74 protein-coding genes and 1 tRNA gene (2 of these 75 only partly in view) are annotated in these 54526 nt (G+C 40.5%); 13 read left to right on the plus strand and 62 right to left on the minus strand.

Annotated features, from left to right (window positions below; genetic code table 11):
* Positions 1-512 carry the beginning of a hemolysin family protein gene (locus MTT29_RS05810; protein ID WP_429800046.1) on the minus strand. Its footprint begins 829 nt before the window's first position, so 512 of the gene's 1341 nt are visible here — the first part of the coding sequence; the start codon lies at positions 510-512; its stop codon lies beyond the left edge, outside the window.
* A gap of 170 nt (positions 513-682) precedes the next feature.
* Here MTT29_RS05810 and MTT29_RS05815 point away from each other — a divergent pair, with 170 nt between their 5' ends.
* The gene (locus tag MTT29_RS05815; protein ID WP_149723671.1) at positions 683-1996 is read left to right on the plus strand and encodes a sodium-dependent transporter; all 1314 of its coding nucleotides are present in this window, start codon (positions 683-685) and stop codon (positions 1994-1996) included.
* 39 nt (positions 1997-2035) lie between these two features.
* Here the strand turns inward: MTT29_RS05815 and MTT29_RS05820 are convergent, their stop codons facing one another.
* On the minus strand, positions 2036-2482 hold the full coding sequence (locus MTT29_RS05820) for a DUF411 domain-containing protein (RefSeq protein WP_107790725.1): 447 nt from the start codon (positions 2480-2482) through the stop codon (positions 2036-2038).
* Positions 2483-2591: 109 nt separating this feature from the next.
* Here MTT29_RS05820 and MTT29_RS05825 point away from each other — a divergent pair, with 109 nt between their 5' ends.
* The 5 genes from MTT29_RS05825 to MTT29_RS05845 all read left to right on the plus strand — a co-directional run bounded on the left by MTT29_RS05825 (position 2592) and on the right by MTT29_RS05845 (position 7088).
* Complete coding sequence (locus MTT29_RS05825; protein ID WP_429800047.1) at positions 2592-3662, plus strand: putative transporter; 1071 nt, start codon at positions 2592-2594, stop codon at positions 3660-3662.
* 517 nt (positions 3663-4179) lie between these two features.
* Positions 4180-4983, plus strand: a complete 804-nt coding sequence (locus MTT29_RS05830) for a M48 family metallopeptidase (protein WP_429800048.1) — start codon at positions 4180-4182, stop codon at positions 4981-4983.
* Positions 4984-4985: 2 nt separating this feature from the next.
* Positions 4986-5468 (plus strand): N-acetyltransferase family protein, encoded by a 483-nt coding sequence (locus MTT29_RS05835; protein WP_429800049.1) that lies wholly within the window; start codon positions 4986-4988, stop codon positions 5466-5468.
* 43 nt (positions 5469-5511) lie between these two features.
* Positions 5512-5599: transfer RNA gene (locus MTT29_RS05840), tRNA-Ser, on the plus strand.
* A 58-nt stretch (positions 5600-5657) separates the two neighbouring features.
* Positions 5658-7088 carry a Na+/H+ antiporter gene (locus MTT29_RS05845; RefSeq protein WP_429800050.1) on the plus strand — a complete coding sequence of 477 codons (1431 nt, stop codon included), beginning with the start codon at positions 5658-5660 and terminating at the stop codon, positions 7086-7088.
* Between the two features lie 140 nt (positions 7089-7228).
* On the opposite strand, the gene MTT29_RS05850 is transcribed toward MTT29_RS05845, so the two are convergent.
* Complete coding sequence (locus MTT29_RS05850) at positions 7229-7741, minus strand: chemotaxis protein (protein WP_429800051.1); 513 nt, start codon at positions 7739-7741, stop codon at positions 7229-7231.
* A gap of 550 nt (positions 7742-8291) precedes the next feature.
* Between MTT29_RS05850 and MTT29_RS05855 the strand changes: the two genes are divergently transcribed.
* On the plus strand, positions 8292-8564 hold the full coding sequence (locus tag MTT29_RS05855) for a hypothetical protein (RefSeq protein WP_429800052.1): 273 nt from the start codon (positions 8292-8294) through the stop codon (positions 8562-8564).
* A 53-nt stretch (positions 8565-8617) separates the two neighbouring features.
* Here the strand turns inward: MTT29_RS05855 and MTT29_RS05860 are convergent, their stop codons facing one another.
* The 11 genes from MTT29_RS05860 to MTT29_RS05910 all read right to left on the minus strand — a co-directional run bounded on the left by MTT29_RS05860 (position 8618) and on the right by MTT29_RS05910 (position 18725).
* Positions 8618-9025 carry a tetratricopeptide repeat protein gene (locus tag MTT29_RS05860; RefSeq protein ID WP_194171828.1) on the minus strand — a complete coding sequence of 136 codons (408 nt, stop codon included), beginning with the start codon at positions 9023-9025 and terminating at the stop codon, positions 8618-8620.
* 133 nt (positions 9026-9158) lie between these two features.
* Complete coding sequence (locus MTT29_RS05865; protein ID WP_009295293.1) at positions 9159-9986, minus strand: ABC transporter permease; 828 nt, start codon at positions 9984-9986, stop codon at positions 9159-9161.
* Positions 9979-10632: an ABC transporter ATP-binding protein gene (locus MTT29_RS05870; protein WP_103580951.1), complete on the minus strand. Its 654-nt coding sequence runs from the start codon at positions 10630-10632 to the stop codon at positions 9979-9981. Before MTT29_RS05870 ends, MTT29_RS05865 begins: the two co-directional genes overlap by 8 nt.
* 9 nt (positions 10633-10641) lie before the next feature.
* Entirely contained in the window at positions 10642-11541 is a 900-nt protein-coding gene (locus tag MTT29_RS05875; protein WP_429800053.1) for a NapH/MauN family ferredoxin-type protein, read from the minus strand.
* Between the two features lie 2 nt (positions 11542-11543).
* Positions 11544-12005: a c-type cytochrome gene (locus MTT29_RS05880; protein WP_429800054.1), complete on the minus strand. Its 462-nt coding sequence runs from the start codon at positions 12003-12005 to the stop codon at positions 11544-11546.
* A complete protein-coding gene (locus MTT29_RS05885; RefSeq protein ID WP_149704875.1) occupies positions 12002-12553 on the minus strand; it encodes a c-type cytochrome in 552 nt (183 codons plus the stop codon). The genes MTT29_RS05880 and MTT29_RS05885 overlap by 4 nt, the downstream gene beginning before the upstream one ends.
* Positions 12550-13227, minus strand: coding sequence for a 4Fe-4S dicluster domain-containing protein (locus MTT29_RS05890; RefSeq protein ID WP_149708456.1), 678 nt, complete (start codon positions 13225-13227; stop codon positions 12550-12552). Before MTT29_RS05890 ends, MTT29_RS05885 begins: the two co-directional genes overlap by 4 nt.
* Entirely contained in the window at positions 13220-14476 is a 1257-nt protein-coding gene (nosD, locus tag MTT29_RS05895; RefSeq protein WP_429800055.1) for a nitrous oxide reductase family maturation protein NosD, read from the minus strand. The genes MTT29_RS05890 and nosD overlap by 8 nt, the downstream gene beginning before the upstream one ends.
* Positions 14469-15224 carry a cytochrome C gene (locus MTT29_RS05900; RefSeq protein ID WP_429800056.1) on the minus strand — a complete coding sequence of 252 codons (756 nt, stop codon included), beginning with the start codon at positions 15222-15224 and terminating at the stop codon, positions 14469-14471. Before MTT29_RS05900 ends, nosD begins: the two co-directional genes overlap by 8 nt.
* Positions 15225-15305: 81 nt before the next feature.
* Positions 15306-17894 (minus strand): Sec-dependent nitrous-oxide reductase, encoded by a 2589-nt coding sequence (nosZ, locus tag MTT29_RS05905; protein ID WP_429800057.1) that lies wholly within the window; start codon positions 17892-17894, stop codon positions 15306-15308.
* Positions 17895-17906: 12 nt separating this feature from the next.
* Complete coding sequence (locus tag MTT29_RS05910; RefSeq protein ID WP_429800058.1) at positions 17907-18725, minus strand: hypothetical protein; 819 nt, start codon at positions 18723-18725, stop codon at positions 17907-17909.
* A gap of 416 nt (positions 18726-19141) precedes the next feature.
* Here MTT29_RS05910 and moaC point away from each other — a divergent pair, with 416 nt between their 5' ends.
* The 3 genes from moaC to MTT29_RS05925 are packed head-to-tail and all read left to right on the plus strand — an operon-like array spanning position 19142 to position 21107.
* Positions 19142-19618: a cyclic pyranopterin monophosphate synthase MoaC gene (moaC, locus tag MTT29_RS05915; RefSeq protein ID WP_187422353.1), complete on the plus strand. Its 477-nt coding sequence runs from the start codon at positions 19142-19144 to the stop codon at positions 19616-19618.
* On the plus strand, positions 19593-19859 hold the full coding sequence (locus MTT29_RS05920) for an HP0495 family protein (RefSeq protein WP_103567945.1): 267 nt from the start codon (positions 19593-19595) through the stop codon (positions 19857-19859). The genes moaC and MTT29_RS05920 overlap by 26 nt, the downstream gene beginning before the upstream one ends.
* Before the next feature lie 9 nt (positions 19860-19868).
* Positions 19869-21107 carry a hypothetical protein gene (locus MTT29_RS05925; RefSeq protein ID WP_429800059.1) on the plus strand — a complete coding sequence of 413 codons (1239 nt, stop codon included), beginning with the start codon at positions 19869-19871 and terminating at the stop codon, positions 21105-21107.
* 69 nt (positions 21108-21176) lie between these two features.
* Here the strand turns inward: MTT29_RS05925 and MTT29_RS05930 are convergent, their stop codons facing one another.
* The 43 genes from MTT29_RS05930 to rpsJ all read right to left on the minus strand — a co-directional run bounded on the left by MTT29_RS05930 (position 21177) and on the right by rpsJ (position 47916).
* Positions 21177-21971: an undecaprenyl-diphosphate phosphatase gene (locus tag MTT29_RS05930; protein WP_429800060.1), complete on the minus strand. Its 795-nt coding sequence runs from the start codon at positions 21969-21971 to the stop codon at positions 21177-21179.
* Positions 21972-22029: 58 nt separating this feature from the next.
* On the minus strand, positions 22030-23940 hold the full coding sequence (gene tkt / locus MTT29_RS05935; protein ID WP_429800061.1) for a transketolase: 1911 nt from the start codon (positions 23938-23940) through the stop codon (positions 22030-22032).
* Between the two features lie 107 nt (positions 23941-24047).
* Positions 24048-24947, minus strand: a complete 900-nt coding sequence (locus MTT29_RS05940) for a polyprenyl synthetase family protein (protein ID WP_429800062.1) — start codon at positions 24945-24947, stop codon at positions 24048-24050.
* A complete protein-coding gene (locus MTT29_RS05945) occupies positions 24944-26053 on the minus strand; it encodes a DUF7488 domain-containing protein (RefSeq protein WP_429800063.1) in 1110 nt (369 codons plus the stop codon). The genes MTT29_RS05940 and MTT29_RS05945 overlap by 4 nt, the downstream gene beginning before the upstream one ends.
* Positions 26050-26364 (minus strand): YbaB/EbfC family nucleoid-associated protein, encoded by a 315-nt coding sequence (locus MTT29_RS05950; RefSeq protein WP_021091096.1) that lies wholly within the window; start codon positions 26362-26364, stop codon positions 26050-26052. The genes MTT29_RS05945 and MTT29_RS05950 overlap by 4 nt, the downstream gene beginning before the upstream one ends.
* A gap of 3 nt (positions 26365-26367) precedes the next feature.
* On the minus strand, positions 26368-26715 hold the full coding sequence (panD, locus tag MTT29_RS05955; RefSeq protein WP_002941539.1) for an aspartate 1-decarboxylase: 348 nt from the start codon (positions 26713-26715) through the stop codon (positions 26368-26370).
* Between the two features lie 2 nt (positions 26716-26717).
* Complete coding sequence (locus MTT29_RS05960; RefSeq protein ID WP_429800064.1) at positions 26718-28001, minus strand: UDP-N-acetylmuramoyl-L-alanyl-D-glutamate--2,6-diaminopimelate ligase; 1284 nt, start codon at positions 27999-28001, stop codon at positions 26718-26720.
* Entirely contained in the window at positions 27979-28533 is a 555-nt protein-coding gene (locus MTT29_RS05965; RefSeq protein ID WP_009295268.1) for a hypothetical protein, read from the minus strand. The genes MTT29_RS05960 and MTT29_RS05965 overlap by 23 nt, the downstream gene beginning before the upstream one ends.
* Positions 28520-28795, minus strand: coding sequence for a NifU family protein (locus tag MTT29_RS05970; RefSeq protein WP_194170680.1), 276 nt, complete (start codon positions 28793-28795; stop codon positions 28520-28522). Before MTT29_RS05970 ends, MTT29_RS05965 begins: the two co-directional genes overlap by 14 nt.
* Before the next feature lie 136 nt (positions 28796-28931).
* Positions 28932-29852 carry an ABC transporter substrate-binding protein gene (locus MTT29_RS05975; protein ID WP_194170679.1) on the minus strand — a complete coding sequence of 307 codons (921 nt, stop codon included), beginning with the start codon at positions 29850-29852 and terminating at the stop codon, positions 28932-28934.
* Positions 29853-29927: 75 nt separating this feature from the next.
* Positions 29928-30620, minus strand: coding sequence for an ABC transporter ATP-binding protein (locus tag MTT29_RS05980; protein WP_429800065.1), 693 nt, complete (start codon positions 30618-30620; stop codon positions 29928-29930).
* The gene (locus tag MTT29_RS05985) at positions 30617-31366 is read right to left on the minus strand and encodes an ABC transporter permease (RefSeq protein WP_429800066.1); all 750 of its coding nucleotides are present in this window, start codon (positions 31364-31366) and stop codon (positions 30617-30619) included. Before MTT29_RS05985 ends, MTT29_RS05980 begins: the two co-directional genes overlap by 4 nt.
* A complete protein-coding gene (locus MTT29_RS05990) occupies positions 31363-31974 on the minus strand; it encodes a hypothetical protein (RefSeq protein ID WP_429800067.1) in 612 nt (203 codons plus the stop codon). The genes MTT29_RS05985 and MTT29_RS05990 overlap by 4 nt, the downstream gene beginning before the upstream one ends.
* Before the next feature lie 101 nt (positions 31975-32075).
* Complete coding sequence (locus tag MTT29_RS05995; protein ID WP_429800068.1) at positions 32076-33062, minus strand: hypothetical protein; 987 nt, start codon at positions 33060-33062, stop codon at positions 32076-32078.
* A 906-nt stretch (positions 33063-33968) separates the two neighbouring features.
* The gene (gene rplQ / locus MTT29_RS06000) at positions 33969-34325 is read right to left on the minus strand and encodes a 50S ribosomal protein L17 (RefSeq protein ID WP_002941584.1); all 357 of its coding nucleotides are present in this window, start codon (positions 34323-34325) and stop codon (positions 33969-33971) included.
* Positions 34326-34336: 11 nt separating this feature from the next.
* Entirely contained in the window at positions 34337-35353 is a 1017-nt protein-coding gene (locus tag MTT29_RS06005; protein ID WP_429800069.1) for a DNA-directed RNA polymerase subunit alpha, read from the minus strand.
* A gap of 14 nt (positions 35354-35367) precedes the next feature.
* Entirely contained in the window at positions 35368-35994 is a 627-nt protein-coding gene (gene rpsD / locus MTT29_RS06010) for a 30S ribosomal protein S4 (protein WP_021084023.1), read from the minus strand.
* A gap of 25 nt (positions 35995-36019) precedes the next feature.
* Positions 36020-36412 carry a 30S ribosomal protein S11 gene (gene rpsK / locus MTT29_RS06015; RefSeq protein WP_002941551.1) on the minus strand — a complete coding sequence of 131 codons (393 nt, stop codon included), beginning with the start codon at positions 36410-36412 and terminating at the stop codon, positions 36020-36022.
* A gap of 22 nt (positions 36413-36434) precedes the next feature.
* A complete protein-coding gene (gene rpsM, locus MTT29_RS06020) occupies positions 36435-36803 on the minus strand; it encodes a 30S ribosomal protein S13 (protein WP_012140556.1) in 369 nt (122 codons plus the stop codon).
* Between the two features lie 3 nt (positions 36804-36806).
* Complete coding sequence (gene rpmJ, locus MTT29_RS06025; protein WP_002941545.1) at positions 36807-36920, minus strand: 50S ribosomal protein L36; 114 nt, start codon at positions 36918-36920, stop codon at positions 36807-36809.
* Between the two features lie 189 nt (positions 36921-37109).
* On the minus strand, positions 37110-37328 hold the full coding sequence (gene infA / locus MTT29_RS06030; RefSeq protein ID WP_002848031.1) for a translation initiation factor IF-1: 219 nt from the start codon (positions 37326-37328) through the stop codon (positions 37110-37112).
* A 34-nt stretch (positions 37329-37362) separates the two neighbouring features.
* Positions 37363-38121, minus strand: coding sequence for a type I methionyl aminopeptidase (map, locus tag MTT29_RS06035; RefSeq protein ID WP_103647839.1), 759 nt, complete (start codon positions 38119-38121; stop codon positions 37363-37365).
* 1 nt (position 38122) lies between these two features.
* On the minus strand, positions 38123-39385 hold the full coding sequence (gene secY / locus MTT29_RS06040; RefSeq protein ID WP_009295263.1) for a preprotein translocase subunit SecY: 1263 nt from the start codon (positions 39383-39385) through the stop codon (positions 38123-38125).
* The gene (gene rplO / locus MTT29_RS06045; protein WP_103575094.1) at positions 39385-39786 is read right to left on the minus strand and encodes a 50S ribosomal protein L15; all 402 of its coding nucleotides are present in this window, start codon (positions 39784-39786) and stop codon (positions 39385-39387) included. Before rplO ends, secY begins: the two co-directional genes overlap by 1 nt.
* Before the next feature lie 15 nt (positions 39787-39801).
* Complete coding sequence (gene rpsE, locus MTT29_RS06050) at positions 39802-40245, minus strand: 30S ribosomal protein S5 (RefSeq protein WP_002941646.1); 444 nt, start codon at positions 40243-40245, stop codon at positions 39802-39804.
* 15 nt (positions 40246-40260) lie between these two features.
* The gene (gene rplR, locus MTT29_RS06055; protein ID WP_002941658.1) at positions 40261-40617 is read right to left on the minus strand and encodes a 50S ribosomal protein L18; all 357 of its coding nucleotides are present in this window, start codon (positions 40615-40617) and stop codon (positions 40261-40263) included.
* A gap of 10 nt (positions 40618-40627) precedes the next feature.
* Positions 40628-41164 carry a 50S ribosomal protein L6 gene (rplF, locus tag MTT29_RS06060; RefSeq protein WP_002941606.1) on the minus strand — a complete coding sequence of 179 codons (537 nt, stop codon included), beginning with the start codon at positions 41162-41164 and terminating at the stop codon, positions 40628-40630.
* Between the two features lie 178 nt (positions 41165-41342).
* Positions 41343-41738, minus strand: coding sequence for a 30S ribosomal protein S8 (gene rpsH, locus MTT29_RS06065; RefSeq protein WP_035169968.1), 396 nt, complete (start codon positions 41736-41738; stop codon positions 41343-41345).
* A gap of 9 nt (positions 41739-41747) precedes the next feature.
* A complete protein-coding gene (locus MTT29_RS06070) occupies positions 41748-41933 on the minus strand; it encodes a type Z 30S ribosomal protein S14 (protein WP_002941532.1) in 186 nt (61 codons plus the stop codon).
* 1 nt (position 41934) lies between these two features.
* The gene (gene rplE, locus MTT29_RS06075; RefSeq protein ID WP_002941643.1) at positions 41935-42480 is read right to left on the minus strand and encodes a 50S ribosomal protein L5; all 546 of its coding nucleotides are present in this window, start codon (positions 42478-42480) and stop codon (positions 41935-41937) included.
* A 5-nt stretch (positions 42481-42485) separates the two neighbouring features.
* On the minus strand, positions 42486-42722 hold the full coding sequence (gene rplX / locus MTT29_RS06080) for a 50S ribosomal protein L24 (protein WP_009295260.1): 237 nt from the start codon (positions 42720-42722) through the stop codon (positions 42486-42488).
* Entirely contained in the window at positions 42722-43090 is a 369-nt protein-coding gene (rplN, locus tag MTT29_RS06085) for a 50S ribosomal protein L14 (RefSeq protein WP_002941516.1), read from the minus strand. The genes rplX and rplN overlap by 1 nt, the downstream gene beginning before the upstream one ends.
* Entirely contained in the window at positions 43090-43341 is a 252-nt protein-coding gene (rpsQ, locus tag MTT29_RS06090) for a 30S ribosomal protein S17 (protein ID WP_002941511.1), read from the minus strand. The genes rplN and rpsQ overlap by 1 nt, the downstream gene beginning before the upstream one ends.
* 1 nt (position 43342) lies before the next feature.
* Positions 43343-43537 carry a 50S ribosomal protein L29 gene (gene rpmC / locus MTT29_RS06095; protein ID WP_002941625.1) on the minus strand — a complete coding sequence of 65 codons (195 nt, stop codon included), beginning with the start codon at positions 43535-43537 and terminating at the stop codon, positions 43343-43345.
* Positions 43524-43949, minus strand: a complete 426-nt coding sequence (rplP, locus tag MTT29_RS06100; protein ID WP_002941572.1) for a 50S ribosomal protein L16 — start codon at positions 43947-43949, stop codon at positions 43524-43526. Before rplP ends, rpmC begins: the two co-directional genes overlap by 14 nt.
* 2 nt (positions 43950-43951) lie before the next feature.
* Entirely contained in the window at positions 43952-44650 is a 699-nt protein-coding gene (rpsC, locus tag MTT29_RS06105) for a 30S ribosomal protein S3 (protein WP_002941650.1), read from the minus strand.
* A gap of 1 nt (position 44651) precedes the next feature.
* On the minus strand, positions 44652-44984 hold the full coding sequence (rplV, locus tag MTT29_RS06110) for a 50S ribosomal protein L22 (RefSeq protein ID WP_009295259.1): 333 nt from the start codon (positions 44982-44984) through the stop codon (positions 44652-44654).
* 11 nt (positions 44985-44995) lie between these two features.
* A complete protein-coding gene (gene rpsS / locus MTT29_RS06115; protein ID WP_002941639.1) occupies positions 44996-45277 on the minus strand; it encodes a 30S ribosomal protein S19 in 282 nt (93 codons plus the stop codon).
* A gap of 2 nt (positions 45278-45279) precedes the next feature.
* Positions 45280-46113 carry a 50S ribosomal protein L2 gene (gene rplB / locus MTT29_RS06120; RefSeq protein ID WP_103567076.1) on the minus strand — a complete coding sequence of 278 codons (834 nt, stop codon included), beginning with the start codon at positions 46111-46113 and terminating at the stop codon, positions 45280-45282.
* 1 nt (position 46114) lies between these two features.
* Complete coding sequence (locus tag MTT29_RS06125) at positions 46115-46396, minus strand: 50S ribosomal protein L23 (protein ID WP_002941535.1); 282 nt, start codon at positions 46394-46396, stop codon at positions 46115-46117.
* Between the two features lies 1 nt (position 46397).
* Complete coding sequence (gene rplD / locus MTT29_RS06130) at positions 46398-47012, minus strand: 50S ribosomal protein L4 (RefSeq protein ID WP_002941609.1); 615 nt, start codon at positions 47010-47012, stop codon at positions 46398-46400.
* Complete coding sequence (rplC, locus tag MTT29_RS06135; protein ID WP_002941563.1) at positions 47009-47587, minus strand: 50S ribosomal protein L3; 579 nt, start codon at positions 47585-47587, stop codon at positions 47009-47011. Before rplC ends, rplD begins: the two co-directional genes overlap by 4 nt.
* A gap of 20 nt (positions 47588-47607) precedes the next feature.
* Positions 47608-47916: a 30S ribosomal protein S10 gene (rpsJ, locus tag MTT29_RS06140; protein WP_009295257.1), complete on the minus strand. Its 309-nt coding sequence runs from the start codon at positions 47914-47916 to the stop codon at positions 47608-47610.
* Positions 47917-48268: 352 nt separating this feature from the next.
* On the opposite strand from rpsJ, the gene MTT29_RS06145 reads away from it, so the two are divergent.
* The 3 genes from MTT29_RS06145 (at position 48269) to MTT29_RS06155 (ending at position 50852) form a co-directional block, all read left to right on the plus strand.
* Positions 48269-49363 carry an ATP-binding protein gene (locus MTT29_RS06145; protein ID WP_429800070.1) on the plus strand — a complete coding sequence of 365 codons (1095 nt, stop codon included), beginning with the start codon at positions 48269-48271 and terminating at the stop codon, positions 49361-49363.
* Between the two features lie 80 nt (positions 49364-49443).
* Complete coding sequence (locus MTT29_RS06150; RefSeq protein WP_429800071.1) at positions 49444-50298, plus strand: hypothetical protein; 855 nt, start codon at positions 49444-49446, stop codon at positions 50296-50298.
* The gene (locus MTT29_RS06155; RefSeq protein WP_429800072.1) at positions 50298-50852 is read left to right on the plus strand and encodes a ribonuclease HII; all 555 of its coding nucleotides are present in this window, start codon (positions 50298-50300) and stop codon (positions 50850-50852) included. Before MTT29_RS06150 ends, MTT29_RS06155 begins: the two co-directional genes overlap by 1 nt.
* Here the strand turns inward: MTT29_RS06155 and MTT29_RS06160 are convergent.
* The 5 genes from MTT29_RS06160 to MTT29_RS06180 all read right to left on the minus strand — a co-directional run.
* Positions 50844-52421, minus strand: coding sequence for a DUF4153 domain-containing protein (locus MTT29_RS06160; protein ID WP_429800073.1), 1578 nt, complete (start codon positions 52419-52421; stop codon positions 50844-50846). The genes MTT29_RS06155 and MTT29_RS06160 overlap by 9 nt on opposite strands.
* Before the next feature lie 90 nt (positions 52422-52511).
* A complete protein-coding gene (gene frr / locus MTT29_RS06165) occupies positions 52512-53069 on the minus strand; it encodes a ribosome recycling factor (RefSeq protein ID WP_021087228.1) in 558 nt (185 codons plus the stop codon).
* Positions 53059-54018 carry a polysaccharide deacetylase family protein gene (locus MTT29_RS06170; RefSeq protein ID WP_429800074.1) on the minus strand — a complete coding sequence of 320 codons (960 nt, stop codon included), beginning with the start codon at positions 54016-54018 and terminating at the stop codon, positions 53059-53061. The genes frr and MTT29_RS06170 overlap by 11 nt, the downstream gene beginning before the upstream one ends.
* 2 nt (positions 54019-54020) lie before the next feature.
* Positions 54021-54350 (minus strand): preprotein translocase subunit SecG, encoded by a 330-nt coding sequence (secG, locus tag MTT29_RS06175; RefSeq protein ID WP_002941549.1) that lies wholly within the window; start codon positions 54348-54350, stop codon positions 54021-54023.
* Between the two features lie 62 nt (positions 54351-54412).
* Positions 54413-54526: the final stretch of a thiamine-phosphate pyrophosphorylase gene (locus tag MTT29_RS06180; RefSeq protein WP_103607283.1), read on the minus strand. It continues 270 nt past the right edge of the window; only the last 114 of its 384 coding nucleotides appear in the window; its start codon lies off the right edge, out of view; it ends in the stop codon at positions 54413-54415.

Here is a 54526-nt window from a genome sequence, read left to right on the forward strand (position 1 = left end):
AGTCCAAATGTAGCTAGGATATCAAAAAGCTTTATGATAGGAGAAAAAAGTATCCAGAAAAAGTGAAGCGGACGAGCGATTTTAAGCACTGCTGATTCCGATTTGGCTATGGCGACTGACTTTGGCACAAGCTCGCCCATAACGACGTGAAGTAGCGTGATAAGCGTAAATGCGATCGCAAAGCCGACTGTATGAACTAAGATGTCGCTAAGATTAAAAACATTTTTAAGCGGGGCTTCTATGAGCCTTGCGACTGCTGGCTCACCGATCCAACCAAGGGCGAGTGAGCTTAGCGTGATGCCAAGCTGAGTGGCGCTAAGATAGGTATCAAGCTTGTTTGACATCTCAAAGGCAAGCTGGGCGTTTGGCTTTTTCTCTTTGATAAGCTCTTCAAGTCTAGACTTGCGAACCTTGACAAGGGAAAATTCCGACAAAACAAAAAATGCGTTTAGTAAAATGAATATAATGGCAAGTATTACCATTAAAAGCGAGTTATCGCTACTGGGGTACAATTATGATCCTTAAGAGTTAAAAATTTTGGCTGATTATAGCGAATTTATATTTAGCGGTCAAATTAGCCACGCCCAAAAGTAACAACTTTTCTTAAATTTAAGATTTATAAAAAGTTCTTAAATCATATTTTGGTAACATTATTTTCATCACTAAATTTATGGATTTTACAATGAGCAAAAAGAATTTTTCATCACGCTGGGCGTTTATACTAGCCTCAGTTGGTTCAGCCGTTGGTATGGCAAATGTTTGGGGCTTTCCTTACAAGCTTGGCACAAATGGCGGCGGAGCATTTTTACTCATCTACATCTTTTTTGTGGCGCTTTTTTCTTACGTTGGCTTAAGCGCTGAGTATGCGATCGGCAGGCGAGCAAAGACTGGCACGCTAGGATCATATAAATTTGCTTGGCAAAGTAGAAATTTAGGCGTCATCGGCAGTATCATCGGCTGGCTTCCACTTGCTGGCTCACTTTGCATAGCCATAGGCTACGCTGTCATCATCGCTTACGTGCTAAAGGCCCTTACTCAGGCGCTTACTGGCTCATTTATGAGCGTTGATACAAATGTTTGGTTTAACTCATTTGCGCTTCATGAGTACTCAGTCCTGCCATATCACTTCATAGTCATTATTGGCACGCTTCTTACGCTATTTTTTGGAGCAAAAAGCATCGAAAAGACTAATAAAATAATGATGCCACTATTTTTCGTGTTATTTGCCATTTTGGCTATAAATGTCGCGATGCTGCCAAACGCACTTGAGGGGTATAAATTTCTATTTATCCCTGACTTTAGCAAGCTTGAAGATCCGATGGTATGGGTCACTGCGATGGGTCAAGCCTTTTTCTCGCTCTCTATCACGGGTTCTGGCATGATAGTTTATGGAGCATATCTTTCAAAGGATGAAGACATCGTAGAAAGCGCCAAAACTACGGCATTTTTTGACACACTTGCAGCCCTTGTTGCAGCGCTTGTTATGATCCCAGCAGTCTTTGCCTACGCTATGGATCCAGCTGAGGGTCCAAAGCTACTTTTCGTAACGCTTCCTAAAATTTTACAAAATATGATCGGCGGTCAAATTTTTGCGATCATACTATTTACCGCAGTCATCTTTGGCGGTATCACCTCACTTCAAAATATGTTTGAGGTCGTGGCTGAGTCGCTTATGCATAAATTCCCTAGCCTTAGCAGATTTTGGGTGCTTGCGCTGCTTTGTGTGGTTTGCTTTGGGGCTGGAGCGTTTATGGAGCCTATTAGTAGCTGGGGGCCTTGGATGGACTTTGTCTCTATCTACATCATCCCGATCGGCGCAGTTATCGGCGCAATATCTTGGTTTTGGATCATCAAAAAAGAAGAAATTTTAGACGAGGTAAATTCAGGAGCAAATAAAACTTACGGCTCATTTTGGTACTTTGTGGGTAAATTTATCTATGTGCCAATAGCCTTTTTGCTCTGCATCATCGCCATTAGCAAGGGAATTTCTTTTTAACTTAGCCCATCAAAAGACGAGCTAAGTCTAAATTTGAAGTTATTTTAGCTTTTTAGAGCCGGTGTAAGTAGCAAAGACCTCTTGTGAGCCATCTTTTTTGAAGAGTATGACGTCGTATTGCTCGGCTTTGCCGCCTTGCTCCATACCTTGACTCTCCATAGGCATGCCAGGCACTGCGATACCAACGACATCTTTTGGTTTAAGCTCAAGCAGGCGCTTGACCTCATCAGCTGGCACGTGACCCTCGATAACGTAGCCATCAACGATAGCTGTGTGGCAGCTTGAAAGCTCTAGTGGCACGTGAAATTCTTTTTTAACCTTGACCATATCATCTACTTTTATGGTCTCTTCGCTAAAGCCAGCTTTTTGCATAGCATTGGCCCAGTTGCCACAACAACCGCAAGTTGGGCTTTTATAGACCTTCATATCGGCCCCAAGCGCTAAGGTCGCACAAAGGCTAAGGGCTAAAAATGCAAATTTCTTCATCATTTTCCTTTACGTTAAAATTTGCAAAATGATATAGTTTGGATTTAAATTTTATATAAATGCTTAAACCTTGCCTGCTATAATTGCCAAAATTTACAAAAGGCACTTTATGTTTTCATCATTTTTTAAAGACAAAAAATGGGCGCTTTGGGCTTACGGCGGAGCGATATTTATCATCTTACTACTTGTCTATCAAACACATCTAAACGTCCGCATCAACGAGTGGTATAAAAATTTCTACGACATCGTGCAAAACTCAAAGGATCACAAAGTAGATGAGTTTTGGCGCGAGATATTAAATTTCATAAAGATCGCCATGCCTTACGTCGTGACCTACACGGTGATATCGTTCTTTGCGAGCCACTGGGTCTTTCGCTGGAGGGAGGCGATGACCTTTAAATACCTCAAATTTTGGCGAAACTGCCAAAATGACATCGAGGGTAGCTCGCAGCGTATCCAAGAGGACATCTACCGCTTTGCTAAGATCATGGAGAGCCTTGGCGTGCAGGTTTTAAAGGCGTTTATGACGCTCATCGCCTTTATACCGGTGCTTTGGGAGCTAAGCAAGAGCGTGAGCCTGCCTTACATCAAAGATATCAATGGCTCGCTAGTTTATATCGCTCTACTAATTAGCGTTGGAGGCCTCATCGTATCGTGGTTTGTAGGTATAAAGCTACCACATCTTGAGTATAACAACCAAAAAGCAGAGGCGGCGTTTAGAAAAGAGCTAGTTTATGGTGAGGATGATAAGCTCAAATTTTGCCAGCCAAACGTCATGCTAGAGCTTTTTACAGGGGTCAAGCTAAACTACTACAAGCTATTTTTGCACTACGGCTACTTCAACCTTTGGCTCATCTCGTTTTCGCAAATTTTAGTCATCGTGCCTTACATCATCATGGGAAATGGCCTATTTAGCGGTGTCATCACGCTTGGTGTTTTGATCCAAGCTAGCAACGCTTTCTCGCAGGTTAGAGAGAGTTTTAGCGTCTTTATCGATAACTGGACGACGATAACGGAGCTAAGATCGGTCAATAAGCGTTTGAGAGAATTTGAGAAAAATATAAATTTGGACAATAAAATTAGAATAGTGAAAAGGCGTTTTTTTGTACAAGAGCATCCAAAAAATTTTAAAATTTATAGACAAACATATAAAGACACTAAATTTAGTGATAAGCAGTAACTAGAACTGAAATTTGTAGCCTACTAAGCAAGTGAGTGAAATTTAAATTTTGCAAATTTGCTTTGTCAGGCATATAGGTATCAAGTAAATTTTAAAATTTCATGAACGAGTGATTTCGGCTCTAAAATTTGAGCTAAGCTATAAGCGAAGCTAAATTTTTGTAGTCAATTCTTGCGAGTGAATGAAAATTTAAAATTTGTAAATTCTTTTTATTCAAAAGGGTGACAAGGGGACTTGAATTACGAAGCCATCCCCTTATCCCCCTTTTTAAATCCCCCAATCCCCTCGCACGTTAGAGGTGCATGCAATGGCACTATCATGCCGCATGCGGTTTATATTCAGATAAATTTCGAGTAATTTTAGTAGTTAATTCTTAGGGGTGAGTGAAAGTTTAAAATTTGCAAAAGTAGTAAATTTCTATTTTTGAAATCGCAAAATTTAAATTTCACCCCTCGTTTAACAATGCATATCCAACACAAGCTATAATACGCCAAATTTTAATCCAAAAAGGATAAAAATGAAAAAAATTTTACTTACGTTATTAACAGCTAGCATGCTTATCACCGGCTGCACGAGCGTCACAAAGCCAGGCGTCGTGGGCGCAGATCGCAAGCAGTTCATGCTAGTATCTTCTGAAGCGATGGAGCAAAGCTCAGCTCAAGCTTACGTCAAGACGCTAACAGCCGCTAGAAGCAAGGGCGAGCTAAATGTCGATCCGATCCTTACAAAAAGGGTTCAAGATATCGCAAGAAAACTGATCGCTCAAACTGGTGTTTTCAGAGAGGACGCCCTAAAGTGGAAGTGGCAAGTAAATGTCATCAACGAAGATACGCTAAATGCTTGGTGCATGCCAGGTGGCAGGATCGTTGTTTATAGTGGTATTGTTAAGAAATTAAATCTAACAGATGCGCAATTAGCAGCGGTTATGGGTCACGAGATCGCCCACGCACTTAGAGAGCACGGCAGAGAGCAAGCTAGCACTGACCAGCTAACAGGCATTGGCATCCTTACAGTAGCAACTGTTGCTGGACTTGGTAATCTTGGAGCAAGTGCATTAGGTTTAGCTACGCAATACACCATCTCAATGCCATTTTCTCGCTCACATGAGACAGAGGCCGATCGCATCGGCACTGAGCTAATGGCAAGAGCTGGATACGATCCAAAAGAGGCGGTCGAAGTTTGGGTTAAAATGAGCAAGACGAATGTTGGCAAAATACCTGAAATTTTAAGCACTCACCCATCAAACGAGAGCAGGATAAAAGACCTAAAAGAGGTCGCAGCAAAGCTTGAGCCAGTCTATCAGGCGGCAAAAAGGGGTTAGGCTTGATCTCACGGGCAAAGCCGAGCGATCTTCCTGCAATCACGCAAATTTATAACGAATACATCTTAGAAAGAAGTGCAACTGCGGATATGCGCCCAGTTAGCACAAAGGAGCGAGAGCCTTGGTTTAATGCCCACGGCGGCTCGCGCCCTATCTTTATCTACAAAGAAAATGATGAAATTTTAGGCTACTGCTCGCTAAGTGACTTTAACCCCAAGATCGCTTACGATATAAGCGTAGAAATAAGCATCTATATCGCTAAAAAGGCTCTTAAAAAGGGTATCGGCAAGCAGCTTTTAGCCCACAGTCTAAATGAAGCTAGAGAGCTAAATTTAAAAAATATCATCGCGCTAATCTTTAGCAAAAACGAAGCAAGCCTTGAGCTATTTTTGAAATTTGGCTTTGAAAAATGGGGCGAACTGCCGGGTGTTTGCCTAATGGATGGCGAATACAAAGATGTCGTTATCTTGGGGCTAAAGCTCTAAAAGCCAAGCATTAAGCAAATGAAGATATAATCACTTTCTTCTTGGGTAGATGTCCGAGCGGTTTAAGGAGCACGCCTGGAACGCGTGTGTGGGGTAACTCACCGAGAGTTCGAATCTCTCTCTGCCCGCCATAAATTTGACAAAATTTACTCTATTGCCCTGATACAAAAAGAAATTTAAAGGACAAAAATGATCGAACATTTACTGCTATTTTTTGCACTGCTAGCTATCATCATCGCTTTAGTGATGGTCTCAAACCGCCTAAAGATCGCCTATCCGGTGTTATTAGTCCTTGGCGGGCTGGCCATTAGCTTTGTGCCAAATTTACCAAGCATCAAGATCGATCCCGAGCTTATTTTCATCATATTTTTACCGCCACTTCTTTACGAGGCTGCGTGGGCAAACTCGCTAAAAGAGCTCTTTAAATGGCGCCGTACGATCGGCAGTTTCGCCTTTATCGTGGTTTTTATAAGCGCAGCAGCGGTTGCTTTGATAGCAAATTTAGTGATCCCCGGCTTCTCGCTCGCCCTAGGCTTCATGCTAGGAGCTATCGTCTCACCACCAGACGCGGTGAGCACGGCAGCTATCCTTAAATTTGTCAAAGCCCCGCGCAGGATCAGCGCTATTTTGGAGGGTGAGAGCCTTTTAAATGACGCCTCCTCGCTCATCATCTTTCGCTTCGCCGCAGTTGCGGTCACGACTGGGCAGTTTGTCTGGTACAAGGCCGCAACGACCTTTTTATGGATGGTGGCCGGTGGCGTTTTAGCGGGTCTTGTGGTGGCGCTTGCGGCATATTTTTTACATAAAATTTTACCGACTGATGAAAACAGCGACACGATAATGACGATCACGACGCCTTATATCATGTATATCTTGGCTGAGGAGCTTGGCGCTAGCGGCGTTTTAGCAGTGGTTTGTGGCGGACTTTATCTCTCGACTAAAAGAAATGAAATTTTTACCGCTTCAACAAGGATCCACGCGATGCCAGTTTGGAACAACTTTATTTTCTTACTAAACGGCCTTGCATTTACCATGATCGGCCTTGACCTGCCTGAAATTTTAGCAGGGCTAAAGCGTAGCGGCGTCTCGCTCTTTGAGGCAGTCTTTTACGGCGTTTTGGTCACTGCAGTGCTCGTCGTTATCCGCCTCATGGCATCTTATGGCGCTGTTTATATCACGATGTTTATGAAGCGCTATATCAGCGTGGCGGACGATCGCAACCCTGGCAAAGCCACACCATTTATCGTCGGCTGGGCTGGCATGAGGGGCGTAGTCTCGCTGGCTGCAGCACTTTCTATCCCTACTATGGCTGGTAGCGAGCCATTTCCGCATAGAGATCTCATCTTATTTATCACCTTTGTTGTGATCTTGCTAACGCTCGTAGTTCAGGGCTTAAGCTTGCCACTGCTCATCAAAAGTGTGAAATTTCCAGACTTTAACGACCATATGCCAAATGAGCTTGCAAGGATCAAGATCAAAAAGGCGCTTGCCGAGGCTTCGCTTAAATTTCAAAGCGAGAAATTTTGCAATGAGGAGAATTTCTTGTTTCAGAAACTCAAAGAAGTTTGGAATTTTGAGCTTTCAAATGAAAATTTCGAGATCAGCGACGAGGTCAGGTAGACCTATTTTGAGATCCTAAATGAGCAGCGAAAGGCGCTTTGTGAGCTAAACAAAGACCCAAAGATCGACGAAGAGGTCATTAGGACGTTTTTATATCACATCGACCTTGAGGAGCAGAGGTGGCAGCCGCATAGCGAGCACTAAAATTTTCTTCCGACATTGCAACTTACCGCACCGCAAAATCTCTTGCCAAATTTGGCCTCGACGATGAGCACGAGCACGAAAAATATCTTCTCATCGTTCATGCGCGCGATCTGACGCAAAGTCTGGCTGGGACTATTAAATTTAACATCATTTTCGCGCAAACTCTTGCAAAACAGGGCCTCATCAAAGCCAAGCATGCGTGAAATTTCACTGATGCTATGTGGCTCAAGCGAGGCGATGATGCGGTCCATGTTGCAGATCGTTGGATTTTTGCGGTGCGTGGTGACATCGATCATCTCATTTATGAGCTTTACTAGCTTTCTTCTGCGGTTAAAAAGGTGCAAGATCACAGCACAAACGATCAAAGCTCCTGCAAATTTGTGCGCGCTCATCATCCACTCATTATACTCGCCCATGGCGAAATTTAGCCCAGTAAATGCAAGCAGGCAGATCCCACAGGCAAGAGCACAGACGATACAAAATTTATATATCACTTCAACTTTTAGCAATGCAAATTCCTTAGTTTTTTGAAATTATACAACTACTATGCAAAAAATGAAGGGTATGAAATAAGACTTTGTATATTAAAAAACAACTCCTCTTTGTGTAAGCGGAAAAGCCAGAAAAGGGGGAAGCAAAGTCTTAACCGCTACAAAAAGGAGGGTCCGTTTAGGACGATGCAATGTTATTATTTAAATATAAATTTTAATGAAATTTTTAGTTAATAAAAAAGAAATTCTGCGTAATACTAAATTAAATCACGATATTTAGGCATTTACTAGAAAAAATTTCTCTTTTAGAAAGATAAAAATATATGCTTTGTATAAAAAGTAAAATTAACATTTTAAATTTTATTTTTATTACGCCTAAACGTGTTTTATTCAAAAGTTCTATCAAATTTTAAAATTTTATGGACGAATAATTTCGGCTCTAAAATTTGAGCTAAGCTGTAAGCGAAGCCAAATTTTAGTAGTCAATTCTTAGTGGTGAATGAAATTTTAAAATTTGCAAAACGAACAGACATATAACTCCTGTTCTTTCATTAAGGGAGAAGGGAGCTTGAATTACGTTCTGCTTGCAGTTGCGAACTTGCGAAGCAAAAGAGCTCCCTTCCCCATTAACAATCCCCTAACCCCTACGACGTTAGAAGTGGCATGCTTCAGTGCTTCGTACTGCATGCGCTTTATCATCAGGCAAATTTTAAAATTTATGAGCGAGCATATCACGGCTCTAAATTTAGTGCTAAACGTAGTGCAGCCTAAATTTAGTAGTCTGCTAAGGCGAGCGAGTAAAGTTTTAAAATTTGCAAATTTGTTTTATCAAGTTAAATAAGTGTCGGACAAATTTTAAAATTTGCAAAAATAGCTTAATTAAATTTATAAATTCTAATTCTTAGGCACAAGCTCTAGGACGTTGCAAGCTCGTTTGCTACCCATCTTGCAAGCCTTATCAAGGGCATTTGCAGATAGATCAAAGCTCTGCTCTACGCCGTTTCCTTGCAGATATTTTGTAGCTAGCTCATAGCAAGCTTCACTGCTGCCATTTTCGCAAAGCAACTTAAATATCTCATAAGATCTAACCAGATCTTTTTCAACGCCAAGACCTCGCCCTAGCATATCAGCATATAAAAAGCAAGAGGTTTTGTCTTTGTTCTCACACTCGCTTGAAAGCTTTTTAGTAAAGCTCTCGCAAGCTTTTGCGTCACTTTTGTTGATGCAGTTTTGCATGTTTTCATCCCAGTTTGCACTTAGAGATAAAACGGCAAAGGCTAAAAATAAAATGGATTTTTTCATAAATTTCCTTGAGAGAGATAAACCCCCTTTGGGGGAAAGGGGGTCATTACAAAAAGGAGGTTTCTTGTTGGACAAGTGGAATAATACAAGCCCCGTCTAAATTTAAAGCCAACTCTTATTTAACAAAAAACAATCAAACAAGATCTCTCTTGCTAAAGCCCAAATAGCCGCAAACTAGCAAGATCGCGCCAAGTACTAAAGGGTAGATGATCGCGTAAGCTACGAAGGTCGCTTTTGAAAATGTGCCTAAGATAAAGTAAGACGCAGTGCCGATGACTGCTAAATTTGGATCAAAAAGGCTAAGCGCTGCTATCCTAAAAAGCTCGATCGGATTTAACATCGCGATAGAGTAGATGACGTACTCATCGACAGAGCTTCGCATAAGCAGTCCAATGAGCGCTAGGTCGATAAAAGCTAGCATGATAAGCCAGAGCAAAAACGCCACGCCCTGCCCTGTCTCTTGGTTTTTAATAAGGCTTGAGATGAAAAAGCCAAGCGACAAAAAGACGATACTTAGGCTAAAAAGCAGGCCAAAGTAAAGCACCAGCACGCCCCAAGGTATCGACACGCCCTTTATAAAGCCAACCACCACGCAAAGCAAAAGAGAGAACAAAAGTGGCACAAAAACGACAAATGTCCGCCCAAGCGCCTTGCCAAAATAGTACTCTTTAAGGCTTAGCGGGAAGCTTAGCACGTACTCAAGCAGGTTTGTGTCCCTGTCTTGATTTATGCTTCTAACGGTTGAAATGAGGATAAATATCGGCACGATGATGACGCAAATTTGTATAAACAAAAGTAGCGCCCTTGTTAGCCCAGAAAAGCCTAGCACGCGCGAGTCGGTCACTCCGCTAAATAAAAATCCTATCATCAAAGCAGAAAAAAGAAGCGCATAGATCGCAAACCACCTCGAGCGAAACGACTCTTTGACGTCTAGTTTTGCTATTAAAAAAAGGTTATTCACTCTTGCTCCTTAAATTTTCTTCTTTGATGATCTTGCCAAGGTCCATATAGACGCACCTATCAAGCAGATGAGCGATCTCATCTATGCGGTGCGAGATGAAAACTAGCGTCTTTTTTTGCGTGAAGTTATCGAGCAAATTTTTAAAAGACTCTCTTGCTTTTACATCTAAATTTGCCGTTGGTTCGTCAAACATCAAGATTTCACTATCTTTGGCAAATGCGATGGCTATTAGCATCTTTTGCTTCATACCGCCAGATAGTTTGTAAAACGACTTATTTAAATTTGCATGCAGGTCAAGCTCTAAAAGCTTGCTAAATTTCTCTATCTCTTCAAATTTGACATTTGAGCTTTTGCAGACAAACTCGCAAAGCTCACGCAGGCTAAATTTAAGTGGTGGCGGGGTTTGTGGCACAAACGAGATAAACTTTAGCGCCTCTTTTCTATCTTTTAGGGTATTTACGCCATTTATCGCGACACTTCCGCTATTTGGCACAAACTCGCCCAAGATGATACGCATGAGCGAGCTTTTGCCAGCTCCATTTTGCCCAAGTATCGCTATCTTTTCGCCAGCTTTTACATTTAGACTGACGCTATCAAGTATCTTTTGCGAGCCAAAAATTTTCGTTACTTCTTTTATATCTATCAAAAAATTTCCTTATATGAGTTTCTTAAAGCCGTTGTCAAATTTAAGCGCATCTTGGTGGCAAACGTCGATACACCTGCCACAAAGCGTGCAGTCAGCGCCTGCTATCCTAAAGAGCTTTTTACTATCATCAGTTTTTGCGCCCTTTTTTGTCATAAAAAGCACGTGTGGCACTAGGCAAACATCGGTGCAAACCAAGCAGTGATCGCACTTTTCTTTATCCCAGCTGACCTTTATCGCATTTGGCTTTGCTAGTAGAGAATAGGTCGCTCCAACAGGGCAGACATATCTGCACCAAGCCCTGCGTGAGAAGAAAATCTCAACCACGAGCATAGCTACAACAAGCCAGATAGCGTGAAAGTAGCCATAGATGATAAATCTTGAAAATATCCCAACGACGTTAAAAATTTCAAAGACAAGGCTTGAGCTAGCAAAGCTAAGAGCCAAAAACAAAATGGTAAAAGCGTATCGCCACTTTGTGTCAAAAACTCGTGGTTTTACTATCTTTTTGGCGCGTAAATTTTCATGGATCTTTTCGGCTATCTCACTTATAAGTGAATACGGGCAAACCCACGAGCAAAAGCCCCTGCCACCAAAAATGATGTAAAAGGCTAGGATACTAAGCGAGCCAATTAGTAAATTTATATGAATTTCATGCGTTGCCAAAAAGACTTGCAAGCTCATAAATGCATCTGCTAGGTGAAAGCCAAGTATCCTTGAGGCGCTGATGTCACCCTCTAAAATTTGCACATCGACCCTGTAAGAGAGGACAAATAAAAGATGAACTAGCACGATAGTAAAAATGCGCCAAAAACGTATGCTTGGGCGCTTTTTGCCATCTTTTGTAGTCGTTATTAGCGTGCTTAGAAAGCTTACGTTTCTAACGGTCGCACGAACGTTATATTTATCCATTTTTACTTTTTAAATTTAGAAATTTCATCAGCAAGGCTGTTTAGCTCGCTATCACTAACGTTTGTAAGAAGCCCCTTCATAAGCGTGTTTTGCACCTTGCCAGCCTTATAATCAGCTAGTTTTTTTAGCAGATCCTCTTTGCTTAGATGAGTGATATTAGGCGCTACGACACCCTTACCATTTGCGCCGTGACATGGTGCGCAAGAGGTTAGGTATTGCCTGCTAACGCCCTCATTTTGCGTCTTAGCCACGCTTAGGCTTAGCTCTTTTACCTTTTTTAGCTCATCTTCGCTGGCAAATTCCTCGCTAGACTTTGACTGCTGCTTTGTGAAATTTTGCTCCACTTTTGGCTGAACGCTAGCTTCTGCTTTCTCCTTTTTAGGCGGAGTTTGGCTTAGCATAAACACCATGATGCCACATATCAGCACCGCTAAAATGATCGTTATGATTTTTCCGATTTTCATTGTTTGCTCCTAAACTGCGCATTAAAATCGCTTATCTCTTTGGCTAAATTTCTAATCTCACTCTCATCCATCTTTTTAACAAGATCACGCATCAGCACATTTACCTTCTCTTTGTTTTTATAAGCGTTTATCATCTTATAAATTTCATCCTCACTCTTTGTTAGAAGAGATGGTCCGATGATGCCATTTGCGTAGTCATCGTGGCAGGCTGAGCACTTTGTGATGAAGTCCTTGCTAAGTCTGCCCTTTATAAGCCTTAAATTTATACTTTGAAGCGGGCTTTTTACCATGGCTAGCGCTCCGATCTGGCGGCTTACGTTGTTATCTTCAAGTCCAAATTTAACGCTTTTTTCGCCGTGCATGTCGTATTTTATAAATTCATTTTGCTTATTTGTGCTCTCGTTGTTTTCATTTTTTTCGACCTTTATGCTAGCACTTGTCGCTACTTTTGCGCCTTGCTCACTAGCAGCCTCTTGCGCTTTGTCCTCACTCTTTTCACAGCCGACAAATAGCAACGCAGCAGCTATTAAAGGTATTATTGCTCTCATTTTTTCTCCTTGTAAATTTCATCATAGCTCATCTTTGGGGCGATATTTATGATCTTTGCTGGGCAGACCTCAGCACAAACGCCACAACCCACGCAGCCATTTTTTATAAGTGGTAAATTTGCCTCGCTCATTGCTATCGCGCTATCGCCAACTGGACAAAGCGTGACGCAAAGATCGCAAATTTGACCGATCTTGCCTTTTATCTTATCTTTTAGCGCCTCTTCTCTGTCGTTATAAGCTTTGCGATCAAGCAGATGTTTAACGCCAGTTTCGCTTAAATTTTCTCTTTTCACGCTCAAACAGGCCGCCGTGTCACTTAAAACTGCAACGCCCATTTTGACATCGCCCACGACCTTTGTGGCGTGATCAAGCGCACCGCTTGGACAGGCTAGCACACATGGGAAAAGGTCGCACAAGTAGCAGCCTCGCTCTTTGGCGTCGATGTGAGCTGAGCCACTTGAGTAGCCATCTTCTATATCAAGCAAATTTATGCTGTGATAAGGGCAGACTTGCACGCACTGACCGCATTTTACGCAAAGATCATCAAAGTCATCAACAGCACCTGGTGGTCTAAGATAGAGTTTATCGCCACTACTTTTTGGCAAAAACTTGCCTATGGCATATCCAGCCACTGCTGCGGCTGAGCCAATTATCATAAAATTTCTTCTATCCACGTTTCGCCTTTAAAGCGTTGAAATTTGAAACATCAAGCGGTTTTATCCTAGGTGAATTATCTTCAAGTAGCTTTATCGGCTCAGAAAATGGAGCGAGTTTGGCTAAGAAATTTAAGACACTAAAGACGCTTGAGCCGTAGAAAAACTGCAAATTTGGATAGTATTGCCAAAGCTGATCGATATATGAGAGATGCAAAAATGGCGTGTCTCCGTAGCCATCTTTATCTCTGTCAAAACTCTCATACTCATCATAATAATTCTTGCTCCACCTATTTAAAAGCATCTTTTCGCCTGGAGTGTCATTTACGACGATATCCATATTGCCGATAAAGTCGTTGTTTTCAAAGATGCTTGTGCCTTGCGTAGCGTGAAAATAGACGCCAACCACGTTGTGTAAAATTTTATTGCCTATAAAATTTATCGTCGATCCTGGCTGAAAGGGCGAGTTATCAAGCAAGATGCCACGCGCATTATAGATAAGTGTGTTGTTTTCTATCGTAAAGTCAGACACGTCCTTTAGTCCGATGCCGATGCCAAAAGCGCCATCACTATCCATAACGAGATTGTTTTTTATATTTGAGCCAGCCGAATACATAAAAAACATACCAACAGCGTTGCCGATAAATTCGTTATTTTCGACTAAATTTTGATTAGCATACATGAAGTGAAGCGAGTATCTGCTGCCAACTGCTTTGTTGCTTAGAAATTTATTGTGGCTTGCGTACCATGCGACCATGTCACGGCTGTCACGGATATTGTTGTGCTCGATCAAATTTTCATGACTATACCAAAGTCTCACCGCATCGCCTCTAAAGCCAAGGCTAGCGCCCTTTTTTGAGGTGATGTTGTTTTCAGTGATCTTTGAGCTGCTGCACTCTTTAAAGTCAATCCCAAAAAGCACGTCGCTTATGTCATTTTTAGAAATTTCAACGTTATTTGCCTTGTCACAGCCTATGCCAGCATCAAGCTCGCCAAGGTCGTTGCCACTGCCACTTATCTTTAAATTTTTAAGTGTCACGTTTGAAGCGATGATCTTTATAACACTGCCCTTGCCGTCGCCTTTTATATGGGCATTTTTGCCCTCGCCGATGATAGTAAGGGGCTTATTTATCGTTATGCCCCCTTCATAAACGGCGTCGCCTAGCTTTATCACGTCACCAGGACTTGCGTTATTTATCGCATCTTGAAGGACGTTTGCAAAGCCAAAAAGTGGCAAAAAGACAAGGGCAAATTTAGAAAATTTACGCATTTAGCTCTTTTTTCTTTGAAAATACCGCAAGTATGCAAAGCACGCTCATCACCATCATCACCCAAAAGCCGATAGTTGGGTATGAGTGCGTTGTAAAGTGCGCCACACTACCATCGCCTAAAACGGTTGGCATAAATGGCTTGATCTTAAAGGCGCCCCACTCTTGCATGTTGTGTCCATACCAATATAGCCAGCCCACAAATGCACTCATAAATAGCACAGGTGCGATGATGGTTGGCACCATGAGAAGCGAGTTAAATTTACCGTCATAGTATAAAAATGCAAGCATGCAAAGTGTGGCGATAAGTAGATAATAAGGTGCGATCGCTCGCTCGATATTGCCGCCATGCTCCATAGGATACATGCCGATGTAGTGGTTTATCGTGTTCATCTCATGCACGTCGCCACTATATCCATCTACGTGAAAATATACTGGGATGCCATCTGGAAAGGCTGCCTTTGGATAGTTTGGCGCTTCAAGAGATACATACCAGATAGGAAGAGATGGCGTGCCGATCTCTGCTTTTTGTTCGATCATCTTATGGAGATCACTTGCCACCTCTTTTGGCAAAAGGTGGTTTTTATACTGAAATGAGCTATAAAGATCGTAGATAGTGTAACTATAAGATGGTAGCTCGTCGCCGTTAGCTATACGCTCTTTTGCTCCGTGCCAGCCAAGAACTGGTAGAGTAAAACAAACGCTCATGATGATAAGTGCAACAATGGTATAAATTTTATATTTACTCATAATCTCTCCTTTAAATTTTAAAATTTAGCCTAGCAAAAGTTAAATTTTAAAATTTAAAAGGGGCAAAAATGCCCCTTAAAACTACATACCTGCGTTTTCGTCTATCCATTTTAGATACTGGATGATATTTTTGATCTCTTCGTCACTCATGTGCTGATTTGGCATTCTAAGTTTAAAGAAGTCAATCATCGCTTTAACGTAGTCATCGTTATAGAATTTAGCAGGGTCTTTTATGAAGTCTGCTACCCATTTTTCGCCGTTTTCATGTCTTAGCAAGACACCAGTTAGGTCTGGGCCTGAGCTTACTTGACCGATAACGTGGCAGCCATTACATCCGCCTTTTAGATAAGCCTCTTCGCCTTTTGCAGCAGCTGGGCTCATCGGAGTTGCGATCTCTTTAGCTAGGTTGTTTTTAGCTCTTAGACCAACGTCAGCAGTTTTTACCATGTATTGCCATACTTGGTACTCCCAAAGGATAGCGCCATTTACGTCGCCTTTTTTGTAAGCTTCGTCAGCTTTAGCTTTTACCTCTTTGATGTGGCCGTATTGATCAAGTGCGTCATCAACCAAAGCTTTTACTTTTGGATATTTCTCATAATGTTTCTCTTTTAGGTATTTAACAACCTCTTGGATAACATCATCAGTTGCTTTGTTAGTTGCGATTACTTTGTCGTACTCAGCTTTTAGAGCCTCTGGGCTTAGAGTTTTTAGCTTGCTATTTTTTGCAGATTCATATTTTTTATTTGGATCTTTAACAAGTAAGTAACCCATCATCTCTAGGTGAAGTGCTGAACAAAACTCGGTGCAGTAGTATGGGAAGACGCCTTCCATATCAGCTACGAAATTTACTGAAGCAGTTTTGCCAGGCTCAAGTGAAGCGTGGATGTTGTAAAGGTCGATGCCAAAGCCGTGAGTCTCATCTTGCGCGCGCTCTAGGTTTGTTAGGTGAATTGTTACATTATCGCCTTTATTTACCTCGATGTGCTCTGGGTTGATGTGGCTTCTGATCATTGTCGCATAGACAGTTACGTTTTTGCCGTTTCTCTCAACTCTTTCTTGACCAGCTAGAGTTGCGTATGGGCTAGCCTCGCCTGTTCTTGAGTTTGTACCCATGTTGTAAGTAAGAGCTGGAGTTAGCTTGCTAGCAGCTATTGAGACAACGTCGTGTGGCTCACCAAGTGGAATAGGCATATCATAGATTAGCTCCATTTTTGGACCATTGATGTCTATTAACTGGTGGTTTTGTGGGTGCAAAGGACCAACTGGGTTGAAGCGATCGATTGAAAGTTTATCAAGTGCGATTGCATATTTGCCAACTGGCTTTGCTGATTTGCCCTCCATTGTATCAAGGTGGCCGATATTGTAGTGAACATTTATCTTATCAAGCACTTTTAAATTTTTATAGTCCCATTTTACGATTTGACTATCAACGTAAAGTGAAGTATAAAGTACGCCATCTTGTGAGTCAAATGATGTATGCAGTGGTCCAAGGCCAAGTTCGACTTGTCCGTGCATTGACTTTTCTCTATCTAAGATAGGTATGCCGTATGGGTCAGTGCCAGCGTACTCTTTTTTGTCGATTAGTTCTTTGATCTTTTTAAAGTCATAAACTGATGCGTGAGTATCAAGCTTACCACCAACGATGATATATCTGCCATCTGGTGTTACGTCACAACCGTGTGGGCTCTTTGACTCTGGGATCAAAAATAGTGCTCCAGCTTTTACAGCAGCTTCTATCGTGATCACTCTGTGACCATTTACAACTTTGTAGTTTTTCTTATCCTGCGCAAGTTTTTCTAAAATTTGCCAGTTATAAACATGTAAGAAGTCAGTGTCATTTCTACTAGCACCTGCCTCAAATGGAGGAAGACCTTTTTCGATACCACCTGTATACATCTCGCTATTTATTGAGTTTGTAAAGCCCCAGCCGTAGCTCTCGCCCTTACCAGCGTCGCTTAGGTCTTGCCAGTATGGAGGAAGCTCAAGTGAGAAAGATGCTTTCTCGTCGATCTTGCCTTTTGGATAGTCAAATTTCCAAAATGTCACAGCGCCTCTATAGACAGCTTCGTAGTCGTCCATTGAGTGATAGTTATCATCAAGTGGAGCTGCGTACTGGCTAGCTTCGATGACGTACTCGCTGTTTGGAGTGATGAAGCTACCGCCGTGCTCACTCTTCATGATAGGGTTTACGACCATTTGAGTTGTCTCAAAGTCTTTTAAATTTATAACAGCAATCCTTGGGTTTGCCTTATCGTTGATAAATAGATAATCACCAACATACTCACCATTTTTCTCAGTGAAATTTGGGTGGTGCGTATCGCCCCAAGTTATCTCTTTGCCCCTGATAGCACCTTGTTTTAAGACAGCTTTTGACTCATCGTCATAGCCATATCCTTGCCAAGGCTCTGGGGTGAAAACGCCGATGTATTTGTAAATTCTCATCGACGGAACGCCATAAACTAGCACTTGACCACTCTGCCCGCCAGATGAAAAGACGATGAAATCATCTTTTTTACCGCTTGGCTGGTAAGTCTTAGCAGCTGCAAGGACATCTTTTTCGCTTAGCCCGCGCTCTTTCATGACTTTTTCAAGGTCACTACTAGCAGCACAAGCAGCAGTTAAAGATAGCCCAAGCAGTGCAGCACTTGCGACACAAAATAACTTTTGCATTTACTCTCCTTTTTAAAATGAATTTATCTCTAAACTCTTTGTCTTATTGCCTAGATCCACGCCAACAAGCACGTTTTTATCTATAAAAATTTCTTTTATCTCGCCACTAAAAAGCTCTTTTTTGCCCTTTAGCTTAAAGTTTTTGTCAAATTTATAGATCGCTCCGTCCTCGCTAGCCACTAAAACATCATCTCCTGCGCAAGCAAGAGCTGAAATTTTAGATCTTAAAACTTGCTTTTTAGCTCCACTTTTAAGATCTAAAATTTCTCCATTTTTAAAGCCTATGAAAATTTCATCATCGCTAAATTTACAAGCGCTCACTGGCGCAAAGCCAACGCTTTTTTGCTCTTTTGCGTTAAGCTTGCTATCAAGCAAAAACGCCTTGCCATTAAAGCTGGTAAAAAACACTCCCTCGCCAAGCGGTAAAAAGCTAGAAATTTTATAAACATTGTTAAAATTTTTTGATATAAATTTTTTAGAACTCTTGTCAAAAATAGCGATCGTTACAACATTTGCCATATCGCAAGCGACGTAAATTTTCTCTTTATCTAGCAAGATATTTGAAACCTTACAGCCAACATTTGGCAGTGCAAATAAAAATTCCTTCTCGCTAGCTACCTTTACGATCTCGTTGTTTAAATTTGCAACGTAAAAAGAGCTCTCATCGAAAGCACATCTTTGATCTTTGTAAATTTTCTCCTTTAATCCTAGGCTTTTTGTCTCGCCATCTTTTACAAAGATGATGTTTTGACTATTTTCATCAACTAAGCAGCCTTTATCTTCAGCAAAAAGCGCTATCAAAGACAAGCTAAGACATAGCAGAAATTTCATTATCTAGGTTGCTTTCATCGTAAATTTAAAATTAACAAAAATATACATATTCATATCTTAAAAGCAAATTAGAAGTTAATTTGTTTTCTTAAGCTTTTAAAGAAAAATATCAATAATTTTTTTTAAATTTTGCTATTTACAATAAATAGACTTTGGAATTTAATGGATAGAAATATATTTTTGATAAAATTTATTATCTATGAAAATTCGTATTTTAGGCTTTTTTTGCATTAAAATTTAAATTATAAATATTTCTTTAAAAAAATTATTTAAATTATATAATTATATTAAGAAATGAAAAATTTCTCTTGCGTTTTGAGCAAAGCTTAAATTTTAGATTTTTGATATTTTTTGCTTAAATTCTCTGATAACTTAAATTTGTTTAAATAGGCTATAATCCACCAAAAAAAGGAGAGATAATGCTAACACATTTAGATGAAAAAGACCGTCCAAAGATGGTCGATGTAAGCCCAAAAGATCCAACTAAAAGAGTAGCAACTGCTAGTGGGATCATCAAAATGAGCAAAGATGCTTTTAAGGCGATCAAAGAAAACACAGGCAAAAAAGGACCAGTCATCCAAACAGCCGTTGTCGCTGCGATAATGGGCGCTAAAAAGACAAGCGAGCTAATACCTATGTGCCATCCACTGGCCATTTTGGGCGTGGATTGTGACATCGAGGAGCTGCCTGAAATTTGCGCTTTTAAGCTTTTTGTAAGCGTAAAGATAGAGGGCAAAACAGGCGTCGAGATGGAAGCGCTAACAGGCGTAAGTGTGGGGCTTCTTACTATTTATGATATGGTAAAAGCCATAGATAAAGGTATGGAGATCGGAAACATCGTACTAGAGAGCAAAAAAGGAGGCAAAAGTGGCGAGTATATGCGATCTAAATAATAAAAAACCAAAGATCGACTACCCAACACACTGGGAGTACAAAGTGATCTTTGATGCGAGTGATGAGGCAGAGGCAAAGGTGAAAGATATAGTAAAAGATAGGGAATTTAAGCTAGTTTTTTCTAAATTTAGCAAGGATAAAAAGTACGCGAGCTACGATCTAGCCGTGCTAGTTTTAAGCGAAGAAGAGAGACTGGAGATATTTTCAGCCCTAAAACACGAGGCAAAATACGTTTTATAAGGTAAAAATATGGATAAACTTGAGCAAAATTTACGTGATTATAAAGATAGCGAAGGGCTACTAACTAGCATAAAGGCTCTTTGCAACGACTTTTTTAAGGACGTCTCAGACAAAGATGAAAACGCACTGCCTGATCTTTTGAAGCAAAAGATGAATGAGCTTTACAACAAGATGGACAAAGAGAGCCTCATAAATGCCAAAAATCTAAAAAGCGCGATGGAAGGGATAAATCAAGCTCTAGTTAGCGGCGAAGAGAAGGAGCTTTATGAGCTATTTGATAAAAGAGATGAGATAAATAGAGCCATCGAGGCAAAGCGTGAAGAGATAAAAAATAGGCTAAAAATTTCATTTGAAGCGGCTGAAGAGGTCGTAAAAGATAGAAATTTTGGTGAAAAAGAGGAAATTTTAGAGCTTTTAAACAATGCGATCATTAGAGAAACGAGAATGCTTGGCATCTTAAAAGAGAGCGCTCAAATCGCATTTTTAACGACGCTTGAGGGCGCAAAGGACGTAGAAGAGACCGCTGGCGCGATAGCTAAAAATATGACCTATTCTGCGATAAGAGGTGGGGAGTTTAGCAAAGAGCGAATGTTTGAAATTTCAAAAAATATCATCAGTGCAGCTGGGAATTTAGCAAATGAGGGGCACATCTTTGCAAAAGAGCTCATAAAAGGCGCGATAAATGGCACGAGAGATGGCATTTTAAGAGCTATTGAAAAGCTAAAAGATGAGGCTAAATTTGCTCCAGACGAGCTAAGGCTAAACTCACAGCTTTTAAATTTAAAGAACGTAGATGAAGAGTTTATAGCGCTTCTTAAAGAGCTTGAAAACGAATTTGATGGCGTAGCTAAAAGCGAGATCGAAAGCGTGATAAATAGCGAGCTTGACACAAATCTAGCAAAATTTAAACGCATAAGTGATCAAGCGATAGAGCAGATCAGCTCAAGGCTTGAAGAGCTAAAGTCAAACGGCGTTGCTAAGCTTATGAGCGAGGCAAATAATAAATTTGAAGCTCTAAAGCAAGAGCTAAATGACAAGAGCAAAAAGCTAAAGCTAAATTTTGACGCCAATGACAAGCTTGAAGGCCTCAAGCAAGATATCGCGGAGTTTGAGAAAAAGGCGAACGACAAGCTTGAAGATATCAAACAAATGGATATAAAAACAGAAGCTAAGAAATTTGGCGATAGAGCCTATCAAGCCGCAAAAGACTTTTTAAACGTCATAAAAAAAGATAAAAAAGAGGAGTAAATTTGCCAAGCTTTTTGGCAAATTTATCATTTTGGCTAGGTCTTAGCCTAGCCATTTTACAACTTAAATTTATAAAAATAGATAGAGCAAAAACGCACCCAAGATCAAGCGGTAGATGACAAAAGGTAGCATCCTGATCCTTGAGATGATCCCCATAAATAGCTTCACGCAAATATAAGCACTAACTGCACTTATGATAACGCCAAGAGCGATGTCACTCCAAGGCAAGGCGTTTGGATCTTTTATAAGCTTGATGCTCTCAAGTCCGCCAGCTAGGATGATGACTGGGATCGAAAGCAAAAATGAGAAATTTGCACTGCCTTTGTGGCTAAATCCTAAAAATAAGGCTGCTGTCATCGTTATACCTGATCTTGAGACGCCAGGGATGAGCGCCACAGCCTGCGCTAAACCGATGATAAGAGCAAATTTTATGGTCATTTCGTATTCACTCTTGTTTGTCGAGCGAAGATCAGCAAAGTAAAGTGCGATGCCAAAGATGATCGTAGTAACAGCGATCACAACGCCACTTCTTGCGTACTCTTCGATCGCATGGTTAAAAAGTAGTCCAAATATCCCCACTGGAATAGTGGCAAATCCAACGCACCAGACAAGCAGGCTATCGCCCACCATCTTTCGTTGCGCGATCGAGGCAAAAAAGTCGCGAAGTAGCTTAAAAATCGTATCTTTAAAATAAAAAAGTATCGCGCTTAGCGTACCGACATGCACTGCCACGTCAAAGGCAAGCCCTTGATCTGGCCAGCCAAGTAGCTTTGGCACCAAGATGAGATGAGCCGAGCTTGATATCGGCAAAAACTCGCTTATGCCTTGCACCAAGGCCAAAACGATAACATGAGAAATTTCCATAAAATGCCTTTTTTGATTGTAGATTGCAGTTGGGGATTTTACTCCCCAAAGTTAAATTTTATATAAGTTCGCTAACAAAATTTGCAAGCTTTTGCGGAGTAAATCCGAAGTGATCAAATAGCTCGTTCGCCTTGCCGCTGGCACCAAAGCTGTTCATACCATAAACTGCGTCGGCAAATTTATACCACTCATAGCCAGTTGCGGCCTCAACTGCGATTATCGTTGTGTTTTTATCTAAAATTCTAGCCACATACTCAGCTGGCTGCTCGCAAAGCAGGTCAAAACAAGGCGCTGATACGATATTTGCGCCGATACCTTGCTCAGCTAGAATTGCAGCTGCTTTTACGCAGAGTGAGACTTCGCTGCCGCTTGCTATAAATGTTATCTTCGCGTCTTTTGCCGAGCTTAGCAGATACGCGCCGTTGCTGACCTCGCCAAATTCGCCTTTTGCAAGTGGCTCAAGCCCTTGGCGACTAAGCACAAATGCACTTGGAGCGTTTAAATTTAGCGCCGCATGCCAGCTAGCTGCGTTTTCGTTGCCATCAGCTGGGCGGAAAGTGTAGAAATTTGGCATAGCTCTAAATGTGCTAAGCTGCTCGATAGGCTGGTGTGTCGGACCATCTTCGCCAACGCCGATGCTATCGTGCGTGAAGACAAAAAAGTGCTTGATGCCCATTAGCGCTGCTATCCTCGCACTTGGCTTTAGATAGTCGCTGAAGATGAAAAATGTCGCAGAAAATGGCAAGAAAAGACCGTATCTGGCGATGCCATTGTTGATAGCTGCCATGGCATGCTCTCTGATGCCGTAGTGGATGTTTTTGCCGTTTGGGAAGTCGCCCATGCCCTTTAGCTCGGTCTTGTTTGAAGGAGCAAGATCTGCACTACCGCCGATAAAGCCAGGAAGTTTTTTTGCTATCTCATTTAAGATAACGTGGTTTGTATCTCTTGTGGCTAGCTTTTTGTCGCTAAAGTCTGGAAATTCGATCTTGCTAAAGTCTGGATTAAGAAGGGAATTTAGTAAATTTTTGCCTTCAATGCTTAATGCCTCAACCTTTTTGTTCCACATAGCCTCTTCAAGATCGCCCTTTTCTACCGCACCTCTAAATCTTAAAAGCACGTCCTCGTCGATAGCAAATTTCTTCTCAGGGTCAAAGCCCGCTGCAGCCTTTGCCTTTTTGATGATCTCCTCGCCAAGTGGTGCGCCGTGGCTGTGGTGGCTGCCCTCAAGCTCCATTGCGCCACGTGCTATGTGTGTATTTGCGATGATGAGATATGGCGACTCTTTCTCGCTTGCTTGCTCAAGAGCAAATTCGATCTGGTTGTAGTCGTGTCCGTCGATGCGTGCGACCTCCCAGCCCTGCGCCTCAAATCTTGCCTTGACGTCCTCGCTAAATGCTATCGCTGTGTCGCCCTCGATCGTGATGTTGTTTGAGTCGTAGATTAGCACAAGGTTGTCTAGTCTTAAATTTCCTGCGATTGAACATGCCTCGTAGCTTATGCCCTCTTCTAGGTCGCCGTCGCCGCAAAGGCAGTAAATTTTATGATCGATTATTTTATTATCTGGCTCATTTAGCACGTTTGCAGCGTATTTTTCTGCCATGGCTAGACCAACTGCATTTGCTACGCCTTGACCGAGTGGACCAGTAGCCATCTCAACGCCTGGAGTATGAATTTCTGGGTGTCCTGGGGTGTTTGAGCCAAGTTGGCGAAATTTCTTAAGCTCATCTAGGCTTAGATCGTAGCCGCTTAGATGCAAGAAGCTATAAACCAAGCTTGATGCGTGACCACCGCTAAAAACGAGCCTATCTCTGTTTAGCCATTTTGGATTTTTTGGATTGTGTTTTAAAAAATTACTTAAAACCACCATGATATCGGCTAGGCCCATAGGAGCACCTGGGTGTCCGCTGTTAGCGTTTTGCACCATATCAGCGCACAAAAATCTTATAGTATCGGCTTGTTTTTTTAGCATATGATCTCCTTTTATTGCGTCAGATTATACAAAAAAGTGATTAAAACTTGCCTTGCGTTTTTACCCAAAATGTCTAAAAAGTGATATAAATTTACGAAATTTACGCACTATCTTAGGTGCTTGTCTGTAAGCTCTAAGATCATCTTTGCAATATTTGCATCTATCTGTTTTAGTGCCTCTTCTATCTCGCAAATAAGCTCATCTTTTTTCTTTTTTGCACCAGATAGACCAAGTAAATTTGTAAATGAGTTTTTAGCTAGGTCGTTATGCACGGGCTTTCCAGCGGCCGCTTCGTCGCTTGTAAGATCGATGATATCATCTTGTATCTGAAAAGCAAGCCCGAGCTTTAGTCCGATATCATAAATTTTCTCGCACTCTGTTTCGTCTAAATTTACTATCACAGCGCCCATTTTTAGGCTTGCAGCGATGAGCTTTGCGGTTTTATGGATGTGTAAAAAGACTAGCTCATCAAGGCTTAGCATCTTGCCAGAGAGGCCAAATTTAGCCTTTGCTCTTTTGATGTCCTCTTTGTTTGTATTTTCAAAAAAACAATCAAGCGCCTGACCTAGCACCATGCCGCTAACGCCAGCATTTTCGCTTAAAATTTCAACGCATTTTATACGTGTGTCGGCTGGCAAGTTAGCGCGTGAAATTTCATAAAAAGCATGCGTATTTAGCGCATCTCCTGCAAGTATAGCAGTCGTCTCGTCGTATGTTACATGAAGCGTTGGTGTGCCGCGCCTTAGGCTTGCGTTATCCATAGACGGCAGATCATCGTGGATGAGCGAGTATGTGTGCATCATCTCAAGCCCCAAAGCCACTCTCATCGCCTTTTGCGTGAGGCTTTTATCGACATTTTCGACCACGCCAAGAAGCAAAAGCGCCCTAAAGTGCTTGCCTCCAGCCTTTAGCATAACGCCAAGCGCCTCCTCGTAGTAAGGATGAAAGCTAGGCGCCTTTGGCAAATTTGCATTTAGAAATTTTATGAAGTCCTCAAGCAGGCTCATTTTGGCACTCTTGCAAAGAACTGAAAGTCATTTCTGCTAAACAAAAGCACGAAATTTTGCAGATCGCTGATCTTTTCTAAAAGCTCCTCGCGGCTATTCACACTCTCTTTGTTGTAGCCTAAAATTTTATCGCCGATCTTGATGCCAAAGATGTCGGCATTTGACTTTGGCTCGACCTTAGTAACGACTAAATTTTTATCAACCGTGATACCATAATCCACCAAAACTTTATCATCTAGCAAGCTCTCAGGCGACTTTGGCATGACATTTAAATTTGGCAGATCAAGGCTTGAAGGGGCGTCAATGTCTAGGCTTTGGTTAAATTTCACATCCCCGCTTACTGGGACTTGAAAGAGTAGCTCTTGCCTATCACGCTTTACAATGATGTCCAGTTTTGCGCCCTTTGGAGCAAAAAGCACCATCTCATTTAGCTCTCTTAGGCTCTTTGGCTTGATGCCATTTATACTAACAAGCTCATCATCAACCATCATCATCTTGCCGCGGCCCAGTGGATCAACAAGACCCACAAAAAATTTATCCTCTTTTTGTAAGAATTTCACGCCGATATCGCCGTAATAGACGTCATCGTAAGATACAAAGTGCTTCAGATAGCGATTTGGTATAAATTTATCAGCTCCAACAGCTATGCCTATCATCTTGCAGCAAGGCGTGTTTATCTCGCCAGTCGCGTTATACTCGAAGCTTAGCGTGTCAAAGTCGCCTAAATTTTGCCCTAAAGACTTGATGTGACCCATGACGGTGTTGTTTGAATCGTTTAAAATTCCAACCCAAGTGCTCTTTTTGATGCGCTCTTCATTAGTCTCATCAGCCATCACGACAGGGCTTAGCTCCTTGCTAGAGCGGACCAAAAAGAGCTGCAAATATGGGTCAAATTTGACATATTCACCAAGCGGAGCTCCCTCGCTTTTTGGCACTGCGATCAAATTTTTAGTGATAGCCACGCCAAAGTGTTTATTTACCGAGACGATCGAGTTTTTGTTCTTTTCAAAGCAGGCGTTAAAGTCCTCTTGCGTAGGCCTAGGGTCGGCATTTAGGCAAAGCGCTGATAGCAAAAAAGCAAGGGCAAATTTATAATTTAGTCTCATTTTATCCCCATCGAAGCAAGACCGCCAAGCATCCTTGAAGCGGTGTTTTTCTTATCGGCCTCAACCGACTTTAGCACGTCATTTACGGCGCTTATTAGCAAAATTTGCATGCTCTCTTTATCTTCAAGCAAGCTATCATCTATGCTGATATCAAGTATCTCGCCGCTGCCGTTTGCTCTCACGCTCACTAGCCCGCCGCCGCTTTTTGCGCCAAATTCTTTATTTTTGCTCTCTTCTTCCATCTGCTTGGCTTGTCTTTGCACATCCTCAAGCATCTGCCCCATCTTTGAAAAGTCAAATCCCTCAAACATCGCCTACTCCTTTATGATCTCGTTTTTGTTATTTACGTGCACGATGGTTGGCTTAAATTTCTTAGCCTTTTTAAATTTCATACTAGCATACGCCACGATGATGACCACGTCGCCAACGCAGACCTTTCTAGCAGCTGCACCGTTTAGGCAAATTTCACCCTTTTTGCCCTTTATCACGTAGGTGGCAAATCTCTCGCCGTTATTTACGTCTAAAATTTCAACCTTTTGATTTTCTATCAAATTTGCAGCCTTTATAAGCTCCTCGCCGATGCTGATCGAGCCAACATAGTTTAAATTTGCGTCTGTTACGACGGCTCTGTGGATCTTACTAGCTAAAATTTCTATATTCATTTTTACCTCTTTAAAAGCTCAATTACAACTTCTTTGTCGCTAAATGGGTGCTTGACGCCCTTTATCTCCTGATATGGCTCGTCGCCTTTGCCAAGTATGACAAGCGCCCAGCCAGGCTCTAGCTTGCTAATGGCTAGTGCGATCGCCTCTTTGCGGTTGGCATTTCGTATCAAATTTTCATTTTGGCTCATGCCAGCGCAAATTTCGTCTATTATACTCTCTGGCTCTTCACTTCTTGGATTATCACTTGTGACGATGCAAATTCTTGCGTATTTTTGGGCTATCGCTCCCATTTTAGGGCGCTTTGTCCTATCTCTATCGCCGCCTGCGCCAAAGACTGCGATCAAATTTAGATGTCTAAGCGAGTTTAGCACCTTTTCTATGCCATCTGGCGTATGGGCAAAGTCCACGATGACTAGCGGATCGGTGCTGATGACCTCCATCCTGCCGCTCACGCCTTTAAATTTACTTATCGCCTTTGAAAGTGCGGCTGCGTCTGGGCGCTCTAGTAAGCAAACGGCACCAAGTGCTGCGATTAGGTTGTAAAGATTAAACTCGCCTTGAAGGCTTGAGTCTATCTCCACATCGCCATTTGGCGTCTTGATAACTGCGTCTATGCCGTCCTTTAGCCCATAAACTATCGGCGCAAAGCTAGCTGGCTTTTTGATCGCGTATGTGTAGGCGTTTTTTGGGTTAAATTTAACTCCACCATCGTCAATGTTTATGAGTTTTACGCTCTCATCGTCAAAAAAACTTGACTTTACCCTAGCGTACTCCTCCATACTCTTGTGGTAGTCTAGGTGATCTTGCGTTAGGTTTGTAAAAATTTTAAGAGCAAAATTTAAGCTCTCTATGCGTTTTTGAGCGATCGCGTGTGAGCTAACCTCCATCACGAAGTACTCACAGCCCTGCTCGCTGGCTACTTTTAGGTATGAGAGCGTCTTTAAAATGGCACTTGTCGTAAGCGCCTTGTCATCTATCTGCTCGCACTCTATAAATGCCCCTCTGGTGCCACTTAGGCCACATTTTTTGCCTAAATTTCGCAGGGTCTCGTAGATAGCCGCAGCCGTCGTGGTCTTGCCATTGGTGCCTGTGATGCCAACTATTTTTAAATTTTCATCGATCTTTAAAAGCTTTTTGCACTCTTCAAGAGTGATTATCTTAGCACCATTTTTTACCGCGTGTTCTACAAATTTCGCATTTGCAGTAGTTTGCACAAAGTATGCACCCTGCTCGCACTCGTTTGAGTCATCTGTTATAAAGCTATTTTCTACTGATATTTTCATCGTTTTGTCTTTTTTGTATCTCTTTAAAAAGCTGATCTATACGCTCGTCGCCGCCAAACATCACCGCCGCACTCTCAAGGTAGTTCATGCTCATATCGATGAAGTCATTTTTTATCAAATTTCCTAAAAATTCCAAAAAATCGTCTTTGTTTGAGATCATGACCTTGGTTGAGAACATGATGTTTTCAAAGACCTTTTTAAAGCTGCCGTCCTTATAAACAGCCCTTTTAAAGTCCTCGTAGCTGATCGCGTCTTGCTCTTCAAAGTACTCGCTCTCCTCGTCTCTGGACTCTAAAATTTTTAAAATTTCCTCCACGCCCTCGTCGTCTTCGCCGGCTCTTACTTTCGCCATGTAGTAGTCAAACAAGAGCTTTGCCTCCTCGGCATTTTCCTCGCCAAGAGAGCAAATTTGTATCAAAAATAGTAAATTTTTCTCCTGCGTCTTTTCGTAGGCTAGTGAAAAGTAAAAGATCGCATCTTTAAATTTAGAGCGTTTGAAATATTTTATGCCTATTTTTTTATAATCTATCAATGTCAAATTCCTCGCCGATTGGGACATTTATAACCTCAAGCTCTGGATGAATGTCGATGCGAAGCTGCCTTTCAAGGCCGTATTTTAGCGTGGTCGTGCTAGCCGCGCATCCGTGACAATGTCCTGTGAGTCTTACGTAAATTTTGCCATTTTTTATGCCAAGTAGCTCCATGCCGCCGCCGTCATTTTCAAGCATCGGTAGCACCTTTTGCAAACTCGCAGTCACTGGCTTTAAAAGCTCTTCATCACTAAATTGGATCATATTTTTTCCTTAAATTTTTTAGCTATTATAGCAGATAAAGTGCAAACAAACGTTTCCTAGGCTTTTGCTGGGGGCGTTTTGGCTTTAAATTTTGGTGGTTTTTTGTGAGAAAAAAGGGCAAATTTGCCCTTTAAGTTTAGTTTAGTAGAAGTGATTTTATATCGATTTTATGTTCAATCATCTTGCTCTCAAGCATAAATTCTTGCGTAGCCTCAAGCGCTTTTATATCATCATCCGTGATCTTTGGGCTAAAGTCGTACTGAGGATACATGCTCTTTACCGCCTCTATGCTTAGCCCAGTCTCCTCGGCTGTAAATTTAAGCGCCTCGTCCTCGTTTGCCTTGATGTAGGCTAAAATTTCATCCTGAGCTTTTTTAAATTTCTCAACTATGTCTTTGTGCTTTTTATAAAACTCTCCGCTTGTTGCCGTGACGATGACTGGTGTGATGACGCCTTTGCCAGTTGTCACTACATTTAGGCCTGATTTTTGAGCATTGTAGGCCGCTGGTCCTGCAAGAAGCGCTGCATCGACGCTGCCGTTTTCAAGTGCAGCTTGCGCAGCTGGGATACCCATAGAGATGAACTCTACGCCGTTTATGCTAAGCCCACCAAGCGCTAGGTATCTCACCAAAAGCTCGTTTAAGATAGTGCCTTTTGGGCCTGCTACTTTTTTGCCTTTTAGATCTTTTGGTGACTTGATGTTTTTATCTTTAGAAAATATGACAAAGGCCTCTGGTGCCCTTGAGTAGGCGCTTATGATCTTTATATCAGCCTTATTTGCAGCTGCAAGTATGACCGAAGTGCCGCCCACGCAGTTTAGAAACTGGAGCGAATTTGAAGCGAGCGCTTGCGTTTGCTTGGCACCTGAGGTGATCTCAGAGTACTCGACCGGCATGCCAAAAGACTTCGCGTAAAAGCCTTTAAATTTATCGACGATCGATGGGACGTTTAGCGGCGATTTGACGTAGGTCATGCCGATCTTATCTAGCCCTTCGCTTGCGTTTGCGACTAAACAAAGCAAAGAGGCCGCACACAAAACCTTAAAAAACTTTCTCATACTTACTCCTTTTAAAAATTTTCAAGATTATATAATCTTTTGCTTTATTTTGGTTTTAATTATCATTTTATTTACCTAAATTTCGCTCAAAATTTTGCGTTTTATCGCTATTAGCTCCTCGCTTAGTAGATCTCTTGGCCTTGCTAAATTTGATAGCTCGTAGTTTGACTTTATCCCGCCCTTTTCAAGCAAGATGATCTCATCAGCCAAAAATAGCGCCTCGTCGATGTTATGAGTGACAAAAAGGATGGTTTTGCCAGCTTGTATCTTTAAAATTTCAGCCTGCATACTAGCTCTAGTAAAGGCATCAAGTGCGGCAAATGGCTCGTCCATAAGGATCAAATTTGCCTCATATGCAAGCACCCTAGCAAGCGAAACACGCGAGCTCATACCGCCAGAGAGCTGCGAAACTGCGGCAAATTTAAAGTCGTTAAGCCCTATCATCGATATAAGAGCCTCTATCTTTGCTGGCTCGATCTCCTGCTTTTTAAGCGCAAATACGATGTTTTCATAGACGTTTAGAAATGGCATGAGGCGGGGCTCTTGAAAGACAAAGCCGATCTTTGATGGCTCTTTAAATTTTATCTCGCCAAGACTTACGCTCTCAAGGCCTGCTATAAGCCTTAAAAGCGTCGTTTTGCCACAACCGCTTCTACCAAGTATGACGGTGATCTTATCTTTTTGTATGCTCAAATTTAGCTCTCTTAAAACGTCGATCTGCTTTTCGCCTATAAAAAAATGCTTGGATAAATTTGAAATTTCTATCATTTTTCACATCGCAAAAGGCTAAATTTCGCTATCAAAAGTAAAAATATCCTATCTATGAGCACGCCGCAAATGCCGATCGTAAAAATGCCGACAAATATCCTATCCGCTCGCGAAAGCTCCTCTGCGTCAAGTATGAGATATCCCAGCCCACTTGAAGCCGCTATCATCTCAGCTCCGATGATCGCACGCATAGCGTAGCCAAAGCCTATTCGCATGCCGACAAAGATATCTTTTAGCGCGCTTTTTATGATGATCTTGTAAAAAATCTCAAATTTACTAAAGCCAAAAATTTTACCGACCTCGATAAGCTTTATATCACAGCTCGTTAGCCCTTTTTGGATACTAAGAAACATCGGGAAAAACGAGGCTAGGATGATGATGATAATCTTTGGCATCTCGTTTATACCAAACCAAAGTACCAAAATGGCTATCAAACTAAGCGGCGGGATATTTCTAAAAAACTCCAGTATCCACTCGTAATAAACGCTGATCTTTGGCAAAAGTGCCGCTATACCGCCAAGCACGAGCGCTAGGGCAAAGGAGAGTGCGTAGCCTGCAAATATGCGCTTAAAGCTGATGATGGTGTGCGTAGCAAGCTCGCCGCTTAGGCTCATGCTATGCATCGTCTTAAAGGTCGCAATGGGGCTTGGCAAGATATATGGCGTGAAAATTTCTAGCTCGCAAACGACCTGCCAGATTACAAAGATCGCTAGGATAAAAATGCTCTTTTTAAAAATTTCCCTCACAGCCCATCTCCGTTGTGACAGCCGTTTTCGCAGTATAAAAGCTCGATGATCTGGTAGTTTTTAAGCTCGCTAAATTTATACGAAAGGGCGTTTTGTATCTTCTCTTTACTGCTAAGACTTAGTGTTTTTACGCCTAAATTTGTAAAAAAACCCGGCGGTATAGGGCTTGCCCCTAGCCTTTTCATCTCTAAATTTATCTCGTTTTGCTCCCTAAAGCTTTTCCACGTCAAAAATGTGGTTCGCGCTAAATTTAGCCCCCTGCCAAGCTCTGCCAAGTCCTCACAGGGCGTCGTCACGTAAAGCCACTCGTCCTCTTTTAGCTTTGAGCTAAGCTCCATGGCACTTTCTATCAAAATGGGGTTTAAATTTGAGATGAGAGCAGCCTGCTCTTTGAAATTTGCCCTGATGAAATTTACAGCCCTCGGACAGCGACTATCGTAAATAAGCTCCTTTTGCGCAAGAGCGTTTTTGTATGCGTTTTTGACGCTATTAACGTGGTCTTTTTCGCACTCTACTACGCTAAAACCTCTCTCTTGCAAAATTTCTTTAAGCGCTGCAAAGTCGTAGATGTTTTTTACAACAGGATTTAACCAAACCACTTTTTTCATTAGAGCTCCCGTCAAATTTAAAAGCAAAATGTAATAATTAAAATCAAAATTGTATCACTTGAAAGTAAAAAGATGGCTTTGGGGGTTAAATTTATAAACAGCTAGACTTTTAGGTCTAAATTTCGCTTTTTCTGGCTTTTCTCCATCAGCTTTAGTATATCTATGCCGCTTTTTTCAAGGCGCATTAGCTCCTTAAGATAGGCAAATTTCTCGTCCTTATTTATATCGTAGGTCGCTAGCTTCTCGCTTCGGCCGATCACCGAGGCATAGACCTTGTTGCCATCAAGCTTATCGGTATTTTGCACATTGTAAAGCGACAGCACGCCCTCTATCACCTCTTTAAATTTCGCCCCGCTCTTCATGCCAGCCTTCATCAGCGTTAAAAATCTCTGCCTGCTCTCATCGTCAGTGAAATTTATACTTTGCATTGTCTCATATTCGATCGGTGGCTTGTTTGTGCTAGTTAGCATTGAGATAGCCTTCTTGCCTATTGTAATGCTCTCCACGCCGACCCTCTCGCCAAGGTACTGCCTCATCGCATAGTCCAGCCACTTGTCCTTGAACTCCTCAGCACTCAGATCCTTATCAAGTATCTCAAAGCCCTCCACATGGCTTTTACGGCCAAGTCCTAGCAATGTGCCGCTATCATCTTTTGACGTGTACTCTTTTGCGAAGAGATCGACGTTTGTTGGATAGTATCCGATGATCGATTCGTAAAGCCTTCCAAAGCCAAGCGCCTCGGTCTGACTAACAAAGCTTTTAAGCTCATCTATCTCGTCTTGGCTCATTTGCTTGTCGTATCCCATAAGCTTGCCCCAGATGCTTATCTTGCCATTGGCGGCTATACCTGTGAGCGAGTTGTCTTTAGCAAATTTTAGCGGCTTATCATCTTTGTTAAATTTACTCTCATTTGTCTGGTTTAAATTTATCTGATCGCTGCTTTGGTTAGCGAATTGAGCTAATTTTTGAGGTGATAAATTTAAGGAATTTTCGTCTGTGCTAGGCCTGATATGGCTAGCGCTTTGCTCTCTAATGTTTTGAAAGCCACTATATAAATTTACATTAGCTCCATTTACGCCACCTATCATCTCAAATCCTTTGTAAGATAGTCAAAACAAATATCGTCTTTTTCAGAGTAAAATTTAGAAATTTGTAGAGTTTGACTTGTTAATTTAGGCTGGTTTGAGACTGGGTAAATTTGGATAATTTAGAAGTTGAGAATTTAGAATTTGCTTTGTAAAAATTTGCATGTATCGATTTTTATTGTATCTGGTTTAGTTTTATTATATCTAGTCTATATATTCGGTTTTGGATTTATCATATACAACTCTTTTGTCATATCATGGCTATTTCAGATCAAATTTATACCATCTTCAGCGTCACTGTAGCCACATTACCAAGCCCTTCTGCAACCTATCAAAGTGAGAGTTTTGCAGCTTTTTGGATTGTAAATTTGAAATTTGTTTTTTGAATAATTTAAATTTGAGATAGTTTGTCTGGATGATTGCCCTGCTTTTGGTTTTGCATTTTAAATATATAGCCCTTAATCCTAAAACTTCGCAAAATAGCTTATAGATTTGGCCCAGAAACACTCAAAATAGAAATAACCCACCTAAAGAAAATATCACAAAAAATTACCGAAGTAAAATTTAAAAACTACTAGATCTAAATTTAGAAATTTATGGCGTAAGCTTTGAAATTTAATAGATAAGTTTGATCTAGAAATTTAAAACCCTATTTTTGAGGTTTTTGGCATAAATTAAAGAGCGTCTGTTTGCGTTTTATGTGCTTTCAAACCGCTATAAATTTACTTACACCAGCTATTTTAACCTATAGCATCAGCTCGTCTAAAAGCCACGAAATCAAATTTATAATGCTACAACTTGTAAATTTCCACAGACTAAAATGGATAAATTTAAAACAAAAATTTTTAAAAAATAAACGTAAAAAGAAAAATTTAGAAAAAAAGAGAGCCAGGATAGGCTCTCTGGGGATTATTCAGCTACTAGCTCTATATAAGCCATCTCAGCTGCGTCGCCTCTGCGAACGCGAGTTTTGATGATTCTTGTATAGCCACCGTTGCGCTCTTTAAATTTTGGAGCTACTTCAGTAACTAGCTTATTTGTAGTCTCTTTGTCTTGCAATGAAGCAAATACTGCTCTGTGAGCGTTAGAGTCGCCCTTTCTAGCTCTTGTTATCAGCTTTTCAACATAGCTTCTAAGCTCTTTTGCTTTTGGTAAAGTTGTCTCTATCTTTTCGCTTTTGATGATAGCTATCGCTAAATTCTTAAGCAATGCAGATCTATGAGATGACGTTCTACCAAGTTTGCGATATCCGTGTTTATGTCTCATCTATTGTCCTTTTATTCTTTTGCACTCATTTGTGATTTTAGCTCGGTTATTTTCTTTCTGAGTTGCTCTTTGCTATCTTTTAACACATCGACACCAACTGGATAGCCTATCTCTTCCATAACCGCTTTTATCTCTTCAAGAGATTTTTTACCTAAATTTTTAAGCTCTTTAAGCTCATTTTCGTCCATCAACGCAAGCTCACCGATAAATCTAATATCGGCCTTATCAAGGCAGTTAAAACTTCTAGCACTTAAATTTAGATCTTCTACACTAGAAAGTAGCTTTGAGAACTCGCCGCTTGCACTTGAGCTAGCAACTGGAGCGCTAATATCAATATCCAAAATTCCTTTAAATACTGACATTTGCTGATACATAGCTTCTAAACAATTTTTAAAAGCTTCTACTGGACCAACTTGACCATCTGTTGTAATCGTAAATACGATTTTCTCGTAGTCTGGGTCATCTTCAACCAAGACGTTTTGTATCTCATAAACTGCTTTTTTAACTGGTGTAAAGAAAGCATCTAGTGCGATATACTCGTCTTCGATCTCTTCTCTGATCTCTTCACTAGGAACATATCCGATACCTTTTTGGATGATAACTGAAAAATTTAACTCAGCATCTTCGTTGATAGTCGCAAGATATGCATCTGGATTAACGATCTCAACTAGGTCGTTATTTAGGTCAGCGCCAGTTATCTCTTTTGGTCCTTTAAAGCTATACTCTATAACTTCACGCTCACTGCCGTTTTTTAACTTAAATCTGATCTTTTTCAAATTTATAATAAAAAATGCCACGTCTTCAAGCATGCCACGCATACTATCAAATTCGTGACTAACGCCTTTTATCTTTACACCGATAGGAGCAAAGCCTACTGTGCTTGTGTAAAGAAGACGGCGTAGTGGGTGAGCCAAAGTAACAGCATAACCTGCTTCAAAAGGATATGCTGTAATGTTAGCGACATTTTCACTAACACTTTTAACTTCTATTTCAGTTGGCATATAAGCTGATATAGTAATCTTTCTCATCTTTATACCCTCTATTATTTTGAGTAAAGCTCTACTATAAATCTTTCCTCAACAGGAATGATAACCTCTTCTCTTTCTGGATTTCTAGTGAAAATTCCAAATTTTTTCTCTTTTTCCACATCTACCCAAGCAACGATGCCAGTTTGAGCTGTAAGATCGATCGCGCGAATGATTTGTGGATTGTTTTTTGATTTCTCAGCAACTTCTACTTTAGAGCCTGGCTCCACTCTGTAAGATGGGATATCCACTCTCTTGCCATTTACTAAAATATGTCCGTGAGTTACAAGCTGGCGAGCAAAACGACGAGTCGTTGCAAAGCCCATTCTGTAAACAACATTGTCTAATCTCTGCTCTAGTAGTTGAACCAAAAGAGCACCAGTGTTGCCCTCGCGGCGTGCTGCTTCTTGGAACAATCTTCTAAATTGTTTCTCTGAAACACCATACATAAATTTAGCTTTTTGCTTCTCGCGAAGTTGTAAGCCATATTCACTTATTTTTGCTCTTCTTTGTCCGTGTTGTCCTGGTGCATAAGGTCTTTTTTCTAAAGCGCTTTTACCAGCAAGTCTTCTTTCGCCTTTTAACGCAAGAGACACACCAAGACGTCTTTCTAATTTTTCAACAGGTCCTGTATATCTAGCCATAATAATTTCTCCTAATTTTCTCTAATTATACGCGGCGGCGTTTTGGCGGTCTGCAACCATTGTGTGGTAAAGGTGTGATATCTTTGAAGAAAGTTACTTTTATACCCTCTACACCACCTACACTCTTAACAGCCGTTTCACGTCCGCTACCTGGACCTTGAACCTTGATGCCAACTTCTTTAATGCCGTGTTCTTTTGCTTTGTTTAAAGCATCTTCTACAGCTTGTTGAGCTGCATAAGGAGTTGATTTTTTACTACCTTTAAAGCCTAAGCCACCTGCACTACTCCATGCAATAGCATTTCCCATTTCATCAGTTACAGTTACCATAGTGTTATTAAATGTTGCACTGATATAAACGATACCTTTGGCTATGCTTTTTCTAACTACTTTTTTCTTAACAATTTTTCTTTTTGCCATTTATTATCCTTTAACCCTTGCCTTACTTAGTAGCCGCACCGACAGTCTTACGTCTGCCTTTTCTGGTTCTAGCATTAGTTTTAGTCTTTTGACCACGAACAGGAAGACCTTTTCTGTGGCGAAGACCTCTATAACTTCCAAGATCCATAAGAGCTTTGATATCCATAGCAACTTGTTTTCTCAAATCACCCTCAACGACGTGGTGCTCTTGAATTTCTTTACGGATAGCTGCTGCTTCGTCTTCGCTAAGCTCATAAACTCTCTTGTCGTAAGAAATTCCAGCTGCGTCAAGGATTTGACGAGATTTGTAAAGACCTATACCATAGATATAAGTCAAACCATACTCTATTCTCTTTTTGTTTGGTAAATCTACACCTGCAATACGTGCCATGCCTTATCCTTGTCTTTGTTTATGTTTTGGATTTTCGCAGATAACACGAATTATGCCACTACGTTTGACAATTTTACATTTGTCACACATCTTCTTTACAGAAGGACGAACTTTCATTTTAGTCTCCTAAAAATTTATTCCACTTTTTTAGGGGCTGCATCAGGTCTAAAGAAATAATTTAAACCAACTATTTTCAAAATAAGTGGGGAACTTTGAAAATAATTCTTCATACAGCTTTTCGCAAAGCTTGGATTTTATCCAAAACCAGCTTTAAATTTACTTAGCATATTTGCCAAGAGCCTAAATTTACTTATATCTATAAGTGATCCTGCCCTTGTCTAGGCTATATGGCGTAAGTTCTACTTTTACGCGGTCGCCAGGCATTATCTTTATATAATGCATTCTCATCTTTCCGGCGATATGACATAAAATTATATGTTTGTTGTCGAGCTCAACTTTAAAAGTTGCATTTGGCAGTGCTTCAACAACATTCCCATCAATCTCAATGACATCGTCTTTTGCCACAAATTCTCCTTTCTTTAAATTTTTGCTATAAATTTTACGCTTGGCTTAAAATTTCAGCTTTGCCATTAACTATCGCCATACAATGCTCATAATGGCTAGTTCTCAAACCATCTTTTGATGTTACTTTCCAGTTATCACTCCCCAAAACTGGCGTGCCATCTTTTTGGCAGATCATCGGCTCTATACAAAAAACCATTCCCTCTTTTATCTTTGGTCCAGCTTTTGGGTTGTTTCCTTCAATGTAATTTGGAATTTCTGGCTCTTCGTGTGGCCTTTTTCCTATGCCATGACCGCAATATCCGCGCAAAGGCACATATCCTCTACCTAGTATAAATTTCTCAAGCTCGTAGCTGATCTCTTTAAAGTGCATACCAGCCCTTATATAGTCAATCACAAAATAAAGCGCATCTTTTGAGCAAGCGATCAAATCCTCGTCATCTTTTGAAATTTTACCAACCCCAAAAGTCCTAGCCGAATCGCCAAAATAACCATCTAAATTTGAGCCGATATCAACACTAACGATATCGCCCTCTTTTAGCTTGTATTCGTTTGGAATTCCGTGGATCACCACTTCATTGACGCTTATGCAAGCTGCATTTGGAAAGCCGTAAAGCCCTTTAAAAGCTGGTTTTGCCCCAGCAGCTCTTATCATATCTTCGCAAATTTTATCTATCTCAAGAAGGGAAATTCCAGGTTTTATGATCGTAGAAACGTGATCAAGTGTTCGAGCGACGATCTTATTCGCCGCTCTCATTTTCTCTATCTCAGCTGGTCTTTTTAGCGTGATAGCCATTTTATAGACCTACTGCACTTAGAGTTTGGTATTTGTTTGTATAAGACTGGGCTTCTATACGCCTCATCGTATCAAGTGCTACTGAAACCACGATAAGTACTGATGTACCACCAAAATAAAATGGTACGCCCATAGTCTTGACAAGTACCCAAGGTAGTGTTGAAATGATACCTAAGTATAAAGCTCCACCTAAAGTTAGTCTGCCAGCTACTTCATTTAGATAGCTAGCAGTACTTTCGCCTGGTCTAACACCAGGGATAAACCCGCCTTGTTTCTTTAAATTTTCACTTATATCTTTTGTATTAAATACGATCGATGCGTAGAAAAACGCAAAGAAGATAATAAATAAAAATGTTAAAACATTAAACATATAGCCATTTGGACTTAAAAAGTCGTTGATAGCTTGGATTACTGGATTTGTGCTAGCCTGCAAAATAGTGCTTGGAAACATCAAAATCGCACTAGCAAATATCGGTGGGATAACGCCACTTAAATTTACTTTGATTGGTATATAGTTCATTATACGTTTGTTTTGATTTTCCATTATCACTTTTCTTGAGTAAGAAATAGGGATACGCCTTTCGCCCATCTCGACAAAGATAATAGCACCAATAGTCGCTAAAATGATCACCAAAATAGCGATGACTGTTAAGAAATTCATCTCAGAAGTATTTACCAAATTTACAGTTCCGCCGATCGCACTAGGTATGCCAGAGACGATGCCCGCAAAGATGATAAGACTTATACCGTTGCCTATACCGCGCTGTGTGATCTGCTCACCTATCCACATAAGTAGCATAGTGCCAGTTAGCATAGATACAGCGGAGATCGCGATAAATAAATTCATATCTATCATGATAGCTTGCTCGCCACCACGACCGCTTAAGCTTTGAAGTCCGATAGAGACGCCGATTGATTGTACAAGAGTGATAACGATGGTTGCATAACGTATGATTTGCATATATTTTTGCATACCGTCGCGCTCTTTTTTCATCTGACCTAACTTTGGAAATGTCGCTGCTAGAAGCTCCATGATGATCGAAGCTGTGATGTAAGGCATGATGCCTAGAGATATGATACTTAAACGCTCAGCGGCTTTACCACTAAACATATTAAATAGACCCAAGGCGTTGCTATTGTTTGAATTGAAAAATTCTTTAATTACGTCGACATTAACACCAGGAACTGGCACATAAGCCAGTATCCTGTATGCGAACAAAAATGCCAACGTGATTAAAATCTTGTTGGTCAGTGTTTTATCCATTATTTTGTTCCGCTAACGCTAACGTTCTCGTCTTTGATCTTTGAAGCAAGAGCTTTTGCGCTTGCACCGATTAGTTTTATCTTAGTAACGCTCTTTGAAATTTTATGAACGCTAGCTATTGTTGCTATTGAAATTTCTGCAAGCTCTTTTATAGCTGCGATCTTTTCAACATTGATAACATAAGGTTTTTCAAATTTAGAAGCAAAGCCTACTTTTGGAAGACGTCTTTGAAGCGGTTGTTGTCCGCCCTCAAAGCCCCTTTTTTCATTATAGCCTTTTCTTGCTCTTTGACCTTTATTACCTTTGCCAGCAGTTTTACCATTGCCACTGCCTTGACCACGACCTATTCTTTTAATTGCATGAGTTGAACCTGCAGCAGGTGTTAATTTTTCTAATGCCATCTTAACTCCTTTCTCTTAGCTTTTTAGCAAACTAAGTGCTTTTATAGTAGCACGAACGACGTTTGCTGAGTTGTTTGAGCCAAGTGATTTAGTAAGGATATCCTTAATACCTGCAAGCTCTATAATAGGACGTGCACTACCACCAGCGATAACACCAGTACCCTCGCTAGCTGGGCGAAGTAGCATTCTACTTGCGTTATATTTTACCTCTACATCGTGAGGGATAGTTGTGCCCTTGATCTTAACGTGGATAATATTTTTAAATGCGTCGTCAATCGCTTTTCTCATCGCATCTGGCACCTCTTTAGCTTTGCCATATCCAAAGCCAACTAGGCCATTTCTATTACCAACAACAACTAAAGCTGTAAATCTAAATCTACGACCACCTTTAACAACCTTTGTAACCCGACCGATATCGACGATTACTTCTTCAAATTCTTCTCTATTATATTTTTCCATCGATTTTCCTTTGGGTTATAGCTTGATGCCATTTTCTCTTAAAGCTTCAGCAAATGCTGCAATAACACCATGGTATAGATAACCATTTCTATCAAAAATCGCAACATCTATCTTCTTAGCTTTTAAAGCCTTAGCAAATTCTTTAGCTAAAGTGACCGCACCTTCTTTGTTTGCTTTTATGCCTATTTTTCTACCATCAACTGCAGCTAGTGTAGTAGCTGTAACGTCGTCAATCGCTTGAACATAAAGAGTCCTGTTTGATTTGAAAATAGAAACTCTTGGGCAAGTTGCAACACCAGAAATTTTACCTCTGATTCTTCTTTTTCTCTTAATTCTAAGAGCGATTTTTCTTTTTAGTACTTTTGCTGTCATTTACCGCCCCTTACTTCTTAGATGTCTTGCCCGCTTTGCGGATGATACGTTCTTCTAGATATTTAACGCCTTTGCCTTTGTATGGCTCAGGTGGTCTAAATCCTCTAACTTGAGCAGCCACTTGACCTACTACTTGTTTATCGTCACCTTTGATAGTAATAACGTTTTTATCAACGCTAGCTTCAACGCCTGCTGGTAGCTCATAGTTGATAAGGTGTGAAAAACCAAGAGAAAGCTCTAAAATTTTACCTTTTGCAGCTGCTTTATAACCAACGCCGTTGATCTCAAGCTGGCGAGTAAAGCCGTGAGTGATACCAGTTACGATGTTGTTAGCAAGTGCTCTATATGTTCCCCAGTAAGCTCTACTTTGGCGATCTTCGCCCTTTGGAGCAAAAACTATATGACCATTTTCTATCTTGACATCGACGTGACCTTTTGTGTCAAGCTCTTTTAAGTGATTGCCCTTTTTAAATTTTAGGACATTATTTTCAACGCTAACGTCTACACCACTTGGGATAGCGATAGGCTGTTTTCCAATACGTGACATTTTTTTCCTTTACTTGTCTAGGGTGTTCCTACATTTACGAATAAACACCACAATGCCGTAAATTTGATCGTCAAATTTGACGAAACCTGACTAAATTTAGCCTTGGCGAAATATAAAATTTCACCTAGCTAAAGTTAAATTTCTAAATTTAAAACAACGCCAAAACGCTGCTTTACTATTACCAAACGGTGCAAAGAACCTCGCCGCCAACGCCAGCTTTACTTGCTTCAATACCGCTCATAACGCCTTTGCTTGTGCTAACGATAACTGTTCCGTAACCATTTTTAAAGCGCTTAATGTCGTCTTTGCCTTGATAAACACGGCGACCAGGTTTTGACACCCTTTTAAGCTCGTTTATAACGCTTCTGCCGTACTCATCATACTTTAAAACTACGTTTATAAATTTCTTGTTACCTTCTTCGATAACGTTGTAGCTCTCGATATAGCCTTTTGCTGCAAGGATAGAAAGAGTAGCCTCAACAACCTTAGAATGAAGCAACTTAGCAGTCTCAAGTCTTCTCATACTTGCATTTCTAATGCGTGTTAATCCATCTGATATTAAATCGTTCAACATTTCTCTTCCTTACCAACTTGCTTTTTTAAGACCAGGTATTAGGCCTTCGTTAGCCATTTTTCTTAGGCAAACACGGCAAATTCCAAAATCTTTATAAACAGAGTGCGGACGACCGCAAATTTGGCATCTAGTATAGCCGCGAACCGCAAATTTTGGCTTGCGTGCAGCTTTTGCTATCATTGATTTCTTTGCCATTTTACTTTCCTTTTGCAAACGGCACACCAAATAGCTCTAGCAATTTGAATGCCTCTTTATCATTTTTAGCCGTAGTAGCAATCGTAATATTCATACCATGAGTTCGTAAAATTTTATCATACTCAACCTCTGGAAACATTAGCTGCTCGCTAAGACCAAAGTTATAGTTTCCACGTCCATCAAAGCCATTTTTTGGAAGACCACGGAAGTCTTTAACTCTTGGAAGAGCAACGCTGATTAGCTTATCTAAGAAAGCATACATTTGCTCTTTTCTCAAAGTTACTTTTATACCAACGGGGAAACCCTCGCGAACTTTAAAGCCAGCAACTGATTTTTTAGCATCAGTGATAACCGCTTTTTGTCCAGCGATAAGTGAAATGGTATCAGCCATATTTTGAAGCACTTTCTGATCTTTCGCAGAGTCTCCAGCTCCTACACTGATCACGATCTTCTCGAGCGCAGGGATAAGCATTGGATTTTTGATGTCAAATTCTTTTACGAGAGCTGGCTTGATAGTTTCGTTAAATTTATCTTTTAATCTACTCATATCTCTTATCCTTCAACTTTCGCGACGTTTGATATGTCAATTGGCATCTCTTTATTTACGTGACCACCATTTGGAGTTTTTTCGCTTGGTTTGATAGCTTTTTTAGCTACTTTGCATCCCTCAACTATAACCTGACCTTTTTTTGCAAGAACTGCTAAAATTTTACCAGTTTTGCCTTTATCGTCACCAGCGATGATCTTTACAGTATCGCCTTTTTTGACTTTAAATTTTACATTAGCCATTATAAAACCTCCGGAGCTAGCGAAACAATCTTCATAAAGTTAGCATATCTAACTTCACGTCCAACTGGTCCAAAAATACGAGTGCCGACTGGCTCTTTTTTGCTATCAAGTATAACAGCTGCGTTCTCGTCGAAGCGTATTAGCGAACCATTATCTCTTTGAACCTCTCTTTTAGTTCTTACAACAACAGCTTTTACAACCTGTCCTTTTTTGATCTTACCATTTGGAAGAGCTTTTTTAACAGAGCAAACTATGATATCGCCAAGTGTAGCGTATCGTCTTTTACTGCCGCCAAGAACTTTTATACACATTAACTCTTTTGCACCGCTGTTATCAGCAACTGCAAGTCTTGTAAAACTTTGAATCATTACTCAACTCCCTTTGCCAATACAGCTTTTAAGCGAAAATTCTTGCGAGCTGAAAGTGGTCTGCACTCAACTGCAACAACTGTATCGCCTGCTCTTGTCTCATTTTTCTCATCATGAACTAAATACTTCTTAAAGCGTTTTACAAATTTATGGTATCTTGGGTGCATAACGCGTCTTTCTACCAAAATAGTAGCTGTTTTATCTCCAGCTTTTTGTAAAACAACACCTTGAATTTCTCTTTTTAATGCCATTTTACGCCCCTTGTCTTGTTGCACTAATTGCAGTGTTGATCTGAGCTATCTCTTTGCGAACAGCACTAATCTCATTAGGGTTGCTTAACTGCATAGTTTTTAGCTTTTGTCTCAATGTAAATAAAAGCACCTTTTTCTCTTTTAGCAACGCGTTTAATTCTGCAACGCTCTTATCTTTTAACTCAGTATATTTCATTTTCACTCTCTCGCGTTACAAATTTTGATTTGAAAGGAAGTTTGTGTAGAGCCAAAGTTAAAGCTTCACGAGCCAACTCTTCGTCAACACCAGCCATTTCAAATATTATACGACCAGGTTTAATGTTCATAACCCACTCTTCAACTCCAGCCTTACCTTTACCCATACGAGTTTGTAGAGGTTTTTTAGTAAGTGGCTTATCAGGGAAAACCCTAATCCAAATTTTAGCCTGTCTCTTTACGTGACGAGTTAGAGCTTGACGAGCAGCTTCTATTTGGCGTGAATTTACTCTACCAGCTTCAACAGCTTTAAGTGCAAATTCGCCAGTTGCTAAAGATGCTCCACGAGTCGCATAACCACGGTTGCGACCTTTCATTTGCTTACGAAATTTCGTTCTTTTAGGCATCAACATAATTATTTACCTCTTCTTGCTCTACGTGTTTTCTTAGGTGCTTCTTCTTCAGTTTTCTCAGGTTGAACACCTTTTTGAAGAACCTCACCTTTAAAAATCCATACTTTAATACCTATGTTTCCATAAGTTGTATGAGCCTCAGCTACACCGTAATCGATCTTCGCTCTAAGAGTATGAAGCGGAACGCGACCTTCTAGATACCACTCGGTTCTTGCCATCTCAGCGCCACCTAAACGACCAGCAACTGAAATTTTGATACCTTTAGCGCCTGATTTTTGAGCACCTTGGATAACTTTTTTCATAGCACGTCTAAATGCGACACGCTTTTCAAGTTGCATAGCTACGTTTTCAGCAGCAAGTTGAGCTGAAGCTTGAGCTTTTCTTTCTTCTTTGATATTTACATTTACTTCTTTACCGATAAGTTTGCTAACTTCATTCTTTAGGTTTTCAACATCTTGGCCTTTTTTGCCGATGATGATACCAGGACGAGCAGCAACTACGGTTACACGAAGTTTTTTAGCCGTTCTTTCGATTAAAATTTGGCTAATTCCTGCATAGTAAAGTTTTTTCTTTAAAAATGCACGAATTTTATAATCTTCACCGATATTTTCAGGAAGACTTTGTTTGGTTGGAAACCATCTAGATTCCCAGTTGCGGTTAATTCCTAGTCTAAGACCTATTGGATTTACTTTTTGTCCCATATTATGCTTCCTTCTTTTCAGGTTTAGATACTTCTACCATTACATGAGAAGTAGGTTTGCGAATTTTGCTCGCTGTTCCTCTTGCTCTTGGTCTAAATCTCTTTAATACAGGACCAGCATCAACGCGGCAACTAGTTACTACAACCTCTTCTGGTTCAAATCCGCCATTTGCTACTGCTGAGCTAATAGCGTTTGCTATAAATTTAGCACCACGATTTGGCATAAACTGCAAGCTTGCAAGTGCTAGCTCGGCATTCATACCTTGAACTTCTCTTGCTATAAGTCTTGCTTTTGTAGGAGAAAGTCTTACGAATTTTATAATTGCTTTACTCATATTATCTCCCCTTACTTGCCGATTTTCTTTTGCACTGAGCCTTTGTGACCCTTAAATGTGCGTGTTGGAGCAAATTCGCCAAGTTTATAGCCTATATGATTTTCTGTAACATATACAGGAATAAAGCTCTTGCCATTATGAACGTTAAATGTTAGTCCAATCATTTCAGGTACAATCGTGCTACGTCTTGACCAAGTCTTGATTGGTTTGTTATCGTTTGCATTTTTTGCGGCAATAACTTTTTTCATTACATGATCATCTACGAAAGGACCTTTTTTGAGTGATCTTGCCATCTCTATTTTCCTTTCCTTCTTGAAATTATAAGCTTATCGCTAGCTTTTTTACGGCGAGTCTTAGCACCTTTAGTTGGTTTACCCCATGGAGTAACTGGGTGACGGCCTGAATTTTTCTTACCTTCACCACCGCCGTGTGGGTGATCAACTGGGTTCATAGCAGAACCACGTGTTTGTGGGCGGATACCGCGGTAGCGATTACGTCCGGCTTTACCGATAGTGATGTTAGCCCAGTCTTCGTTGCCAACTACACCGATACTTGCCATACACTCAGCTAGTACCTGTCTCATCTCGCCACTTGGCATTCTTAAGATAACGTACTTCTCTTCTTTACCCATTAGCTGAGCATAACCGCCAGCTGAACGAGCTATCTGAGCGCCTTTGCCAGGTTTTAGCTCTACGTTATGAACGATAGTACCAACTGGGATAAATCTTAATTTCATAGCGTTGCCTGGTTTAATATCTAGTGAGCCCTCATCAATAGATGCGATAACGTCGCCAACATTTAGGCCGTTTGGTCTAATGATGTAGCGCTTTTCGCCATCTTTGTAAGCTATAAGAGCGATACGGCAGTTTCTGTTTGGATCGTACTCGATCGCTTCAACTTTACCTTCTATACCAAATTTGCGACGTTTAAAGTCGATGATACGATAAAGTTTTTTTGCACCTGCTTCTTTATGTCTTGAAGTTATACGACCATTGTTATTTCTACCGCCAGATGCAGGTAGTTTAACAAGCAAGCTTCTAACGCTTGGTTTAGCTGTTATATCTTCAGAGCTTAGTCCAGTCATATATCTACGACTAGGTGTATATGGTTTATATGATTTTATAGCCATCTTACGCCTCCGTATTTTCTAGGCTTACGCCTTCAGGTAACTTAACGTAGAATTTCTTTATCTCGTCACGTTGGCCTGCTCTTCCTCTAAAACGCTTAACCTTGCCGCTAATTCTAAGTGAATTTACGCGAACAGGCGTTACTCCAAAATACTCTTGCAAAACCGCTTTTAAGCTGTTTTTTGTAACTCTTGGTGAAGTTTGGATAACAACAACGCCTTGTTCTTGAAGGCCTAGAGTTTTTTCTGTATAAATAATTGTTTTGATATCAGTTATATCCGCCATTTTAGCCCTCTTTTGTTATAGTTTTTAGTGCAGCTTTTTCAATAATAACCGAACTAAATGTAGAGACAAGATAAGCATTTACCTCATTTGCATCTACTACATAGCAGTTTGCTAAATTTCTAAAAGCAAGTAGTGTTTTATCGTCTAGTAAATCTTTAACGATAAGTGCATCTTTTACTTTTAAATTTTTGATGATATTAGCTGCATCTTTTGTCTTTCCAGACTCGATTGAGATGCTATCTACTGCGAAAATTTTACCATCTTGTGCTTTTGCTGCCAAAGCGTACTCAAGAGCTAGTCTTTTTTGTTTTTTATTGACTTTTTGAAAATAGTTTTTCTCGTTTGTTGGACCAAATGCAACTGCACCGCCCACCCAAACGTTAGTTCTAGTTGAACCTGCTCTTGCACCACCACGTCCTTTTTGTCTCCATGGTTTTTTACCACCGCCGCTTACAAAAGCACGGCTTTTAGTATGAGCCGAATTTGCTCTTATACCAGCAAGGTAAGATTTTACATAAAGATATAGGTTGTGCGGATTTACTTCAGCGTAGCTTGCAGGAAGCTCTAACTCGCCTGAATTTTCAAATTTATCGTTTAATACGTGAATTTTACTCATTTTACAATCCTTATTTTACCCATTGCACCATTGTGACCAGGAACGCAACCTTTTACAACTACGATGCCATTTTGAGCGTCAAAGCTTATTAGCTCGTTTTTAACAGTAACTTTCTCATTGCCCATGTGTCCTGCCATTTTCATACCTGGTTGAACACGACCTGGCCATTCGCAGTTACCAATTGAACCGTGGCGTCTGTGGAAACGTGAGCCGTGGCTTTTTGGACCACCACCGAAACCATGTCTTTTTACCACACCTTGGTAGCCTCTACCTTTTGAGTTAAAGCTAACTTTTAAAATTTTAGCCTCATTTAATGGTGTAAAGTCTAGGTTTCCAACTTCGCTATTAGCTACTTCAAGCGTAGCAAATTTGTTAAATTCTGCAGTCAGATTGTATTTCTTTTGCTGACCAGCGATAGCTTTGTTGTTTGCTTTAGTGTGGGCATACGCTACGATAGCACGTTTGTTTTCGTCGATCTCACATACTTTAGCCTCAACTAGCTTAAGTAGTGTAACTGGCGTACTCTTCGTGGCAATCGTTCTACTCATGCCTATTTTTTCTACAATATATTCCATACTCTTATCCTTTTGTCTGCTTACTTCATCGCACGAACTTCGACATTAACTTCTGGAGCTAGGTCGAGTTTTGTTAGGCTATCTACAGTTTCTGGAGTAGCAGCTACGATGTCAAGCATACGAGCGTGTATTCTCATCTCAAACTGCTCACGTGAGTCTTTGTTGATGTGTGGAGATTTTAAGACTGTATAGCGTTTGATCTTTGTAGGCATTGGTACCGGGCCACGAACGTCGGCACCTGTTCGTTTGACAGCTTCTACGATTGCTGCAACAGTGCGGTCTAGAACTCTATGGTCGTAAGCTTTTAGCTTTAACCTGATTCTTTCCATGTGTTTTCCTTTAAAAAGAACTTGTCGCAAACTCGCGACCTCTTTACATCAAAATAACTCGCATAGGATCAAGCGATCGTACGAGCAAGACATAGGTCTTTCGTAAAGAGACTGCGATTTTACAAAAAAGCTATTATAGTTGTCAATAAAAACGCTATTTTTTGTTGAATTTTGATTAATTATTTCCTTTTAATAAGGAAAGTATCTTGTTGATAGAGGTTTTATTTTTTAAATTTTTATAAATTTTTAGTATGAAAAATTATTTCTTACCTCTAAATTTTTAAAATTTTAGGCGATATTTTCCTTTTTAAAAGGAAGTGGCTATAATTTCAAAAAGCCAAAAAGGTTAAATTTGAAAAGTTTAGAAACGCTCTATCAAGCACCCATTAAAAATGCTAAATTTATCCCCAGAAAATATGAGATCATCCCGCCAAAGACACTCATCATTGGCGCTATTTCAAGTGGAAAAACAGCCCTTGTTTATGAGTTTTTGAGCCATTATAAAAGCGAGGAGAGGCTTTATATAAATTTAGACGATATAAGGATAGATAGAGCCTCGCTTTTAGCAAATTTAAAAGAGTTTTTAGAAAAAAACAGCCAGATAAAGGTGCTCGCAGTTGAAAATTTACAAGGCGCTGATCTTGTAAATTTAGACTTTTTAAATGGGCTCACACTTGAAAACATCATCCTTACAAGCAAGGAATTTTCACTCTCGCTTGATGGCTTTGCACGCATAAATTTAAACTACCTTGACTACGAGGAATTTATACTATTTTTTAAGAAAAATTTGGACCAAGACCTGCTTTTTAGCTACTTTTTAGCCCATGGCAACGAGATAGCAAGCGCCTTTTTGGACTCCAGCGAGGTCACAGCTCACTTGCAGCAGCTCTTAAGAGCAAATTTAAACGAGCAAAGCATCGCCATCCTAAAAGAGTGCGCAACAAAGTGCCACGACACCATAAGCACCTTTGGGATTTATAAAAATCTAAAAGAGCAGATGAAAATTTCAAAAGATAGCGTTTATGGCGTGATAAATTTGCTAAATGAGAGTGGATACGTGGAGTTTGTGCCAAATTTAGATGAGAGTAGCACGAGTAAGAAAATTTACTTTACAAATTTCGCTCTTCGCAACGCTTTGTGCCTGAAAAAAGACTTTTTGGCTGTCTTTGCAAATGTCGTTTTTTGTGAGCTACTTAAATTTAAAGATGAAATTTACTATACAAAAGAGATTGACTTTTTCCTTACTAAAAGAAAGCTTGCGATCATCTGCGTACCCTTTTCTGCGCCTGAGATCGTCTTTTTGAAATTTAAAAAACTACACGCAAGCCTAAAAGAGCTGGGTGTTAGTAAGCTTCAAATCATCAGCGTCACAAACCAAGCCGAGCAAAGCGTGGAAGGGATAAAATGCGAGATCTTGCCATTTTCTAGGTGGAGCCTTGGTTTGTAAATTTACACCCTTTGTTTGTTTATCATTTTAAAAGCCTATAGATAAAATAGTTATAATCAAAAAAACTATAAAGGACGGACATGAGAGCATTTTTTGGGATCTTATTCATCGCTGTAAGCCTTTTTGGCTACGAGATAAACCACGAAAACTGGGCTAAATTTTATAAATTTAGTGGCGATGCAAATGGTGTGAAATTCGAAGTTTATATGAACTATTTTAAAGATGAATTTGAAAATTTCAAACAAAGCAAGAGCTTTAAAGTCCCGCCTAAGATAAGCGGTCACATCTTTTTTGACGGCGCTAAATATGACTATGAAAAGGGCTCTTTTGAGCAAAATGGCAGTGAAATTTCATCGCTAAATGCAGTCTCAGACAAGATAAATTTAGATGTTAAAAACGAAAATGGCGAGCTAAAAGGCAAGATAATCGTCAAAAACAAAGCCTACAACGCCACAGTAAAAGAAGAAAAAGAGTATGAGATCCTAAATATCGGCATACAAATGACCGAGTCAAACGGCACGAGATATGAGGCGATCACTAACGACATCTTCGCTAAAGACTCAGCCAAAAAATACAAAAACAAGCTTCTTGCAGAGTTTTACGACCTAAAAAGCGAGCGCAAAAAATGGCCAAACAACCAGTATGAGAGCCTAAAAGATATCTACTATATCAACGACAAGATCAAGAGTGTTTGCACCTATAAAAACGAAAAAACAAACTGCGAGGTGATCTCGCTTGCAACAAACAAAAAGCTAAAGCTAAAGCAAATTTTTAAAGATATGAATAACGAACATCTAAAAGCAGTCCTAGCAACCGCTGGCGTGAGCGACAACTTCGTGCTTTCGCCGCTTGGCCTTACATTTTTAAACGAGGAGCAAATCAGCGTCCCACTTGAGGAGCTAAGACCTTACTTTAGCGATGAAGTCGGGCTGTAATGGCTAAAATTTGCGGTATCGATGAGGCTGGGCGTGGGGCGTTGGCTGGGCCACTAAGCGTTGCTGCTTGCGTGCTAAATAGTGAAATTTCTGGCCTAAACGACTCCAAAAAGCTAACGGCAAAAAAGCGCGAGGAGCTATTTTGCAAGATCACAAAAAGCTCAAATTTCCTCATCGTCTACTTCTCAAACGTCCAGATAGACGAGCTGGGGCTAAGTGAGTGCCTAAGGCGAGCGCTCAAGCTTTTTAAGGCGCATTTTGAGGGCTTTGAGATCATTTACGATGGAAATTTAGACTACGGCGTTGGTATAACAACGATGATAAAGGCCGACGGCAAGGTAGCTGGGGTAAGTGCAGCTAGCATCCTAGCCAAAGTGAGCCGTGACCGCTTGATGAGTGGCTGGGACCAAATTTACCCCGCATACGGCTTTGCAGGGCACAAGGGATATGGCACGAAGTCGCACATAGATGCCATAGCTAAATTTGGCTACTCAGACTTTCATAGAAAAAGCTTTGTCATAAAGCCAAAACTCACGCAGGGCTCGCTATTTTAGCTGCGCATCCTCCATATAAAAAAGCACGCTTGCATCGTAAAATTTATAAACTCCGTTTTCTTGCACGATTTCCATAGAACGCAGAACAAAGACCCTTTTGCCTACTTCAAGGATCAAAAGCTGCTCTTTTAACTGCTCAAATACCTCAGCACCAAAGTCGCCGTCTGGCTTTAAATTTAAACTCGCAAGCGCCTTTTCTAGGTGCTTTTGCATATTTATGCTAACGCTTTCATTATCTAGCTGCATAACGAGCTCATCGCCATTTACGCTGCTTGAAACTACGCTTTTTATGGTCGCCTCTTTGACGTTTATACCGATGTTGCCTGAGTTAATGCTAAATACCTGCCACTTTTTCTCCGAGATACTCTCTAAATTTGATATAAATTTTTTATTTTCTAGTGCAAATTTATCGCCGTTTTCTACGAGATAGTCAAATTTATCTTGCAAAAAGTAAAGCTTCTCTTCGCCTATCTTACTCACGTCGCCACTTAGCGTGCCATCGCTACCAAGCAAATTTAGCGACCTTAGCTCTCTTAACAAAAGCTCTTTTTGAGAATTTATGGTAAGCAGCTTCGTATCAAGGACAAAATGGGTGAAAAATATACCAAATACCATCAAAAATGCTAGAAATTTATAAGGGAAATCCCTAAAAAATATCATCACAAAATAGCTCAAATTTGCAAATATCACACAGGCGATGAGATATATCCTAGGCTCGCTTAGGCCGTACTCGCCGACTCTGTGCATGACGCCCCACCAAAGCAAAATGCTAGGCAAGATGACAAAAAGTGGCAAGAGCTTAAAAATTTGATCATAAATTTGGCTTTTGATGAGTAAATTTAGCCCTCTTAAAACAAAGCCAGCGATCAAGCAGGTAAGCACGATGTAGGCCACTCCGCCACGGGGCAGCTCAAGCAAAACAAGCCTATAAATGCAGTATAAATTTAGTAACGCCACATAGATGATGAGTAGAGGATTTAGGATGAAATTTATGGTGATCTTGATGAAATTTAAGAGCCTGTACTCGCTAAATTTGCTCTCAAAAAAGATAAATAGACAAGGCAGACCAAAAGAGACCAGCGTCAAGTAGAGCCTTTGCGTCCTGTGGCTGGTTAAGAGCTCCAGCCCAAAAAGGTAATTAAGCCCTGCGAAAACAGCCAAAATGCCAAGAAAAAATAGATGAAAAATGGCAAATGAGATGAGTAAATTTAATAGTCTTGCCAGGCTCTGGCTTATAAATTCCTCATTATCTTTGGCAAAATTTAAAGAGAATAAAAGCACAAAAGCCATGATATAAAGTGCCACAAGATCGCTGGCATGACCGCTTAGCTTAAGGCCAAAAAAGTAAAGGCTAGCTCCAAATATCAAAAAGTATAAAGGGAGTAAAATTTGCCTTTTATTTAGGTAGATAGCGACCAAAAGTAGCGGCTCAAGTAGCCAAAAACCTCTATACTCATCCACTATCTGGCTGAGGCTAAGAAAAATGGTAGCTAGACTAAACGTCAAAATGGTAAGAAGCAAAATTTTTTTATCAGCAAATGCGGCTTTTAGCTCGGTGATGATGTGCAAGGTCGTCCTTTAAAGGATGAAATTTAGCCACTTTACATGGCTAAAATGGGGGTTTAGAAATTTGCAAAGGCGCAAATTTCTAAATGAAATTTATACTTTTAAAAGCTCGGCTTCTTTCTCTTTTACAAGAGTGTCGATCTTTGCGGTGTAGGTGTCAGTTATCTTTTGAACCTCATCTTGACCTTTTTTGCTCTCGTCTTCAGTTATAGCTTTGTCTTTTTCAAGCTTTTTGACCTCGTCGTTTGCATCTTTTCTCACGTTTCTGATGCTAACTTTTGCCTTTTCGCCCATAGCTTTTGCGTGTTTTGCATTTTCTTGGCGTTGCTCGACGGTCATTGGTGGGAAAAATAGCTTAACGCTCTCGCCGTCGCTGTTTGGATTGACGCCGATATTTGCAGCTTGGATGGCTGATGAGATCGCTTTTATCATGCTCTTTTCCCAAGGCGTGATAGCGATAGTCGAAGCGTCGCTTGTTAGCACGGTGGCTACTTGGTTAAGCGGAGTTGGCGAGCCGTAGTAATCAACCATGACGTTATCTAGGATGTTGATATTTACCTTGCCAGTTCTAAGTGTTGTAAAATCGCGCTTTAGTGAAGCGATCGCCTTTTCGCAACCCTCTTTTTGGGTATCGTAAATTTTATTTAGCATTGGTGTCCTTTATTAGAAGTTTTGTACTTCTGTGATGATCTACTTTTAGCGACATTAACACTTTGCGTTCATTAAGTGGTGGGTTAAATTTACACTCAAAAACGCCATTTGTCATAGGTACTTTTCTAAAGCCATCAAAGCCAGTCATGAAAAAACTGCCCTCGCTTGCGTTTGTGTCGGTTTTGATGATGAGCTTGTCGATCGCATTGTTTTGCGGATAGCCCTCTGGAAATATCCACTGAGCATTTAAAAATTTGCTATTAAAAGTTAGTGCTATCTTTGTGCCGTTCATCACTGGCGTTCTGTAAAGATCATAAACGTCGCTTTTATCTGAAACTGCGCCTGAGTTTTGATTTAAAAGTGCTAAAAAGCCAAATTCTTTTGCCAAAGAGACGACCCTGCTATCGATCTCACCGTAAGGCACTGCGAAGTATTTTGGCTTATAGCCCATGTGCTTTTCAAAGGTCTCAACGCCCTTTTGAAAGTCCTCTCTTAAGGCCTCATCGCTAAGTTTAGTCATCCTTGGATGAGCGTATGAGTGATAGCCGATCTCTCCGTAAGCTTCTAGCTCTTTGATCTGATCAAAGTCTAGATAATCACCATATTTGTTCGCGCTTGCCTCTACATAGACCATCAAAGCAAATGGGTAGTTATACTCTTTAAAAAGCTCAAGAGCGTTATTGTAAAAGCTTTTGTATCCATCATCAACGGTGATAACGATCCAGTTATCAGGGATCGGTTCGCCAGCATTTACCGCATCGACAAGCCTTGATAGCTTGACAACTTCGAAGCCATTGTTTTTAAAGTATTCAAACTGCTCTCTTAAATTTTGAATAGAAATATCCGTGCTAGCGTGCCTTGGCTCGTCAAAGCGGTGATAAACTAGAATGTGAGCGTCTGCCAAAGCAAACGTTAGCGTCAAAAGTGACGCTAAAAACGTTTTTATCATTGTTATTTTGCTGGATTTTGTGGTGCGCTAGGAGCTGCTGGCACGTCGTTTGATTTTGGTATGACTAGAGATTTGCTATCGACGCTATCAACGATAGAGCGTTTTAGATCTTTATTGTAAAAATATCCAAGCGCAAGTGTGTTTAGGATAAACAAAACGCCTACCACAAAGGTAAATTTAGCTAAAAATCCAGCTGGTCCTTTTGCTCCAAAAAGGCTCTCGTTGCTTCCACTGTATGCTCCAAGACCGATAGATGAGCTCTTTTGGAGTAAAACTGCGATCGTGATAACGACAGCTAGAACAAATTGTAAGATTAAAAATATTAAACTCACGAAATTTCCTTTAAATTTTTTAAATAGTTTGCGATTATACAAGAAAAGATTTAAATTTTTAGTTAAAGTTCTTTTTCAAGCTCATAAAGCTCGTATCTTATGCTTTTAAAAAGCTCGGCTCGCTCTAAATTTATCAGCTTAAAGCACTCTTCAAGCACGCGAGCGCTCTCCTGAGC

The organism is Campylobacter concisus, assembly GCF_050447485.1.
Classification (GTDB): domain Bacteria; phylum Campylobacterota; class Campylobacteria; order Campylobacterales; family Campylobacteraceae; genus Campylobacter_A; species Campylobacter_A concisus_BQ.

Coding starts and splice junctions, on each gene's coding strand:
- nosZ (WP_429800057.1), bottom strand. CDS start 17,894: ATGCAAAAGTTATTTTGTGTCGCAAGTGCTGCACTGCTTGGGCTATCT.
- MTT29_RS05820 (WP_107790725.1), bottom strand. CDS start 2,482: ATGAAGAAATTTGCATTTTTAGCCCTTAGCCTTTGTGCGACCTTAGCG.
- MTT29_RS05930 (WP_429800060.1), bottom strand. CDS start 21,971: ATGGAAATTTCTCATGTTATCGTTTTGGCCTTGGTGCAAGGCATAAGC.
- rpsK (WP_002941551.1), bottom strand. CDS start 36,412: ATGGCAAAAAGAAAAATTGTTAAGAAAAAAGTAGTTAGAAAAAGCATA.
- MTT29_RS05970 (WP_194170680.1), bottom strand. CDS start 28,795: ATGATCCAATTTAGTGATGAAGAGCTTTTAAAGCCAGTGACTGCGAGT.
- MTT29_RS05875 (WP_429800053.1), bottom strand. CDS start 11,541: ATGGATAAATATAACGTTCGTGCGACCGTTAGAAACGTAAGCTTTCTA.
- MTT29_RS06155 (WP_429800072.1), top strand. CDS start 50,298: ATGGCTAAAATTTGCGGTATCGATGAGGCTGGGCGTGGGGCGTTGGCT.
- rplX (WP_009295260.1), bottom strand. CDS start 42,722: ATGGCTAATGTAAAATTTAAAGTCAAAAAAGGCGATACTGTAAAGATC.
- rpsM (WP_012140556.1), bottom strand. CDS start 36,803: ATGGCACGTATTGCAGGTGTAGATTTACCAAACAAAAAGAGAATAGAG.
- MTT29_RS05830 (WP_429800048.1), top strand. CDS start 4,180: ATGAAAAAAATTTTACTTACGTTATTAACAGCTAGCATGCTTATCACC.
- map (WP_103647839.1), bottom strand. CDS start 38,121: ATGGCTATCACGCTAAAAAGACCAGCTGAGATAGAGAAAATGAGAGCG.
- rpsS (WP_002941639.1), bottom strand. CDS start 45,277: ATGGCAAGATCACTCAAAAAAGGTCCTTTCGTAGATGATCATGTAATG.
- MTT29_RS05860 (WP_194171828.1), bottom strand. CDS start 9,025: ATGAAAAAATCCATTTTATTTTTAGCCTTTGCCGTTTTATCTCTAAGT.
- rplO (WP_103575094.1), bottom strand. CDS start 39,786: ATGGCATTAGAAAAATTAACACCTGCTGCAGGTTCAACTCATGCAATT.
- MTT29_RS05815 (WP_149723671.1), top strand. CDS start 683: ATGAGCAAAAAGAATTTTTCATCACGCTGGGCGTTTATACTAGCCTCA.
- tkt (WP_429800061.1), bottom strand. CDS start 23,940: ATGCTAAAAAAACAAGCCGATACTATAAGATTTTTGTGCGCTGATATG.
- MTT29_RS05910 (WP_429800058.1), bottom strand. CDS start 18,725: ATGAAATTTCTGCTATGTCTTAGCTTGTCTTTGATAGCGCTTTTTGCT.
- rpmJ (WP_002941545.1), bottom strand. CDS start 36,920: ATGAAAGTTCGTCCTTCTGTAAAGAAGATGTGTGACAAATGTAAAATT.
- MTT29_RS06150 (WP_429800071.1), top strand. CDS start 49,444: ATGAGAGCATTTTTTGGGATCTTATTCATCGCTGTAAGCCTTTTTGGC.
- rplP (WP_002941572.1), bottom strand. CDS start 43,949: ATGTTGATGCCTAAAAGAACGAAATTTCGTAAGCAAATGAAAGGTCGC.
- MTT29_RS05990 (WP_429800067.1), bottom strand. CDS start 31,974: ATGAAAAAAGTGGTTTGGTTAAATCCTGTTGTAAAAAACATCTACGAC.
- rplB (WP_103567076.1), bottom strand. CDS start 46,113: ATGGCTATAAAATCATATAAACCATATACACCTAGTCGTAGATATATG.
- MTT29_RS05925 (WP_429800059.1), top strand. CDS start 19,869: ATGGATAAACTTGAGCAAAATTTACGTGATTATAAAGATAGCGAAGGG.
- rplF (WP_002941606.1), bottom strand. CDS start 41,164: ATGTCACGTATTGGAAAACAGCCTATCGCTATCCCAAGTGGTGTAGAC.
- MTT29_RS06005 (WP_429800069.1), bottom strand. CDS start 35,353: ATGAGAAAGATTACTATATCAGCTTATATGCCAACTGAAATAGAAGTT.
- MTT29_RS06170 (WP_429800074.1), bottom strand. CDS start 54,018: ATGATAAAAACGTTTTTAGCGTCACTTTTGACGCTAACGTTTGCTTTG.
- MTT29_RS05995 (WP_429800068.1), bottom strand. CDS start 33,062: ATGATAGGTGGCGTAAATGGAGCTAATGTAAATTTATATAGTGGCTTT.
- nosD (WP_429800055.1), bottom strand. CDS start 14,476: ATGCGTAAATTTTCTAAATTTGCCCTTGTCTTTTTGCCACTTTTTGGC.
- rplC (WP_002941563.1), bottom strand. CDS start 47,587: ATGGAATATATTGTAGAAAAAATAGGCATGAGTAGAACGATTGCCACG.
- rplR (WP_002941658.1), bottom strand. CDS start 40,617: ATGACAGCAAAAGTACTAAAAAGAAAAATCGCTCTTAGAATTAAGAGA.
- frr (WP_021087228.1), bottom strand. CDS start 53,069: ATGCTAAATAAAATTTACGATACCCAAAAAGAGGGTTGCGAAAAGGCG.
- MTT29_RS05950 (WP_021091096.1), bottom strand. CDS start 26,364: ATGTTTGAGGGATTTGACTTTTCAAAGATGGGGCAGATGCTTGAGGAT.
- MTT29_RS05945 (WP_429800063.1), bottom strand. CDS start 26,053: ATGAGACTAAATTATAAATTTGCCCTTGCTTTTTTGCTATCAGCGCTT.
- MTT29_RS05975 (WP_194170679.1), bottom strand. CDS start 29,852: ATGAGAAAGTTTTTTAAGGTTTTGTGTGCGGCCTCTTTGCTTTGTTTA.
- rpsH (WP_035169968.1), bottom strand. CDS start 41,738: ATGTTGAACGATTTAATATCAGATGGATTAACACGCATTAGAAATGCA.
- MTT29_RS05960 (WP_429800064.1), bottom strand. CDS start 28,001: ATGAAAATATCAGTAGAAAATAGCTTTATAACAGATGACTCAAACGAG.
- rplV (WP_009295259.1), bottom strand. CDS start 44,984: ATGAGTAAAGCAATTATAAAATTCGTAAGACTTTCTCCTACAAAAGCA.
- MTT29_RS05980 (WP_429800065.1), bottom strand. CDS start 30,620: ATGATAGAAATTTCAAATTTATCCAAGCATTTTTTTATAGGCGAAAAG.
- MTT29_RS05900 (WP_429800056.1), bottom strand. CDS start 15,224: ATGAGTAAATATAAAATTTATACCATTGTTGCACTTATCATCATGAGC.
- rpsE (WP_002941646.1), bottom strand. CDS start 40,245: ATGGAAAAATATAATAGAGAAGAATTTGAAGAAGTAATCGTCGATATC.
- panD (WP_002941539.1), bottom strand. CDS start 26,715: ATGAATATAGAAATTTTAGCTAGTAAGATCCACAGAGCCGTCGTAACA.
- rplQ (WP_002941584.1), bottom strand. CDS start 34,325: ATGAGACATAAACACGGATATCGCAAACTTGGTAGAACGTCATCTCAT.
- MTT29_RS05825 (WP_429800047.1), top strand. CDS start 2,592: ATGTTTTCATCATTTTTTAAAGACAAAAAATGGGCGCTTTGGGCTTAC.
- rpsJ (WP_009295257.1), bottom strand. CDS start 47,916: ATGGAAAGAATCAGGTTAAAGCTAAAAGCTTACGACCATAGAGTTCTA.
- rpmC (WP_002941625.1), bottom strand. CDS start 43,537: ATGAAATATACTGAGTTAAAAGATAAGAGCGTTGCAGAATTAAACGCG.
- MTT29_RS06125 (WP_002941535.1), bottom strand. CDS start 46,396: ATGGCGGATATAACTGATATCAAAACAATTATTTATACAGAAAAAACT.
- rpsC (WP_002941650.1), bottom strand. CDS start 44,650: ATGGGACAAAAAGTAAATCCAATAGGTCTTAGACTAGGAATTAACCGC.
- rplD (WP_002941609.1), bottom strand. CDS start 47,012: ATGAGTAAAATTCACGTATTAAACGATAAATTTGAAAATTCAGGCGAG.
- MTT29_RS05940 (WP_429800062.1), bottom strand. CDS start 24,947: ATGAGCCTGCTTGAGGACTTCATAAAATTTCTAAATGCAAATTTGCCA.
- rplE (WP_002941643.1), bottom strand. CDS start 42,480: ATGAGTAGATTAAAAGATAAATTTAACGAAACTATCAAGCCAGCTCTC.
- MTT29_RS05880 (WP_429800054.1), bottom strand. CDS start 12,005: ATGAAAATCGGAAAAATCATAACGATCATTTTAGCGGTGCTGATATGT.
- rplN (WP_002941516.1), bottom strand. CDS start 43,090: ATGATTCAAAGTTTTACAAGACTTGCAGTTGCTGATAACAGCGGTGCA.
- MTT29_RS05845 (WP_429800050.1), top strand. CDS start 5,658: ATGATCGAACATTTACTGCTATTTTTTGCACTGCTAGCTATCATCATC.
- secY (WP_009295263.1), bottom strand. CDS start 39,385: ATGGATAAAACACTGACCAACAAGATTTTAATCACGTTGGCATTTTTG.
- MTT29_RS05885 (WP_149704875.1), bottom strand. CDS start 12,553: ATGAGAGCAATAATACCTTTAATAGCTGCTGCGTTGCTATTTGTCGGC.
- rpsQ (WP_002941511.1), bottom strand. CDS start 43,341: ATGGCATTAAAAAGAGAAATTCAAGGTGTTGTTTTACAAAAAGCTGGA.
- MTT29_RS06070 (WP_002941532.1), bottom strand. CDS start 41,933: ATGGCAAAGAAATCAATGATAGCAAAAGCTGCACGCAAGCCAAAATTT.
- rpsD (WP_021084023.1), bottom strand. CDS start 35,994: ATGGCTAGATATACAGGACCTGTTGAAAAATTAGAAAGACGTCTTGGT.